Annotated in this window: 64 protein-coding genes and 2 tRNA genes (1 of these 66 cut by a window edge); 24 read left to right on the top strand and 42 right to left on the bottom strand. The window is 70.5% G+C overall.

Annotated features, from left to right (window positions below; genetic code table 11):
- Positions 1-77 precede the first annotated feature (77 nt).
- On the bottom strand, positions 78-1,115 hold the full coding sequence (locus tag P1Y20_RS14410) for a phosphoribosylaminoimidazolesuccinocarboxamide synthase (RefSeq protein WP_304449348.1): 1,038 nt from the start codon (positions 1,113-1,115) through the stop codon (positions 78-80).
- A gap of 85 nt (positions 1,116-1,200) precedes the next feature.
- Between P1Y20_RS14410 and P1Y20_RS14405 the strand changes: the two genes are divergently transcribed.
- Positions 1,201-2,220: a sodium:calcium antiporter gene (locus P1Y20_RS14405; protein ID WP_304449347.1), complete on the top strand. Its 1,020-nt coding sequence runs from the start codon at positions 1,201-1,203 to the stop codon at positions 2,218-2,220.
- 48 nt (positions 2,221-2,268) lie between these two features.
- Entirely contained in the window at positions 2,269-3,630 is a 1,362-nt protein-coding gene (cofH, locus tag P1Y20_RS14400; RefSeq protein ID WP_304449346.1) for a 7,8-didemethyl-8-hydroxy-5-deazariboflavin synthase subunit CofH, read from the top strand.
- A gap of 6 nt (positions 3,631-3,636) precedes the next feature.
- On the opposite strand, the gene P1Y20_RS14395 is transcribed toward cofH, so the two are convergent.
- From P1Y20_RS14395 to P1Y20_RS14380, 4 genes are all read right to left on the bottom strand, one after another.
- Positions 3,637-4,731, bottom strand: coding sequence for a CNNM domain-containing protein (locus P1Y20_RS14395; protein ID WP_368662154.1), 1,095 nt, complete (start codon positions 4,729-4,731; stop codon positions 3,637-3,639).
- 85 nt (positions 4,732-4,816) lie between these two features.
- Entirely contained in the window at positions 4,817-5,899 is a 1,083-nt protein-coding gene (cofG, locus tag P1Y20_RS14390) for a 7,8-didemethyl-8-hydroxy-5-deazariboflavin synthase subunit CofG (RefSeq protein ID WP_304449345.1), read from the bottom strand.
- 34 nt (positions 5,900-5,933) lie between these two features.
- The gene (gene cofC / locus P1Y20_RS14385; RefSeq protein WP_304449344.1) at positions 5,934-6,629 is read right to left on the bottom strand and encodes a 2-phospho-L-lactate guanylyltransferase; all 696 of its coding nucleotides are present in this window, start codon (positions 6,627-6,629) and stop codon (positions 5,934-5,936) included.
- A 21-nt stretch (positions 6,630-6,650) separates the two neighbouring features.
- On the bottom strand, positions 6,651-7,823 hold the full coding sequence (locus P1Y20_RS14380; protein WP_304449343.1) for a tubulin/FtsZ family protein: 1,173 nt from the start codon (positions 7,821-7,823) through the stop codon (positions 6,651-6,653).
- Positions 7,824-8,009: 186 nt separating this feature from the next.
- Between P1Y20_RS14380 and P1Y20_RS14375 the strand changes: the two genes are divergently transcribed.
- Both P1Y20_RS14375 and P1Y20_RS14370 read left to right on the top strand, forming a co-directional pair.
- Positions 8,010-8,468, top strand: a complete 459-nt coding sequence (locus P1Y20_RS14375; RefSeq protein ID WP_368662180.1) for a DUF2243 domain-containing protein — start codon at positions 8,010-8,012, stop codon at positions 8,466-8,468.
- Positions 8,465-8,680, top strand: coding sequence for a hypothetical protein (locus P1Y20_RS14370; RefSeq protein ID WP_304449341.1), 216 nt, complete (start codon positions 8,465-8,467; stop codon positions 8,678-8,680). The genes P1Y20_RS14375 and P1Y20_RS14370 overlap by 4 nt, the downstream gene beginning before the upstream one ends.
- Before the next feature lie 5 nt (positions 8,681-8,685).
- On the opposite strand, the gene P1Y20_RS14365 is transcribed toward P1Y20_RS14370, so the two are convergent.
- A complete protein-coding gene (locus P1Y20_RS14365) occupies positions 8,686-9,585 on the bottom strand; it encodes a complex I NDUFA9 subunit family protein (RefSeq protein WP_304449340.1) in 900 nt (299 codons plus the stop codon).
- A gap of 103 nt (positions 9,586-9,688) precedes the next feature.
- Between P1Y20_RS14365 and tmk the strand changes: the two genes are divergently transcribed.
- Positions 9,689-10,282, top strand: coding sequence for a dTMP kinase (gene tmk, locus P1Y20_RS14360; protein ID WP_304449339.1), 594 nt, complete (start codon positions 9,689-9,691; stop codon positions 10,280-10,282).
- A gap of 13 nt (positions 10,283-10,295) precedes the next feature.
- Here the strand turns inward: tmk and P1Y20_RS14355 are convergent, their stop codons facing one another.
- The 3 genes from P1Y20_RS14355 to P1Y20_RS14345 all read right to left on the bottom strand — a co-directional run bounded on the left by P1Y20_RS14355 (position 10,296) and on the right by P1Y20_RS14345 (position 11,835).
- The gene (locus P1Y20_RS14355) at positions 10,296-10,637 is read right to left on the bottom strand and encodes a DUF7991 family protein (RefSeq protein WP_304449338.1); all 342 of its coding nucleotides are present in this window, start codon (positions 10,635-10,637) and stop codon (positions 10,296-10,298) included.
- A gap of 80 nt (positions 10,638-10,717) precedes the next feature.
- Positions 10,718-11,473, bottom strand: coding sequence for a TrmB family transcriptional regulator (locus tag P1Y20_RS14350; protein WP_304449337.1), 756 nt, complete (start codon positions 11,471-11,473; stop codon positions 10,718-10,720).
- A gap of 44 nt (positions 11,474-11,517) precedes the next feature.
- Positions 11,518-11,835 carry a DUF7967 family protein gene (locus P1Y20_RS14345; protein ID WP_304449336.1) on the bottom strand — a complete coding sequence of 106 codons (318 nt, stop codon included), beginning with the start codon at positions 11,833-11,835 and terminating at the stop codon, positions 11,518-11,520.
- Between the two features lie 94 nt (positions 11,836-11,929).
- Here P1Y20_RS14345 and P1Y20_RS14340 point away from each other — a divergent pair, with 94 nt between their 5' ends.
- Positions 11,930-12,601, top strand: coding sequence for a potassium channel family protein (locus tag P1Y20_RS14340; RefSeq protein ID WP_304449335.1), 672 nt, complete (start codon positions 11,930-11,932; stop codon positions 12,599-12,601).
- Here P1Y20_RS14340 and P1Y20_RS14335 read toward each other — a convergent pair whose 3' ends face one another.
- Positions 12,602-13,123 carry a DUF5813 family protein gene (locus tag P1Y20_RS14335; protein WP_304449334.1) on the bottom strand — a complete coding sequence of 174 codons (522 nt, stop codon included), beginning with the start codon at positions 13,121-13,123 and terminating at the stop codon, positions 12,602-12,604.
- Between the two features lie 216 nt (positions 13,124-13,339).
- On the opposite strand from P1Y20_RS14335, the gene fmdA reads away from it, so the two are divergent.
- Positions 13,340-14,602: a formamidase gene (gene fmdA / locus P1Y20_RS14330; protein ID WP_304449333.1), complete on the top strand. Its 1,263-nt coding sequence runs from the start codon at positions 13,340-13,342 to the stop codon at positions 14,600-14,602.
- Between the two features lie 37 nt (positions 14,603-14,639).
- Here the strand turns inward: fmdA and P1Y20_RS14325 are convergent, their stop codons facing one another.
- On the bottom strand, positions 14,640-14,921 hold the full coding sequence (locus P1Y20_RS14325) for a DUF8036 family membrane protein (protein WP_304449332.1): 282 nt from the start codon (positions 14,919-14,921) through the stop codon (positions 14,640-14,642).
- Positions 14,922-14,973: 52 nt separating this feature from the next.
- A complete protein-coding gene (locus P1Y20_RS14320; RefSeq protein ID WP_304449331.1) occupies positions 14,974-15,252 on the bottom strand; it encodes an ArsR/SmtB family transcription factor in 279 nt (92 codons plus the stop codon).
- Between the two features lie 189 nt (positions 15,253-15,441).
- Here P1Y20_RS14320 and P1Y20_RS14315 point away from each other — a divergent pair, with 189 nt between their 5' ends.
- Entirely contained in the window at positions 15,442-16,308 is an 867-nt protein-coding gene (locus tag P1Y20_RS14315) for a DUF4397 domain-containing protein (RefSeq protein ID WP_304449330.1), read from the top strand.
- 311 nt (positions 16,309-16,619) lie between these two features.
- On the opposite strand, the gene P1Y20_RS14310 is transcribed toward P1Y20_RS14315, so the two are convergent.
- The 6 genes from P1Y20_RS14310 to P1Y20_RS14285 form a co-directional block, all read right to left on the bottom strand.
- A tRNA-Leu gene (locus P1Y20_RS14310) sits at positions 16,620-16,704 on the bottom strand.
- Positions 16,705-16,749: 45 nt separating this feature from the next.
- Complete coding sequence (locus P1Y20_RS14305) at positions 16,750-17,088, bottom strand: ferredoxin (protein ID WP_304449329.1); 339 nt, start codon at positions 17,086-17,088, stop codon at positions 16,750-16,752.
- A 44-nt stretch (positions 17,089-17,132) separates the two neighbouring features.
- Complete coding sequence (locus P1Y20_RS14300) at positions 17,133-17,348, bottom strand: DUF7511 domain-containing protein (RefSeq protein WP_304449328.1); 216 nt, start codon at positions 17,346-17,348, stop codon at positions 17,133-17,135.
- A 90-nt stretch (positions 17,349-17,438) separates the two neighbouring features.
- Positions 17,439-17,969, bottom strand: a complete 531-nt coding sequence (locus P1Y20_RS14295; RefSeq protein WP_304449327.1) for a peptidylprolyl isomerase — start codon at positions 17,967-17,969, stop codon at positions 17,439-17,441.
- A gap of 48 nt (positions 17,970-18,017) precedes the next feature.
- The gene (locus P1Y20_RS14290; RefSeq protein ID WP_304449326.1) at positions 18,018-18,389 is read right to left on the bottom strand and encodes a hypothetical protein; all 372 of its coding nucleotides are present in this window, start codon (positions 18,387-18,389) and stop codon (positions 18,018-18,020) included.
- A gap of 93 nt (positions 18,390-18,482) precedes the next feature.
- Positions 18,483-19,547 (bottom strand): anthranilate phosphoribosyltransferase, encoded by a 1,065-nt coding sequence (locus tag P1Y20_RS14285; RefSeq protein WP_304449325.1) that lies wholly within the window; start codon positions 19,545-19,547, stop codon positions 18,483-18,485.
- 88 nt (positions 19,548-19,635) lie between these two features.
- Here P1Y20_RS14285 and P1Y20_RS14280 point away from each other — a divergent pair, with 88 nt between their 5' ends.
- Positions 19,636-20,238 carry a GNAT family N-acetyltransferase gene (locus P1Y20_RS14280; protein ID WP_304449324.1) on the top strand — a complete coding sequence of 201 codons (603 nt, stop codon included), beginning with the start codon at positions 19,636-19,638 and terminating at the stop codon, positions 20,236-20,238.
- Here the strand turns inward: P1Y20_RS14280 and P1Y20_RS14275 are convergent.
- A complete protein-coding gene (locus P1Y20_RS14275; protein WP_304449323.1) occupies positions 20,218-20,715 on the bottom strand; it encodes a PH domain-containing protein in 498 nt (165 codons plus the stop codon). The two genes, P1Y20_RS14280 and P1Y20_RS14275, sit on opposite strands and share 21 nt — an antisense overlap.
- A gap of 36 nt (positions 20,716-20,751) precedes the next feature.
- A complete protein-coding gene (locus P1Y20_RS14270) occupies positions 20,752-21,651 on the bottom strand; it encodes an SDR family NAD(P)-dependent oxidoreductase (RefSeq protein ID WP_304449322.1) in 900 nt (299 codons plus the stop codon).
- 81 nt (positions 21,652-21,732) lie between these two features.
- Here P1Y20_RS14270 and ahbB point away from each other — a divergent pair, with 81 nt between their 5' ends.
- Positions 21,733-22,770: a siroheme decarboxylase subunit beta gene (gene ahbB / locus P1Y20_RS14265; RefSeq protein WP_304449321.1), complete on the top strand. Its 1,038-nt coding sequence runs from the start codon at positions 21,733-21,735 to the stop codon at positions 22,768-22,770.
- 4 nt (positions 22,771-22,774) lie between these two features.
- Here ahbB and P1Y20_RS14260 read toward each other — a convergent pair whose 3' ends face one another.
- From P1Y20_RS14260 to P1Y20_RS14250, 3 genes are read right to left on the bottom strand one after another with little or no spacing between them, the layout of a single operon-like run.
- A complete protein-coding gene (locus P1Y20_RS14260; RefSeq protein ID WP_304449320.1) occupies positions 22,775-23,704 on the bottom strand; it encodes a CPBP family intramembrane glutamic endopeptidase in 930 nt (309 codons plus the stop codon).
- A gap of 16 nt (positions 23,705-23,720) precedes the next feature.
- Positions 23,721-23,981, bottom strand: a complete 261-nt coding sequence (locus P1Y20_RS14255; protein WP_304449319.1) for a DUF8006 family protein — start codon at positions 23,979-23,981, stop codon at positions 23,721-23,723.
- Positions 23,982-24,022: 41 nt separating this feature from the next.
- Positions 24,023-24,265 carry a DUF7996 family protein gene (locus P1Y20_RS14250; protein WP_304449318.1) on the bottom strand — a complete coding sequence of 81 codons (243 nt, stop codon included), beginning with the start codon at positions 24,263-24,265 and terminating at the stop codon, positions 24,023-24,025.
- An 81-nt stretch (positions 24,266-24,346) separates the two neighbouring features.
- Between P1Y20_RS14250 and P1Y20_RS14245 the strand changes: the two genes are divergently transcribed.
- The 4 genes from P1Y20_RS14245 to P1Y20_RS14230 all read left to right on the top strand — a co-directional run bounded on the left by P1Y20_RS14245 (position 24,347) and on the right by P1Y20_RS14230 (position 29,519).
- Positions 24,347-25,225 carry an EamA family transporter gene (locus P1Y20_RS14245; RefSeq protein ID WP_304449317.1) on the top strand — a complete coding sequence of 293 codons (879 nt, stop codon included), beginning with the start codon at positions 24,347-24,349 and terminating at the stop codon, positions 25,223-25,225.
- Between the two features lie 173 nt (positions 25,226-25,398).
- Positions 25,399-26,217, top strand: a complete 819-nt coding sequence (locus P1Y20_RS14240) for an alpha/beta fold hydrolase (protein WP_304449316.1) — start codon at positions 25,399-25,401, stop codon at positions 26,215-26,217.
- Entirely contained in the window at positions 26,217-26,819 is a 603-nt protein-coding gene (locus P1Y20_RS14235) for a cyclase family protein (protein WP_304449315.1), read from the top strand. The genes P1Y20_RS14240 and P1Y20_RS14235 overlap by 1 nt, the downstream gene beginning before the upstream one ends.
- Positions 26,820-26,879: 60 nt before the next feature.
- Positions 26,880-29,519, top strand: coding sequence for an ATP-dependent DNA helicase (locus P1Y20_RS14230; RefSeq protein ID WP_304449314.1), 2,640 nt, complete (start codon positions 26,880-26,882; stop codon positions 29,517-29,519).
- Here the strand turns inward: P1Y20_RS14230 and P1Y20_RS14225 are convergent.
- Entirely contained in the window at positions 29,504-29,968 is a 465-nt protein-coding gene (locus P1Y20_RS14225; RefSeq protein WP_304449313.1) for a hypothetical protein, read from the bottom strand. The genes P1Y20_RS14230 and P1Y20_RS14225 overlap by 16 nt on opposite strands.
- 42 nt (positions 29,969-30,010) lie before the next feature.
- The gene (locus P1Y20_RS14220) at positions 30,011-30,430 is read right to left on the bottom strand and encodes an acyl-CoA thioesterase (protein ID WP_304449312.1); all 420 of its coding nucleotides are present in this window, start codon (positions 30,428-30,430) and stop codon (positions 30,011-30,013) included.
- Between the two features lie 135 nt (positions 30,431-30,565).
- Here P1Y20_RS14220 and P1Y20_RS14215 point away from each other — a divergent pair, with 135 nt between their 5' ends.
- Positions 30,566-31,351, top strand: coding sequence for an ABC transporter ATP-binding protein (locus tag P1Y20_RS14215; protein ID WP_304449311.1), 786 nt, complete (start codon positions 30,566-30,568; stop codon positions 31,349-31,351).
- Positions 31,348-32,949, top strand: a complete 1,602-nt coding sequence (locus P1Y20_RS14210; protein WP_304449310.1) for a hypothetical protein — start codon at positions 31,348-31,350, stop codon at positions 32,947-32,949. The genes P1Y20_RS14215 and P1Y20_RS14210 overlap by 4 nt, the downstream gene beginning before the upstream one ends.
- Positions 32,950-32,958: 9 nt before the next feature.
- On the opposite strand, the gene P1Y20_RS14205 is transcribed toward P1Y20_RS14210, so the two are convergent.
- From P1Y20_RS14205 to msrB, 3 genes are read right to left on the bottom strand one after another with little or no spacing between them, the layout of a single operon-like run.
- Positions 32,959-33,534 (bottom strand): 5' nucleotidase, NT5C type, encoded by a 576-nt coding sequence (locus tag P1Y20_RS14205; protein ID WP_304449309.1) that lies wholly within the window; start codon positions 33,532-33,534, stop codon positions 32,959-32,961.
- A gap of 57 nt (positions 33,535-33,591) precedes the next feature.
- Positions 33,592-34,002: a GIY-YIG nuclease family protein gene (locus P1Y20_RS14200; RefSeq protein WP_304449308.1), complete on the bottom strand. Its 411-nt coding sequence runs from the start codon at positions 34,000-34,002 to the stop codon at positions 33,592-33,594.
- On the bottom strand, positions 33,999-34,412 hold the full coding sequence (gene msrB, locus P1Y20_RS14195; RefSeq protein ID WP_304449307.1) for a peptide-methionine (R)-S-oxide reductase MsrB: 414 nt from the start codon (positions 34,410-34,412) through the stop codon (positions 33,999-34,001). Before msrB ends, P1Y20_RS14200 begins: the two co-directional genes overlap by 4 nt.
- Before the next feature lie 145 nt (positions 34,413-34,557).
- On the opposite strand from msrB, the gene P1Y20_RS14190 reads away from it, so the two are divergent.
- On the top strand, positions 34,558-35,298 hold the full coding sequence (locus tag P1Y20_RS14190; RefSeq protein ID WP_304449306.1) for an ATP-grasp domain-containing protein: 741 nt from the start codon (positions 34,558-34,560) through the stop codon (positions 35,296-35,298).
- Positions 35,299-35,306: 8 nt separating this feature from the next.
- Here P1Y20_RS14190 and P1Y20_RS14185 read toward each other — a convergent pair whose 3' ends face one another.
- The 4 genes from P1Y20_RS14185 to P1Y20_RS14170 all read right to left on the bottom strand — a co-directional run bounded on the left by P1Y20_RS14185 (position 35,307) and on the right by P1Y20_RS14170 (position 38,687).
- Positions 35,307-36,728: an RtcB family protein gene (locus P1Y20_RS14185; protein ID WP_304449305.1), complete on the bottom strand. Its 1,422-nt coding sequence runs from the start codon at positions 36,726-36,728 to the stop codon at positions 35,307-35,309.
- 45 nt (positions 36,729-36,773) lie between these two features.
- Positions 36,774-37,187: an archease gene (locus P1Y20_RS14180; protein ID WP_304449304.1), complete on the bottom strand. Its 414-nt coding sequence runs from the start codon at positions 37,185-37,187 to the stop codon at positions 36,774-36,776.
- 68 nt (positions 37,188-37,255) lie between these two features.
- The gene (locus tag P1Y20_RS14175; RefSeq protein WP_304449303.1) at positions 37,256-38,299 is read right to left on the bottom strand and encodes a PfkB family carbohydrate kinase; all 1,044 of its coding nucleotides are present in this window, start codon (positions 38,297-38,299) and stop codon (positions 37,256-37,258) included.
- Between the two features lie 73 nt (positions 38,300-38,372).
- Positions 38,373-38,687: a HalOD1 output domain-containing protein gene (locus P1Y20_RS14170; RefSeq protein ID WP_304449302.1), complete on the bottom strand. Its 315-nt coding sequence runs from the start codon at positions 38,685-38,687 to the stop codon at positions 38,373-38,375.
- A gap of 162 nt (positions 38,688-38,849) precedes the next feature.
- Between P1Y20_RS14170 and P1Y20_RS14165 the strand changes: the two genes are divergently transcribed.
- Positions 38,850-38,993: a hypothetical protein gene (locus tag P1Y20_RS14165; RefSeq protein ID WP_304449301.1), complete on the top strand. Its 144-nt coding sequence runs from the start codon at positions 38,850-38,852 to the stop codon at positions 38,991-38,993.
- A 354-nt stretch (positions 38,994-39,347) separates the two neighbouring features.
- Here P1Y20_RS14165 and P1Y20_RS14160 read toward each other — a convergent pair.
- A tRNA-Ile gene (locus P1Y20_RS14160) sits at positions 39,348-39,422 on the bottom strand.
- Positions 39,423-39,501: 79 nt separating this feature from the next.
- Positions 39,502-40,008: an FxsA family protein gene (locus tag P1Y20_RS14155; RefSeq protein WP_304449300.1), complete on the bottom strand. Its 507-nt coding sequence runs from the start codon at positions 40,006-40,008 to the stop codon at positions 39,502-39,504.
- Between the two features lie 110 nt (positions 40,009-40,118).
- Between P1Y20_RS14155 and P1Y20_RS14150 the strand changes: the two genes are divergently transcribed.
- Together P1Y20_RS14150 and P1Y20_RS14145 are read left to right on the top strand one after the other, a co-directional pair.
- Positions 40,119-41,729: a DUF255 domain-containing protein gene (locus P1Y20_RS14150; RefSeq protein ID WP_304449299.1), complete on the top strand. Its 1,611-nt coding sequence runs from the start codon at positions 40,119-40,121 to the stop codon at positions 41,727-41,729.
- A 42-nt stretch (positions 41,730-41,771) separates the two neighbouring features.
- Positions 41,772-42,575, top strand: coding sequence for a TrmB family transcriptional regulator (locus tag P1Y20_RS14145; RefSeq protein WP_304449298.1), 804 nt, complete (start codon positions 41,772-41,774; stop codon positions 42,573-42,575).
- Between the two features lie 333 nt (positions 42,576-42,908).
- Here the strand turns inward: P1Y20_RS14145 and mptA are convergent, their stop codons facing one another.
- From mptA to P1Y20_RS14115, 6 genes are all read right to left on the bottom strand, one after another.
- Complete coding sequence (gene mptA, locus P1Y20_RS14140) at positions 42,909-43,850, bottom strand: GTP cyclohydrolase MptA (RefSeq protein WP_304449297.1); 942 nt, start codon at positions 43,848-43,850, stop codon at positions 42,909-42,911.
- 102 nt (positions 43,851-43,952) lie between these two features.
- Positions 43,953-44,765, bottom strand: a complete 813-nt coding sequence (locus tag P1Y20_RS14135; RefSeq protein WP_304449296.1) for an NAD(+)/NADH kinase — start codon at positions 44,763-44,765, stop codon at positions 43,953-43,955.
- 69 nt (positions 44,766-44,834) lie between these two features.
- Positions 44,835-45,824, bottom strand: a complete 990-nt coding sequence (locus tag P1Y20_RS14130; protein ID WP_304449295.1) for an aldo/keto reductase — start codon at positions 45,822-45,824, stop codon at positions 44,835-44,837.
- Between the two features lie 25 nt (positions 45,825-45,849).
- Entirely contained in the window at positions 45,850-46,122 is a 273-nt protein-coding gene (locus P1Y20_RS14125) for a DUF8028 family protein (RefSeq protein WP_304449294.1), read from the bottom strand.
- A 256-nt stretch (positions 46,123-46,378) separates the two neighbouring features.
- Positions 46,379-46,627 carry a hypothetical protein gene (locus P1Y20_RS14120; RefSeq protein WP_304449293.1) on the bottom strand — a complete coding sequence of 83 codons (249 nt, stop codon included), beginning with the start codon at positions 46,625-46,627 and terminating at the stop codon, positions 46,379-46,381.
- A gap of 25 nt (positions 46,628-46,652) precedes the next feature.
- Complete coding sequence (locus P1Y20_RS14115) at positions 46,653-47,087, bottom strand: DUF8009 family protein (RefSeq protein ID WP_304449292.1); 435 nt, start codon at positions 47,085-47,087, stop codon at positions 46,653-46,655.
- A 51-nt stretch (positions 47,088-47,138) separates the two neighbouring features.
- Here P1Y20_RS14115 and P1Y20_RS14110 point away from each other — a divergent pair, with 51 nt between their 5' ends.
- The 4 genes from P1Y20_RS14110 to P1Y20_RS14095 all read left to right on the top strand — a co-directional run bounded on the left by P1Y20_RS14110 (position 47,139) and on the right by P1Y20_RS14095 (position 51,183).
- The gene (locus P1Y20_RS14110; RefSeq protein WP_304449291.1) at positions 47,139-47,360 is read left to right on the top strand and encodes a DUF7543 family protein; all 222 of its coding nucleotides are present in this window, start codon (positions 47,139-47,141) and stop codon (positions 47,358-47,360) included.
- Between the two features lie 50 nt (positions 47,361-47,410).
- Positions 47,411-48,199: an enoyl-CoA hydratase/isomerase family protein gene (locus tag P1Y20_RS14105; RefSeq protein ID WP_304449290.1), complete on the top strand. Its 789-nt coding sequence runs from the start codon at positions 47,411-47,413 to the stop codon at positions 48,197-48,199.
- 100 nt (positions 48,200-48,299) lie between these two features.
- Entirely contained in the window at positions 48,300-49,007 is a 708-nt protein-coding gene (locus tag P1Y20_RS14100; RefSeq protein WP_304449289.1) for a DUF7504 family protein, read from the top strand.
- Positions 49,008-49,011: 4 nt separating this feature from the next.
- A complete protein-coding gene (locus tag P1Y20_RS14095; RefSeq protein ID WP_304449288.1) occupies positions 49,012-51,183 on the top strand; it encodes a CHAT domain-containing protein in 2,172 nt (723 codons plus the stop codon).
- A gap of 36 nt (positions 51,184-51,219) precedes the next feature.
- Here P1Y20_RS14095 and P1Y20_RS14090 read toward each other — a convergent pair whose 3' ends face one another.
- Together P1Y20_RS14090 and P1Y20_RS14085 are read right to left on the bottom strand one after the other, a co-directional pair.
- On the bottom strand, positions 51,220-51,354 hold the full coding sequence (locus P1Y20_RS14090; RefSeq protein ID WP_304449287.1) for a DUF7503 family protein: 135 nt from the start codon (positions 51,352-51,354) through the stop codon (positions 51,220-51,222).
- 176 nt (positions 51,355-51,530) lie between these two features.
- Positions 51,531-51,906, bottom strand: the 3' end of a protein-coding gene (locus P1Y20_RS14085; protein WP_304449286.1) for an SDR family NAD(P)-dependent oxidoreductase. 437 nt of this gene lie beyond the right edge of the window; 376 of the gene's 813 nt are visible here — the last part of the coding sequence; its start codon lies off the right edge, out of view — the gene reads right to left on this strand; its stop codon occupies positions 51,531-51,533.

Here is a 51,906-nt window from a genome sequence, read left to right as displayed (position 1 = left end):
GCCACGGACCGTTGCGTGGACCGTCGCGCCCGCTGGAGGCGGCGCTCGTCGAGGCCGAGGCGGGGCCGAACGACCGACTACAGGTCGCGCACCGCGTCGACGGCCGCGTCGAGCGGCGGCGCGTCGAACAGCGCCCGCTCGAGATAGGCGTTCGCGCCGGCGCGGTAGAGGTCGCTCGTCGCTCGCACCACGCGCTCGGGGAGCGGTTCGGGGTCGCGGTCGCAGAGCGCGCGCCAGTCGGCGACGTCCTCGCGCGCCGCGCGGGCCTTCGCGTCCGTCACCGCCGCCACCCACTCGGGCTGGGTGCGCTTGTGGTACTGGCGGACGACCTCCTTCGAGACCTGTTGACCGTCGTAGGAGAAGCGGTTCTCGTCGAAGGTGCCGACCACGTCCGCGACGCGCACCTCGCCGTCGACGTAGAGGCACTCTATCTTGCCGTCCTCGTGGGTGAGGCCGGCCGCCGCGGCGCGCTCGGTGACCAGTCGGTTCACCTCGCGCGCCACCGATTCGAGGTCCTCGACATCCGCCTTCCCGGCGATTCGGTCGGCCTCCTCACGGGCGAGGTAGCGGTCCTCCTCCTCGTACTTCGTCGAGAACTCGACGACCGGGTCGGGGAGGTCGACGGGCGCGTCGGGCCAGTCGTCGTGGTCGAGGCCGTAGTCGGCCGGGGCGCCGCGCGACCGGAGGCTGGAGCCGACGGGGACGGTGTTGCGGAAGACGATTTCGAGCGGGACGAGGTAGTTCTCGCCGGCCGCCGCGTGGAAGGCGTCGTAGTCGTACGTCCGGCCCTCGTGGGGGAGGTCGGGCACCTGCGTGAGGTCGATAGCCATCTCGCGGGGCGGTTCGGCGGCGGCCGAGAGCGGGACGGGGAGGCCCTCCTCCTCGACGGACCCCTCGACGACGACCCCGCGGTAGTGGGTGGGGACGCCCGCCTCCTCCAGCAGTTCGAAGTTCGCCGCGCCCATCGCGCAGAGGGCCGCCCCCTTGCCCGGAATCTCGTCGGGCATCTTCCCCCAGTCGAAGACGGAGTAGTCGTCGGTGAAGCGGAAGGCGCCCCGCCCCAGTCGCTCGGGGGTCGCCGGCGCCACGACGCGGAACTCCTTGACGCTCGTCATACCGGGGGGTTCCGGGCGGCGGGCATAGGGGTTTCCCTTCGGTCCATCTCACAACGGCTTTGGGGCGACGGACGAACCGCTCGACATGGCCTGGTCCCCGGCCGTCGCCGCCGTCGTCGTCGTCCTCACCACCGCCGCCATCTGGAAGGGGAGCGACTGGCTCGAGTCGTCGAGCGAGCGCCTCTCGCGGTACTACGGCCTCCCTCCGGTCGTCCAGGGGTCGGTGGTGGTGGCTATCGGCTCCAGTTTCCCGGAACTGGCGAGCGTCGTCGTCGCCGCCCTCGAGGGGTCCGTCGCCCTCGGCGTCGGCGCCATCGTCGGCTCGGCCATCTTCAACGTCCTCGTCATCCCGGCGGCGGCCGGCCTCGCGACCGCCACGCCGGTCGAGTCCAACCGCACGCTCGTCTACAAGGAGGCGCAGTTCTACATGCTCGCGGTGTCGACGCTCCTCATCACGTTCGCGTTCGCCGTCATCTACGTCCCGGGGACGGCCCCGCTGACGGGCAGCGTCACCCGACCGCTCGCGCTCATCCCCCTCGGCCTCTACGCCCTCTACCTGTTCATCCAGTACCAGGACACCGCGGAGTACGTCGCCGACCCTGCAGAGGCCCGCGGCGTCGACCCACTCCGACAGTGGGCGTTCCTCGCGGCGGGGCTGCTCGTCATCCTCGTCGCCGTCGAGAACCTCGTCCACGCGGTGCGCGTCCTCGGGAGCACGTTCGGGGTCAGCGAGTTCGTCCTCGGCGTGGTCATCGTCGCGGGTGCGACCAGCCTCCCGGACACGCTCGTCAGCGTCCGCGCCGCCCGCGCCGGGCGCGGCGTCACCTCGCTGGCGAACGTCCTCGGGTCGAACACGTTCGACCTGCTGGTCGCCATCCCGGTCGGGGTGCTCATCGCCGGACCGGCGCTCATCGACTTCGCGGTCGCCGCACCCATGTTCGGCGTGCTCACCGCCGCGACGGTGCTCCTGTTCACCGTCATGCGGACCGACCTCTCGCTCGACGACCGCGAGGCGGCCGCCCTGCTCGGCTGCTACGTCGTCTTCGTCGCCTGGGTCGTCGCGGAGACCGTCGGCGTCGGCCCGGGGCTCCTCCCGGTGTCGTGAGTGTCCCCACCCGGCACGGTTTTATCGCAGGCGAGGGGAGTCGTTGGTATGGACCGTGCCGTCGACGACTTCGGGTTCGAACACGTCCCCGAGACGGACCAGTCGTTCGAGAACGCGCTCGCGAAGGCCCGTGCCGGCGACCGACTCACCGTCGACGACGGCGTCGAACTCCTCACGACGGGGACCGACCACGAGGGCATCGACCCGCGACGGAAAGAGCAGGTGCTCGAGGCCGCCGACCGCCGCCGCGCCGAGGTGGTCGGCGAGGAGGTGACGTTCGTCGCCAACCTCAACAACAACGTCACGACGGCCTGCAACACCGGCTGCCTGTTCTGTAACTTCAAGGACACCGCCGCGAACTTCGAGCGCGACAGCGGCGTCGACCACCCGGGGTTCACGAAGACCCCGGCCGAGTCGCGCGCCGTCGTCCGCGACGCGCTCTCGCGGGGCGTCTACGAGGTGACCTCCGTCTCGGGGCTTCACCCGGCGCTGGCGCTCGACGCCGAACACCACGAGATACTCGCGGGCTACGACGCGCCCGCCAACCAGGTGAACTACAAGCCGCCCGAGCGCTACGACACCGACCCCGGGACGTACCTCGAACAGATGCGCGCGATGTCCCGCGACGGCGCGCACCTCCACTCGATGACGCCCGAGGAGGCGTACCACGCGATTCGCGGCACCGACTGGAGCTACGAGGACGCCTACCGCCGTCTCGCGGACGCGGGCCTCGCGAGCGTGCCGGGGACCGCCGCCGAGATACTCGTCGACGAGGTGCGCGACGTCATCTGTCCGGGGAAGATACGCACCGACGACTGGGTCGAGGCGATGGAAGCGGCGGCGACCGTCGGCCTCCCGATGACCGCGACCGTCATGTACGGCCACGTCGAGAACGAGATGCACCGCGCGATGCACCTGAAGGTGGTCCGCGACCTCCAGGACCGCACCGGGAACATCACGGAGTTCGTCCCGCTGTCGTTCGTCCACCGGACGACCCCCCTCTACGAGCGCGGCATCGTCTCCGGCGGCGCCACCTTCGAGGAGGACGAACTGATGGTCGCCGTCTCTCGGCTGTTCCTCGACAACGTCGAGCACGTACAGTCCTCGTGGGTGAAGTACGGCGACGAGCGAGGACTGAAACTGCTCTCCTGCGGCGCCGACGACTTCATGGGGACCATCCTCTCGGAGGAGATAACGAAACGCGCCGGCGGCAGCGAGGGGGAGTTCCGCTCCGTGCGCGACTACGTCGAGATGATAACGGCCGTCGGGCGCGTCCCCGTCGAGCGCTCGACGGACTACCGGACGCGCCGGGTCGTCGACCCCGAGGAGAGGCCGTTGGGGCCGACGCTCGGCCCGCAGGCGGACGGGACGCCGCTGATGGCGTCGCAGACGGCGCCCGCGGACGACTGACCGAACTCAGTCCGTCTGCCGCTCCTCGACGGGGTCGGTCGGGTCCGCCAGTTCGCCGGTGACGGCCTCCATCGCGTCGGTCGCGGTCAGCAGGCCCACCACCTCGTCGTCCTCGACGACGAGCGCGAGTTCCTGGTTCTCGTCCTGGAAGCGGTCGATGGCCTCGGCGATACTCGTCTCCGGCGTGAACGTCAGCGGCGGGACCGCGAGGTCCGCGAAGGTCCGGTCGCCGTCGCGCAGGTCGTCGAAGTGCCTGGTGACGACGGGAATGTAGACGATGCCCTCGAAGTCCTCCAGGGAGTCGCCGACCAGCGGGAAGCGGGTGTGGGGGTTCTCCTCGAGGACCTGCAGGTTCTCCCGCACGTCCTTCGTCGTCGACAGCGTCACGATGTCATCGCGTGGGACCATCTCGTCGCCGACGGTGAGGCGGTCGATGTCGAGGGCCGCCTGGATCTCCTCCCGGCGCTCCTCTGGCATGTCGCCCTGTTCGAGGATGTCGTCGAGCTGGCGCCGGAGGTCGGCGCGCGACTCGATGACGTCGGCCTCGGCTTCCGTCCACGCCCCCGTCATCTCGATGCCGAACAGGCGGAGCGTCGCCTTCGCGACCCAGTCGCCGAACGTGATGAGCGGACCGATGGAGCGGGCGAACCAGTAGAGCGGCCGCGCGCCGTACCGACAGACCTGGCGTGAGCGCTCGACGCCGAGGTAGGTCGGCGTCTGTTCGCCGTGCGTCAGGTGGACGAGGTTGATGAGGCCGAACGCGACGAGGGAGGCAGCCCCGACCGAGGCGAGCGCCGTGTTCTCGAAGACCGGCTCGATGAGCGCCGCCAGCCCCGGTTCGGCGACGATACCCAGCGCGATGCTGGTCCCGGAGATCCACACCTGACAGGTCGTCAGGTAGACCTCGAGGTCGTCGGTCATGTCCCACGCGCGCTGGAGCGCGGGGTCGCCGTCGACGAACTCCTCCTCGGTGTACTGGCGTGCCCGTGTCAACCCGAACTCGGTGGCCACGAAGAACGCGTTGGCGAGGATGAGGAGGATCCCCGCTATCAACCGTGCAGTGACCTCGAGCGGGGCCATCTCGCCCTGGAGTGGAATCATCCCGAACGTCTACCCGGAGCGAGTGCAAAAAAGCAGCGAACCAGCCGTCTCGGCGGTATCTACCCCCGCGTCGGGGCGGGGAGCGTCAGTCGCCCAGGACGGCGCGGTAGCGGGCACCTGCTTCGTCCTCGCCCTCGAGGGCGTCGAGGATGGCCGGCGAGAGCCACCCCGGGACGAACCGCTCGTGGACGGGCAGGCGTTCGCGCAGCGGGACGCCCGCCTCCTCGGCGATGGCCTCCAGTTCGCGCAGCGCGGGCCAGGCGTAGTCGGGGTTGATGTAGTCGTCGGTGACGGGTGAGACGCCCCCGAGGTCGTCGATACCGCAGTCGAGCAGGTCGCGGACCGGCGCGAGGTTCGGCGGCACCTGCACGCTCACCTCCTCTGGGAGCGCGACGCGGGCCATCGCGGTCACCCGACGGAGTGCGTCGAGGGCGGGCGTGTCGCCCCGCCAGCGCTCGTTGGCGACGACGGGCTGGACGATGACCTCCTGGACGTGGCCGTAGCGCTCGTGGAGGTCGCGGATGGCGAGCAGCGACTCGGCGCGGTCGGTCCAGTCCTCGCCGATACCGACGAGGAGACCGGTCGTGAAGGGGACGCCGAGTTCGCCGGCCGTCCGGATGGTGGCGAGGCGCTGGCCGGGGGACTTCGCGCGGGGACCGCCGTGGGCGCGGACCTCGGCGGTGGTCTCGAGCATCACGCCCATGCTCGCGTTCACGTCCGCGACCAGTTCCATCTGCTCGCGCGTCTGGTCGCCGGGGTTCGAGTGGGGGAGCAACCCCTCCTCCAGCGCGATGTCGCACGCCTCGCGGAGGTACGAGTGGACGGAGTCGTGGCCCCACTCGGCCAGTCGCTCGTGGACGGCCGTGTAGCGGTCGTCGGGGTCGTCGCCGAAGGTGAACAGCGCCTCGGTACAGCCCGCCTTCGCCCCCATCCGACACGTCTCGCGTACCTCCTCGGGCGACATGAGCGACGCCTCACCGGGCACGTCGTAGTACGTGCAGTACGTACAGGTGTAGCGACAGGCGGTCGTCAGCGGGAGGAAGACGTTGCGCGCGAACGAGAGTTCGGGGGCGGGGTCGACGTCCGCCGGCGTGACCGAGCGCAACCGCTCGACGGCGGCCGCGTCCACCGCGACGTCGACGTCGTACTCGTCCGCGCCGGGAATCACGGGCGAACCTCACCCCCGCGGAGCAAAAAGGCTGTCACTCGGGGTCGTGGTCGCGCTCGGCGCTCGCGTCGGCACCCCCGACGCCCGATTCCTCTACCGCCCATTCGCGGCCGTCGTCCTCGCGACGGACGCCGACTCGTCCCTCCCCGACGGCGAGTCGAACCCCGCGGTCGCGGAGCCACGACCGCGACCGCCCCTCGCCGTGGAGCAGGACCTCAGCGAGGTCGCCGGGTTCGTCGACGTCGGTGCCGAGGCGGTAGGAGTCGAGCGTCGTCGTCGCCGCGCCGATACGCTCGCAGACGCGGCGGTGGTCGCGGTACGAGACGCCGTGGTAGTCGACCCGGAAGTCGGGGTGACGGACGACGAGCGCGTTGGTGCCGCCGCCCACCCCCGGTGCGATGACCACGTCGCCGTCGGCGTCGAACAGGCGCGAGAGCGCGGGCGTCGTCGCGAGCGCGAGGTCGGCCATCACGACGGCGACCGGCCCGTCGCCGAGGAGGGCGTTCACCGCGTCGCTGAGCGGGCGGTCGTCGACGCGCACGTTCGTCCCGGGTACGGAGGGGTCGACGTCCTCGGTGGCGAGCACCGTCGGGGCGTGACCCGTCGCCGTGACGGCGTCGAGGACGTCCGCGAGCATCGTCTCGGAGAACGACACCCGTTCCTCGCGGTCGAGGAGGGGGGCGAGGCGGGTCTTCGGGTCCGCGACGCGGTACGGGACGACGACGCGCATACGCCGGGGAACGCGGTCGAGTCAGAAGAGCGGTTCGAGTTCCTCCGCGTCCTCCTCGACGAGGCTGTGGAGGTTGGCGTCGCTCCGCGCGCGGATGTCCTCGATGTTCTCCTGGGCCTCGATGGCGACGCGCTGGAGGTCCTTGATGCGCTCGACGCGCGTCACCCCCGAGAGCAGGACGACCGCCGACACCTCGGCGGCGTCGCGGCGGGGGTAGTCGCCGCCACGGACCTCCATGCTCCCGGTCTCCTCCTCGAGCCAGGTGCGCCCGCGCTCGATGCCCTTGCGGTTGAGGTAGCGCGGCGGGCCGCTCAGGACCAGCAGCGCGCGCTCGGTCCCCTCGAGTTCGCAGGGGAGGGTGAGCCGTCCGAGGGCGGCCCGGCGGACGAGACTGGTGATGCGATTGGTCGTACTCGCGGGGTCGAGGTCCTCCGCCTCGGCGCCGCGCAGTCGCGAGAGCAACCCCGCGTCGGGCCGCTCGACCTCCTCGGTGGCGTAGCCGACCGTCGAGACGCCGCCGCCGGCGAGCGTGTTGATTATCTCGCTGGAGTCGACGACCGACTCCGCGACCTCGCCGCCGGCCTCGACCTCGCCCGCGCCGAACAGCAGGCCGAACCGACGAACGATCTCCTCGTTGATGCCGTCGTAGCCCGACTGGACCGACTCCCCGGAGCGGCGCCACGCGTCGTTGTCGAAGACGAGCAGGTGGTCGGTCTCGCGGACGTAGGTCTCGAACGACCGGGCGGCGTTGAGCGTGTAGATGCCGCCCTCCTCGGCGCTCGGGAGGACGCCGAGCGCGTAGACGGGTTCCGTGTAGATGCGCTTGAGGTGACGCGCGAGGACGGGGCCGCCGCCGGAGCCGCTCCCGCCGCCGAGGCCGGCGACGACGAGGAAGGCGTCGACCTCGTGGACCGGGACGTCGTCCAGCGCGCCCATCACCTCGTCGATGTCCTCCTCGGCCACCTCGGCGCCGAGTTCGTTGTCCGCGCCGACGCCGTGGCCCTTCACCCGCGACTGGCCGATGAGCACGCGCCGGTCCTCGGGGACGTACTCGAGGCCCATCAGGTCCGCCCGGGCGGTGTTGACCGCCAGCGCCGCCCGGACGAGGTTCGACCCCGTCCGCCGGTCGTACTCCAGGAACGCGTCGAGGACCTTCCCCCCCGCCTGCCCGAAGCCGATCATTGCGAGTCTCATTGGTCACTAGATGAGATACGTAAGCTATAAACTTTGTCACGAATCTGTGAATAAAATCGTGCGGGTGGCGTGCGCCGGCAGACGAGTGAACCGCCCCCCGGTCGAACCCCGTCCATGAGCGTTCTCGACGATTCGACGGACCGCGAAGCGGGGGCGGGCCGCGAGACGGTCCCCGACCGGGCGACGATGCGCCGGGCACTCCTCGGGGCGGTCGTCTTCGGGTTCGGGTTCAGCGCCGTCATCGACGTGCTCGTCCTCCACCACGTCCTGCAGTTGCACTCCCTCGTCTCGAACCTCTACCCGACGACGACCGTCTCGGGCCTGCGGACGAACGTGTTCGCCGACGGCGTGTTCGCCACGGTGATGCTGGCCGTCGCGGGCGGCGGCGCCGGCCTCCTGTGGCGCGCCGAGCGTCGCGCCACGACCCCGCTGCCCGTCCGACCGCTCGCGGGGGCGGCGGTCCTCGGCCTCGGGGCGTTCGACCTCTTCGACGTCGTCGTCAACCACACGATACTCGGCCTCCACGACGCGACGGAGGGACCGGGCTACTACGACCCCCACTGGGCGGTCATCAGCCTCCTCATCGTCGGGGCGGGCTACTACGTCTACCGGACGAGTCGACCCCGGACGGTGAGCGAGTCGTGACCGGGGCGGACCCGCCGTCGGGACCCCCCGCTGTCCGCTCGCTGGTCGCGGCCCCGACCCTGCTCGTCCTCCACGGCGGGGGCGGGCCGGTCGGCCTCCCGCACTGGGCGTGGCTCCTCGTCGGGGGCGTCGGCGTGGTCGCGCTCGCCTGCGCGGCGACGTCGCTCTTCGAGGGCGTCGTCCGGGCGTACGAACTGGCGGCCGAGGAGTAATGCGGTCAGGCCGTCGCGCGCTCCTCCAGGCCGAGGTACTCGCGGAGGGTCGTCAGGTCGCCCTCGTCCACGCCGAAGGCGGTCACGTCGTTGTCCGCGACGGTGTTGTCGATGCGCAGCGAGCGCGCCTGGTCGCGACCCATCGGCCCGCCGACGGCCCCGAGCATCGAGAGGCCGACGTCGGCGAACGCCATCGGGATGGGGATGGCGGTGAAGGAGTGGCCGTCGGCCCTGTGCGCGAGTTCGGCCACCTGCTTGAGGGTGAGCACCTCGGGGCCGCCGACGTCGTAGGTGTCACCGACGCGGTCGTCGTCCTCGACGGCCTCGGCGAGCATCGGGACGAGGTCGCCGACGTGGATGGGCTGGAACTTCGTCTTGCCGCCGCCGGGGAGCGGCGCGGCCGGGCGCGGGGCGAGTTTCTTCGTGAACGGGACGAACTCCCCGCCGTCGCCGAAGACGACCGACGGCCGGAAGACGACGACGTCGAGGCCGGCGTCCCGGACCGTCTCCTCGGCCTGGCCCTTCGCCTGGAGGTAGGCCGTCTCGCCCCTCGGGTCGGCGCCGAGCGCGCTCATGTGGACGAGTCGCTCGACGTCGTGGGCCTGCATCGCCTTCACGACGTTCTCCGCGCCGCCGAGGTGGACGTCGAAGTGCTTCGCGTTCCCGCCGTCGGGCTTGAACAGCGGCGAGAGCGCGACGAGGTAGACCACGGCGTCCTGACCGACGAACGCCTCCTCGATGGAGTCGTAGTCGGTGACGTCGCCCTCGTAGGTGTCGACGCCCGCGGGGAGGCCCTCGTCGTCGGGCGAGCGCGACAGGACCGTCACCTCGTGGTCCCGCTCCGTGAGTTCCCGACTGAGTTCCGTCCCGATGAATCCGGTGCCGCCGACGACGAGCACGTTCATACCCCTACACAGGAGCCGACCGAACCTAAAACTACCTCGCGAGCGGGATGTCTCGCCGGGGAGAGTTCAGACGACTCAAGGCCCCCCGCCCGGAACCCCGACTATGCTCATCACGCTGGAGGGCATCGACGGCTCCGGCAAGACCACCGCCTGGGAGGCGTTACAGGACGTCTACCCCGACGCGGTGTTCACCCGCGAGCCGACCACCTCCTGGTACGGCGAGGCGGTCCGGCGCTCGCTCGACGACGACGACGCCGACCCGCTGGCCGACCTGTTCCTGTTCACGGCCGACCACGCCGACCACCTCTCGCGGGTCGTCCGACCCGCCCTCGAGGAGGGGCGACTCGTCGTCTCGGACCGCTACTCCGACTCGCGCTACGCCTACCAGGGGGCGGCGCTCTCGGGGGTCGTGAAGCGGCCCGTCGAGTACATCCGCGGCGTCCACCAGCCCTTCACCCGGCCGCCGGACGCGACGGTCTACCTCGACGTCGACCCGCAGGTCGGCGCCGAGCGCGCCGGCGCGACCGACAAGTTCGAACACGCGGACTACCTCGCCGCCGTCCGGGAGAACTACGAACGGCTCATCGACTACGAACCGGAGCGGTTCGTCCGCGTCGACGCCGAACGCTCCCCGGAGGACGTGGTGGAGCGCGTCGAGGAGTGCGTCGCGCGACTCGTCGACGAGAACGGGGCGTGAGGGGAGGAGGAAACTACCGACGAGGACTGTTCTCGCGGGCGTACTCGGTCGGGAGTTCGACGTCGTCGGGCGCCGGCATCCAGAAGTAGTCGAAGGCGACGCCGAGCGCCAGCGGGAGGGCGATGGCGATACCGACGACGGCGCCCGCGGTACCGAGGTTGAACCCCAGGCCGACGATGCCGCTCAGGACGAGCGTCGAGACGAGCAGGACGACCGGCGTGATGAGCAGCGTGTAGACGATGGGGCCCCACTGGGTGTCGAGGCGGACGCGGAAGAAGCGCGTCAGGAGGGCCGCGGCCGTGCCGTTGACCCCGAGGATGGCGAGCAGGCCGACCACGTCGATGACCGAGACCATAGCGACGGTTGGGGCGCGGCCCTCTTTGGGGTGTCGCCTTCCGGCGGGGCGGGAGCGGCGCCGACCCGGCACCGGCGCCCCTACGCGACGTAGTCCCCGAGGCGTCCCTCCACGAGGCGGACGAAGACGGCCGCGAACGCCGTGTCGGCGCTCCAGATGGCCGTCTCCCCGGCGGGGCTCGACGCGTCGGCTCCACCGACGCTCAGCAGCACCGACCGCCCGTCGACCAGCAGGAGGCGGCCCCCCTCGCCCTCCCAGTCGCCGAGGTCCGGGAGGTGACGGGTCGCCACCCGGTCGTCGAAACGGTCGAGGACCGCCTGGGAGGCGCTGAGGACGGTGACGCCGACGCCGCGCTCGGCCGCCTCCGCGAGCGCCGCGACGGTTCGTTCGTCGGCCAGCGGGGCGTCACCGGTCGTGAACAGCGCCGAGGCGGACGCCTCCGCGAGGAGCCGTTCGAGACGACCGGTGACGGCCTCGCTCCCCTCGACCGTCCAGACGCCCTCCTGTTCCTCGGCCGGGTCGGCCGCCTCGTGGACGTCGTCGAGGTACTCGAAGGCGGTGTCCAGGTCGCGCTCGAAGCGCCGCCGGAGTCGGTCGCGCGCCTCGGACAGGTCGACGGGGCGGTACTGGATGGGCGAGGACTGCCGGCTGTCGACGAGGCCGTGTCGTTCGAGGCGGTCGGCCGCGCCGTACACCTGCGAGCGGGGGACGTCCACGACGTGTGCGACGTCGCTCGCCGACCCGACGCCGAGCGAGACGAGCGCGATGAACACCTTCGCCTCGTACGTCGAGAGGCCGAGGCGTTCGAGGGCGTCGACGGCCGCCTGTTGGTCCATGCGCGCCGTACCGCGCCGGCCCGTTTAGGCTCCCCGGTCCGGCGTCAGACGGCGTCCGTCGGGTCGTGGGTGGCCGACAGTCGGTCGACCTCCGCGGCGTAGCGCTCGCGGGTCTCGGCGTCGTCGACGGTCGCGGTGTCGTCGAGCGAGACGGAGAGCGCGGCGCGCGTCTCGCGGTGGTCGCCGGTGAAACTCGTCAGCGCGCGCTCCTTCCTGAACTCCCGGGTGCCGTCGGGCGTGGCGTACGTCAGGATGATGAGGTTCTGTTCGTCGTCGGAGTACGTCCGCTCGACGAGCCACACGCGGACCGTCTCGCTCTCGTCTCTCCCGTCCTCGTCCGTCGCGCTTCCATCGGTCTCCATACGAGCGCTACGAGCCGCGACGGGCAATGGTTTTCGCTGGCCGGCGTTCGGGTGAGGGGTAAGGTTATTGTGACGGGTTCGCGTAGGCACGTCCATGCGGTTTGTTATCGTCGGTGCAGGACGAGTCGGTCGGCGGACCGCCCGCGTGCTCGAGGAAGAGGGCCACGACGTGACGGTCATCGAGCGGGACCCGCAGGTCATCGAGGGGGTTCGCTCCGAGGCGTTCGACGTCGTCGAGGGCGACGGTGCGAACGAGGAGGACCTCCTGTCGATGGGGCTGGAGGAGGTCGACGGCCTCGGGGCGCTCTCAGGCGACGTGACCGCCAACCTCGTCGCGTGCATGATAGCGAAGAGCCACGGCTGTCGGACGGTGTTGCGCGTCGACAACGACTACCGCGAGTACGTCCTCGGCAAGTACGCCTCCGACGTCGACGAGGTGGTCTACCCCGAGCGCCTCGGCGCCATCGCGGCGAAGAACGCCCTCATGGGGGGGAGCATCCGGGCCATCGCCGACGTGGCACAGAACGTCCAGCTCGTCGAGTTGACGGTCACGGAGCGCGCACCGATGCACGGCTACTCCCTCTCGGAACTCGAACTGCCGTCGAACGCCCGCCTCCTCGGCTTCGGCAAGCACGGGGAGGCCGTCTCGCTCCCGGGCGACGACCACTCGCTCGAACGCGGCGACCGCGTCATCGTCATCGCCGACTTCGACTCGATGGCGGACGTGCGCGAACTCATCGTCGGGCCGACGGCGGCGCCGGCCTGACTACAGCGGCATCGGCCCGCCGCGGCCGTCCCCCTCGCCCTGCTGCGCCTGCGAGAGCAGCCCCGCGACCGGGTCGCGGTAGGTGTAGCCCGGGACGACGCCCTCGAGGTAGGTCCCCTCCGTGTACTCTGCGAGCGCCTTCGCCACCGCCGGGGCGCGCTCCGCGTTCCCGAACGCGAAGACGAAGGTGGCGACCACCTCCTCGCCCTCGACGTCGACGTGCAGGTCGTCGAGGTCGACGTCGGCGCGAACGGAGCCGGGGGCGTCCTCCAGGCGGAGTTCGTACGTGTCGCGCCACCCCTCCTGGAGGTTCGGGCCGACCGGTTCCTCGACGGCGGCGTCGAGCGTCGGGGCCCGGACGGTGAGCGTGTAACGAAGCGCCCAGTCGTCGGTCCCCGTCGCCGTGACCAGCGCGTCGAACGAGACGGTGTCGAGTCGGTACGCGTCGCCGCGGTCGGTCGCCGCGTACGCGTCGTGGGCCTCGAAGGCTCGTCGGGCCCGTTCCGGTAGCTCCTCGGTCATCGGTGGTCGTAGACGCGTCGGCGGCAAAAGCCCACCGCGTCGCGCGCGGCGGCCGGGAGGGAGGCCGCCGTCGGCCACCCGACACCGCTCCGACCCCGCACGTCCCCTCCGACTGTCATCACCCCGGGAGACACCGAACCGGGCGACTCTCGCCCCCCCGTGACGTTCGAGCAACACTTACGTCGAGTGATGGTGAGTGGTACCACTGGTGATACCATGCCAGAGACGATGATAGAGATAGACCTCGACAGCCCCCCGGACGAGCAACCGACGCCGGTCCACAACCGCTGGCACCCGGACGTACCGGCGGCGGTGAGCGTCGACCCCGGAACCCGGATGCGCGTCGAGTGTCTCGACTGGACGGGCGGGCAGATATCCGACGACGACAACGCGAACGACGTCCGCGACGTGGAACTCCAGCAGGTCCACTACCTCGCCGGTCCCATCGAGGTCGAGGGGGCCGAACCGGGCGACCTGCTGGTCGTCGACCTGCTGGACATCGGCGTCCTCAACGAGCGGTGGGAGTACGGCTTCACGGGAATCTTCTCCCAGCAGAACGGCGGGGGGTTCCTCACCGACCACTTCCCGGACGCCGGAAAGGCCATCTGGGACCTCCACGGGACGGAGACCACCTCCCGGCACATCCCGGACGTGCGCTTCGAGGGGAAGGTCCACCCGGGGCTCATCGGCACCGCCCCGTCCCAGGACCTCCTCGACGAGTGGAACGCCCGCGAGCAGTCGCTGATGGACACCGACCACGGCGACGTGCCCAACCACCCGACCGGCGAGGAACAACCGCCCGTCGCCAACCCGCCGACGACCGACGGCGCGGTGATGGGGACGATGGACGACGACGAGGCCGAGGCGGCCGCCGAGGAGGGCGCACGCACCGTCCCGCCGAGGGAGAACGGCGGCAACTGCGACATCAAGGACCTCTCCATCGGCTCCCGGGTGTACTTCCCGGTGTTCGTCGACGGCGGAAAGCTCTCGATGGGCGACATCCACTTCTCGCAGGGCGACGGGGAAATCACGTTCTGCGGCGCCATCGAGATGGCGGGCTACCTCGACATCGAGGTGAACGTCATCAAGGACGGGATGGACAAACTGGGCGTCGACCACCCCATCTTCGAACCGGGCCACCGCGGGCCGCACTACTCGGAGTACGTCGTCTTCGAGGGCTACTCCGTCACCGAGGACGGCGAGCAACACTACATCGACCCGCACGTCGCCTACCGGCGGGCGTGTCTCGACGCCATCGAGTACCTGAAGCAGTTCGGCTACAGCGGCGAACAGGCGTACATGATACTCGGCACCGTCCCCGTCGAGGGTCGGCTGAGCGGGGTCGTGGACGTCCCGAACGCCTGCGCGACGCTGGCGCTCCCGAAGGAGGTGTTCGACTTCGACGTCAGCCCCCACGCCATCGACTCCTCGCAGGGGTCGCGGGGGAACGTCCCGATAACGGACGACCCGATGTCCTGAGGAGGGGACCCGTCCCCGCTTCGGGCCGTTCGAGGGGTCACTGCCACGTGACGTAGACGAGCACGGAGATACCGACGACCTCCAGCAACTGGAGTATCATCATGATGCGGACGGCGGCCGTGGGCATGACCGGCCCGGCGACGTAGTAGTAGAGCGCGACGGCGTTCTCGGCGAGGAGGAACCCGGCGAACACCATCGACCCGAGCGTCAGCCGGGAGCGGACGAGGCGGTAGTTGCGGGCCCAGATACTGATGAGTACGAGTAACAACACGACGTTGATTCCCGCCGCGACGCGCGCCGCGTCCAGCATCAGTCCCATCGGAGTTCCTCTCTGTCGGAGTTAGCGCGTCGGGTGAGTAATATCTCGCGGTTCACGTCTCCACCTGTTCGATGATGTCCTCGACGGTCGTCCAGTGCTGTCTCGCCCGCGTACTCGGCAGGTACACCGTGCCGTAGTCCTCGTCGCCGCTGGTGACGATGCCGTTCCGTTCGAGGACCGCGAGGTGGTGTCTGACGGTGTTGTACGCCAGGTCGAGGTCCTCGGCCAGCCGGTTGGCGTTGCGGGGGCGCTCGTCGAGCGCCCGGAGGATGCGGGCCCGGTTGGGTGCCCCACGCGTCCCGGCGAGCACCTGCCAGAGCACCACCTCCATACGTGTCCGTAGTGCACCGGGCGTCGGCAATAATCCACCGAAACGCACGAACGACGGCGACGCGACGCGCGACGAGCACCGACGGACCCGGAGGCGCCCATCGAGAGTAGTTTCGACGAACCTTCGAGAGATTCTAGTCCGAATCACGAAAGTCGTTATTCGTCTGACAGTCGTCTCTCAGGGTGACCGATGACGGACGAACCTGTGACGACGCGACGACGTGTACTGCTCGGAGTTGGAGCGACGGCGGCGACGGCCGCCCTCGCTGGCTGTGCCGGCAACGGCGGTGGGGGAGAGAACGACTCGAACGACACCGACAACGAATCCGACGGCATGGACAACGAGTCCATGGGGAACGAGTCGGACGGCATGGACAACGAGACCGACGGCGAGGGTAACGAGACCGACGAGGAGGGCAACGAGACCGACGCGGGCGAGATGGCGAACGTCCGGGTCGCCCACCTCTCGCCGGACGCGCCGAACGTCGACGTGTACGTCGCGGGCGACCCCGTCCTCGAGGACGTCGCCTTCGGCACGGTGAGCGACTACCTCGAACTCGCGCCCGACACCTACGACCTCGAGATAACCGCCGCCGGCGACCCCGAGACGGTGGTCTTCGAGGGCGAACAGGAGGTCGCGGCCGCCGACTACACCCTCGCGGCCGTCGGCGAACTCGCGGACGACGGCGAGTCGTTCGCCCTCGAAGTCCTCGAGGACGACAACAGCTCCCCGGGCAGCGACACGGCCCGCGTGCGCGCGGTCCACGCCTCCCCCGACGCCGGCGCGGTCGACATCACGACGGCCTCCGACGGCGAGGCGCTCTTCGACGGCGTCGAGTTCGGCGACGCGGCGTACGTCGAGGTGCCCGGCGGCTCCTACGAACTCGAGATTCGCCCCGACACCGAGGAGAACGACGGCGAGGTCGTCGCCACCTTCCCCGTGGACGTCGAGGGCGGCGGCGTCTACAGCGCGTTCGCCGCGGGCTACCTCACGCCCGACGACGAACCGGCCGACACCGAGTTCGACCTCATCGTGACGGAGGACGCCGCCCCGTAGTCGACGCCCGCACGACCCACGACCGGAACCGGGCGCTTCGCGCCCACGCGCTTTTGCGACGAAACCGTGCCACGAGCGAGTGCGCCCGCTCGATTCGGTGCCGGCACAGTCCGGGAGAAGGGATTCGAACCCTCCTCGCTCCTTCCAGTCGCTCACTGATTCAAACCACAGTACCCGATTCTCCGCGCTCGTGTTCACTCGCGCGGACGAATGCGAGAGGGAGGATTTGAACCCCACTCGCTCACGCTGTTCGCTCGTTCGTTCGAATCCCTCGACGACTGCGGTCGCTCTCGGCCGTTCGCGACACGCAGTGCGGGAGGGAGGATTTGAACCCCCGAATCTCTACAGAAGCGGATCTTAAGTCCGCCGCCTTTGGCCAGACTCAGCCACTCCCGCGCGTTCCGCGGTCGGTCGGCCGAGGGCAAGGACGTTGCGGTTCGCCTACCAGTCGACGCTCAGCGTCCCGTCGCCGTGCGGGTCGGGCGCTATCTCCTCGTTCGTCCGGCGGTCGACGACGTGGATGACGCCGCGGTCCTTCTTCGCCGGGCACACCTCGGCCGCGTGGACGTTGTGTTCCAGTTCCGACTCGTCGAAGAAGTACGTCAGGGGCTTCGCGATGCCGCTCAGGAGGTCCATCTCCCAGTTCGCCGAGACCTCGGCGCACCGGCCCGCGGCGATGCACTTGTTCGCCTCGAAGATTATCTTGTAGGGCTTCTCCTCGACCGGTGGGGCGTCGCGCTCCCCGATGGCGCTCGGGTCGACGGGGCCGTCCTCTGCCATTGCCGTTGGTTGGGAAGGCGGCGGTTTGGCGTTGTCGGTGTCCGTCAGCGTGCGTCCGCGAGCGAGACGAACGCCCCCTCGCTGGCGGTCAGCCACGTCGTCGGGAGTTCCGCGGCCGAGACGTCGTCGGGGTAGAGGGTGCACTCCTCGGGGGCGTTCGGGGGGCGGACGATGCGGTGGAGCAGCACGCCGCGGTCGCGGCACGACTGCACCTCCTCTGCGATGCTCGGGACGGCGTCGTCGATGCGGTGGTCGGTCATGGCGTGGGGTGTGCAGTGCGTTCCCGTACCGATGGCTCACGGCTCACACGGTATGAGTCTTGTCACTCACGGTGACAGGACGGGAGGGGTCTACCGGTAGACCTGGACACCCTCGATGAGGGCGTCCTCCTGGGGGCGGTCCTGCGCGTCGGTCGGGAGCGAGCCGATGTCGCGGACGACGTCCATCCCGTCGATGACCTGCCCGAAGACGGAGTGGCGGCCGTCGAGGTGGGGGGTGGCGTCGAGCGTGATGAAGAACTGCGAGCCGTTGGTGTTCGGCCCGGCGTTGGCCATCGAGAGCGTCCCGGCGGCGTCGTGGGTCAGGTCGTCGTGGAACTCGTCGTCGAACTGGTAGCCGGGGCCGCCGCGGCCGGTGCCCGTCGGGTCACCGCCCTGAATCATGAACCCCTCGATGACGCGGTGGAAGACGACGTCCTCGTAGAGGGGTTCGGACCGCGTCTCGCCCGTCTCCGGGTCCTCCCACTCCTGGGAGCCGGTGGCGAGGCCGAGGAAGTTCTCGACGGTACGCGGGGCGCGCTCGGCGAACAGTTCGAGTCGGATGTCGCCGTGGTTCGTCTGCAGCACCGCCTCGGGGTTGTCCTCGTTTTCCTTCTCGTGCATACCCGAGGGTGCGTCCCCGGAGGGAAAACCCTACTGGAGGGCGCGCGCCTACACGCCCGGGACGCCGAGGGCGTCGAACGCGACCACGCCGAGGGCGCCGAGCACCAGGAGGACGACGAGCGACGCCAGCCAGGCGACCAGGGCGATGCCGACGGCGTTCACCCAGCCGCCGGGGTACTGGTAGTTGACGACGGCGAGGTACGCGACCAGCGCGAGGAGGAAGCCGACGATGGGAATCCACCCGAAGATCGCCCACGCGATAGCACCGACCAGCGCCGTGACGACCGCCTTGGAGAAGTCCTCGACGCCGGTCAGTACCTTCGCGCCGACGTATATCCCGAGCCCGCCGATGAGCAGGCTCACGACGAAGTTGATGAGGCTCCCGACGATACCTGCGGCCTGAATGGGTGCTGGCTCCATGCGGTCACGCACACGTCGGGGGGCCTTTAGTAAGTGTAGCTTGCAACCGACGAAATCCCGGCTTCAACCCGCAGGAATCGAGTTACTGCGGCCTCAGAACGCCCGCAGGCGCTCCAGCGTCTCGGCCGCGCTCCCGTCGTCGATGGCCGCGCGCGCCATCTCGAGACCCTCCTCCAGCGTGTCGGCGTCGTCGCGGGCGAAGATGCGCACGGCGGCGTTGACGGCGACGGCGTCGGCGAAGCGGTCCTCGCGCGCGCCGGTCAGCACCGCCTCGGTGATGGCCGCCGAGTCGTCGGCCACGTCGTCGACCGCGAGGTCCTCGCTCGTGAAGTCCATGCCGTACTCGGCCGTCTCGATGTCGAAGTCGCTCAACTCGCCGCCGTCCCAGACGGCGACCTTCGTCGACCCGGGACGGATGTCGTCGTAGCCCTCCATCCCCTGGAACATGACGACCCGCGAGAGGTCGTAGCGCTCGCTCGCGTCGAAGGTGTCGATGATGCGCTTGGCGTAGGGGAGGTGGTAGAAGCTCCCGAGGTGGACGTCGGCGCGGGCGGGGTTGGCGAGCGTCTCGATGGTGTTGACGAACGTCCGGACCCCCATCCGGTCGCGCCGGTCTTCGAGTCCCGTGACCCCCGGGTTGCAGTTCGGCTGGTAGTAGAAGCCGAAGCCCACCTCGTCGGTCATGCGAGCGGACTCGACGGGCGTGAGGTCCGTCTCGACGCCGAGGGCGTCGAGGACGTGCTTGTAGGCGTCCTGTTTCTGCGTCGGGACGCGGTCGCCGGAGTGGACGACGACGGGCGTCCCGGCGGCGGCGGCGACGAGGCCCGCGCCGACGCCGAGCAGCGCGCTGCGACCCTTCCCGTCGTAGTTCGCCCCGCAGTCGACCGGGTCGCAGTCGGGTTCGGCGAAGACGACCGACTCCTCGGCCATCACGTCGATGTACGCCGCGAGTTCCTCCGGCGTGTTTCGCTTCCAGCGGTTCGCCAGCCAGAACGCCCCGAGCGTGGTCGGGTCGGGTTCGAGCGCGAGGATACGCCGGAACGCCTCGCGGGCCTGCTCGCGGGTCATGTCGTCGGCGGACTTGTGTCCCGTCCCGACGACCTCCGTCATCAGCCGTTTCAGCGGCCACTCGCCGAATGACTGCGTCGCTTCTGCCATACCAGACCGTCGGGACGCGCGGAGCAAAAGCGTCCCGCTCGTGCCGGCACAACACCCATGTCGGCCCCCCGTGTCTCTCACGTCAGCAATGGTGAACTTCATTCCACTCGTCCCCGAGAGCCCGGCGTTCGAGCGCGTCATCGACTGCTACCGCGACGTGTGGGCGTCGGCCGGCGAGGGCGAAGCGCGCACGAGCGTCGCCGAGCGGTTCTCGGCGCACGCGACGTACCCCGGCTACCGCGGGGTCGTCGCGCTCGCCACGGACCCCGACGAACTCGCGGCGGCGGGCGTCGAGGGGGAGGACGAGGCGGTCCTCGGCTACTGTTACGGCTACGCCTCCCGACCCGACCAGTACTACCACGGACTGCTCAGGGAGAGCCTCCCGGTCGAGGAGGGCGACCGGTGGCTCGCCGACTGCTTCGAGTTCGTCGAACTGGGCGTCCACGTGGGGGCCCGGGAGCGCGGGCTCGGCAGCACGCTCCACGACGCGCTGCTCGACGGCGTCGAGAACGCGACGAGCCTCCTCACGACGGGCGTCGAGAACGACCCCGCGCGGCGGTTCTACGAGCGCCGCGGCTGGGACGTCGTCCACGAGCCGTTCGAGTCCGACGACGGCCGGCCGTACGTCGTCATGGGGCGCTCGCTCGGGCAGGACGCCGGCGCGGCGGGCTCAGACCGCGGCCGCGTGTGAGTCGAGCTGTTCCGTGAGCAGGCGGCTCACCCGCTGGGGGTCGGTGACCGACTCGAAGACGATCTCCGTCGCGCCCGACCCCGCCGTGTCGATGTGGACGTCGCCGTAGGAGAGCAGGCGCTGGGGGAACGACTGCGTGAACGTGGTGTTCTGGATGCGCCCCATCCGGAGGCTCGTCACCTGCCGGGAGACGAGGCCCGTCTTCTTGTACACCTCGTTCGACGTGATGACGTACTGCGTGCTGCGGTGCGAGAGGTACGTCCAGCCGATGAGCGCGAGGCCGGCGACGACGAGGACGACCCCCACCAGCCGCCACGGGTCGGGGAGGAACACCGTCGAAATCGGCCCCAGTACGAAGAGGACGGCGCCGACGACCAGCGACATCGCGACGGGGTAGAAGCTCGGGTGGCCGCTCCAGACGACCGACTCGTCGGCCCCGAGCGTAACCCAGTCGGGGACCTCACGTGCGGATGACATTGTTCGCGAGGGGATAGGACGTCGACCTATTTCCCTCTACCCCCGCTCCCGGAGCGGGAGCGCCCGGGGGACGCCGACGAGGTCCGCGCTCGCGTTCCACAGTCGCTCGCGACGGGCCGCGTCGTGCGCCCGGTCGTCGGGTGTCTCGCGCGAGCGACCCGCGACGTACGCTCCCGTCAGGTCGGCCGGGGCGTCGGCCGCCAGCGCGACCAGTCCCGCCGCCCCCTCGGCGACGCTCGTCCCGACGAACGGGAGGCGGGCGGCGAGGCGGACCGCGAGCGAGAGGGGGAGACTCGTATCGCGGTAGAGGCCGCTCCCGGGGACGAACCCGGGGTGATAGGCGTTCGCCGTGACGCCGGTACCCGCCAGCCGGTCGGCGAGTTCGACCGTGAACAGCACGTTCGCCAGTTTCGAGCGGGCGTAGGCGTCGAGGGCGTCGTACTCGTCGTCGAGCGCGAGGTCCGAGAGCGCCAGCTCGCCGCGCCGGTGGACCGACGAGGCGGTGACGACCACCCGGGCGGGCGCCGACGCGACCAGCAGGTCGACCAGTTCGTACGTCAGGAGGAACGGTGCGAGGTGGTTGACGAGGAACACCGCTTCCACCGCCCGCCCGCCCAGGTCGACCGTCCGCCGGGACGACAGCGACAGCGCCGCGTTGTGGACGAGGACGTCGAGGCGGTCGTAGCGCTCGCGCACCACGTCGGCCAGCGACCGGACCGCGTCGAGGTCGGCGACGTCCGCACGGACGAAGCGTCCGTCCCCGCCCGCCTCCCGGACCTCGCGGAGGGCCGCCCGACCCCGCTCTCGGTCGCGGCCGGTGAGCACCACCGTCGCTCCCCGTTCGCCGAGGCGACGGGCGGCGACCCGACCGATGCCGCTGGTCGCACCCGTCAGGACGACTATCTTCCCGGCCATCGTCCCCGTGGTCTCGTCCATGCCCGGTCGTCGGGTGGGGGCCGCAAAACCGTGTCGCGCGGAACCGACAGCGTGTAAGTTCCCGAGGCCGTACGGGAGACGATGAGCACCCTGGAGGACGACTGGCGCACAGACCTCGACGCGGTCGACGCTCGACTCGTCGACGACTTCCAGAGCGGCTTTCCCGTCGAACCGCACCCGTTTCGCGCCGTCGGCGCGGCCCTCGGCGTGAGCGAGCGGGAGGCGCTCGCGCGCGTCGAGCGCCTCCGCGACCGGGGTATCTTCCGGCGCTTCGGCGCCGTGTTGAACCCGCCGGTCATCGGCAGTTCGACGCTCGCCGCCGTCCAGGCACCCGAGGAACGGTTCGACGAGGTCGCCGGGGTGATCAACGGCTACCGGCAGGTGAACCACAACTACCGCCGCGACCACGAGTGGAACATGTGGTTCGTCGTCACCGCCGGGTCGCGGACGACGCGCGACCGCATCCTCGCGGACATCGAGACACGGACCGGGTGTCGGGTCCTGAACCTCCCGATGCTCACGGACTACTACATCGACCTCGAGTTCCCGGTGGTCAACGAGGACCGCTTCGCCCGCGAGTCCCTCGACGCGACCGAGGTGACGGCGACGCGCATCTCCGAGGAGGCCACCGCCGACCTCTCGCCCCTCGACCGACGCCTCCTCCTCGAGATTCAGGGGGGCTTTCCCCTCTCACTCACTCCCTACGCGGACGTCGCCGACGCCATCGACGCCGACACCGGGGAGGTGGTGGCGGCCGTCGACCGCCTGCTCGAGTCGGGCTGTATCAAGCGCGTCGGCTGCGTCGTCAACCACGTCGTCACGGGCTTCGACGCCAACTGCATGGTCGTCTGGGACGTCCCCGACGACGCCCTCGACGCCCGCGGCGAGCGCGTGGGGCGCCTCCCCTACGTCACCCTCTGTTACCACCGCCCGCGCCGGCCCGGCCAGGACTGGGCGTACAACCTCTTCACCATGATTCACGGGCGCGACCCGGCGGCCGTCGACGAGAAGATAGACGAACTCGCGGCCGACTTCCTCCCCTTCGACCACGAACGGCTCTACTCGACGGCGACGCTGAAGCAGACGGGCGCGCAGTACGAGGAACTCGTCGGGGAGTGACCGCTCACTCCCGCGTGAGGAGTTCGGGGACGGTCACCGCCGCGGCCAGCGGGACGCGCCCGTCGCGCGCGCCGACGTAGCCGACGATGGCGACGCACCCGACGGCGACGGCGGCGATGCCGAGCAGGCCCGCCTCGGGGCCGAACGACCCGCCGGTGAACAGGTCGGGGCCGACCTCCCGCGCCTCGACGAACGAGGCGTCGAGGCGGTTGCCGCTGACGGGGAGGCCGTAGACGACGCCGAGGAAGAAGTTCCACGAGATGTGCGCGCCGATGGGGATGGCGAGTTCGCCGGTGAGGACGTAGCCGAGCGCCAGCCAGACGCCCGCGAGCGAGATGCCGAGGACGCTCACCGCCGTCGCGTTGGGGTTGGCGGCGTGGAGCGCGCCGAAGAGCACGGACGTGAGGAGGACCGCGACGGCGACGGCGCCGCGGTGACCCAGGTAGCCGCGGAGTCCCTCCGCGACGTTCGTCAGCTGGTACCCCCGCGAGAGCACCTCCTCGTAGACGCCGACGGCGACGAACATGGCGAGCGCGCCGACGACGCCGCCGAGGAGCGCCGGCGTCACGCGCGCGACGTCCGTGACGACCACGAGGCCGGTCGCGACCTGCCCGGCGAACAGGAGCGTCTGGAGGCCGGCGCCGAGCGCGAGGCCGAAGCCGCAGTCGAGCCACCACTGCCGGTCGATGTGGAGGCCGAGGTCGGCGAGGGGGCGGCGGTCGAGCACGCGCGCCGCGATGGCGACGCTCAGGGCGACGGCGACGGCCATGACGAGCGTGTTGAGCGCGAGCGGCGAGGCGCGAGTCGAGAGCGGCGAGAGGACGAGGAGCGTGGCGGTCGCGAGGACGAGGAGCAAGAGCGTCTGGAGCAGGAGGCGCCAGGGTGCTCTGAGGCGACCTTCCTGCGGGTTTCGGAGGAGAGAGATGGAGGGCACGGGCGGTGGGGTCGTGTTACTGTCCGGAGACGATGACCATCGGGCCGACGACGACCAGCGCGAGGCCGAACGCGCGGTAGATGAACTCGCTGTCCATCATGCTGAGCGGCGTCAGGACGAACAGCAGGCCGAACAGCACGACGTGCAGGCCGACGACCGTCTTGCTCTTCAGCGGGAGCGTCGCCAGCAGGCCGACGACGAACAGCAAGAGGAACGCTTGCCCGATGTTGTACTGGAGCAGGAAGCTGTCGATGACCTGCAGCGGGAGCGTGAGCATTCTTGACTACCACTCGTGGCGAATCGAATTTCAACCTTCCGTTACCGCTCGGCACCGATGTCGAGCGGTCGGATGAACAGGACGAAGAGGACGACCACCGTCGTGGCGTAGCCGATGGCCCAGACGCCGGCGCCGAGACCGGGCGCCCCGAGGGCCGTGAGGGCGTAGTCGGTGATGCCGGGAGCGAGGACGCCGAAGAGCGCGATGGCCGCCCCGAGTTTGAAGCGGTCGGTGAGGAACGCCTCGTCGTCCCCGTCGACCTGGTCGGATGCGTGGTCACTCATCGGCGGCGCTACGGGCGCCACGGCCCTCAACCCCTCGGTCCGAACCGACCGCCCTTTCACGGTGCGAGAGAACGAGGGACCGTGAACGTCGGACTCCTCTACGCCGTCTGTGCCGCCCTCCTCTTCGGCGGCTACCTCGTCCTCTACAAGCGCTTCTTCGGGGCCTACCCGACGACGGCGTACATGACGGGCGCGTACGCGACGGCGCTCTGCTGGTACCTCCCGCTCGCGGCGCTCTCGTGGCCCGACGACGCGCCCGTCGCCGAGGTGGTGAGCGCGCCCGACGCCGTCGGCGCCGCGGGAGCGACGGCGCTGCTCACCGGCGTCGCCATCGTCGTCTCGCTGCTGGCGGTCAACCGGGGGGACGTCACCTACGTGACGCCGCTCAACAAGCTCGTCCCGCTGTTCGTCCTCCCCATCGAGGTGCTCGCGCTCGGGCAGTACCTCGGCCCGTGGCAGGTGGGGGGCGTCGTCGTCGCCACCGCGGGCATCTACGTCGCGAACTACCGACCGGGCGCGCTCCTCGCCCCGTTCCGACGGGCGCTGAGCTACACGCCCGCCCAGCTGGCGCTGGCGGGCGCTGCGCTGTTCGGCGTCGCCGACGTGGCCAAGCGCGTCCTCCTCCAGGAACTCGCGCTCCCCGTCCCGTTCGTCGTCTGGCTCACCCTGCTCGGGGTGCTGGTCGTCGCCGCCCCCCTCGGCCGGTCGCGCCTCGACGCCCTCCCGCGGCGGGCGTACCCGGGCGTCGCCGGGATGGGCCTGCTCATCGCGTGTGTCAACCACGTCAACGCGCTCGCGTTCCAGGCGATTCCGGCGAGCGTCGCCTCGCCCATCGTCAACTCGCAGGCCGTCGTCGCCGTCGTCGTCGGCGGCGTCGTCCTCGACGAGGGGGCGTTCGGCAAGCGCCTCGTGGCGAGCGTCCTCGCCGTCGTCGGCGTCGTCCTCGTGGCGCTCGGGTGAGTCGCATCGTCGGGACGTCGCGCCGCCGGGACCCGACCCCTGCTGTATCGGTCGTTCGAGACTGCTCGTTGAGCTATCGAATCGCGAACCGTTCTACGTATCTTCAATCGCCGTTCTGGAAAAATACTTCTACCTGCCTAGGTATATGTTACTCGGCAGAGATAGTTCGTGTTATGTCGGAAGAGGATGCCACCAATTCGACACAGGCGTATCGACGACGCGGGTCGGCGTACGCCGTCGACCGTGGGGCGGGACCCGCCGTACTCCTCGCCCACGGAACGCTGATGGACCGAACGATGTTTGCCCCGCAGGTGAGCGCGCTCTCGGACGCCTACCGGGTCGTCGCGTACAACCTCCGGGCCCGGACCGACCGGTACCGGGAGTCGTACGACCTCGACGACCTGGCGGACGACTGCGCGGCGCTCATGGACCACCTCGGTATCGAGCGCGCCGTCCTCGGCGGGATGTCGATGGGCGGGTTCATGGGCCTGCGGTTCGCGCTCCGGTACCCCGAGCGCCTGTCCGGTCTCGTCCTCATCGACAGCATCGCCGACCCGCACACCCCCGAGGAACAGGAGACGTACGAGGAGATGATAGCCGGCCTCCGCGACGCGCCGGCCGTCCCCTCACGACTCGCCGAGACGGTGTCACACCTCCTGTTCGGCCGGACGACCCACGAGGAGCGCCCGGACCTCGTCGCGGAGTGGGTCGAGCGATGGCAGACCTACCCGCCGGCGTCGGTCGTCGGCGAGGTGGAGTCGTGGCTGTACCGGGAGGGGGTCGCGGACAGGCTCGGTGAGATAGACGTCCCCGTGCTGGTCGTCCACGGCGAGGAGGACGCCGCGCTCGACGTCGAGCGCGCGGAGCCGATGCTCGACGCGCTCCCCGACGCCCGGCTGGCGCGCATCCCGGCCGCGGGCCACAGTTCGAACCTCGAACGGCCGGCGGCGGTGAACGAGGCCGTCCGAACGTTCCTCGACGACGTGGCGTGATGTACGACCTCACGCATCCCGTCGCGCCCGGGATGCCGACGTACCCGGGCGACCCCGTCGTCGAGACGTGGCCCGACGCCACCGTCCACGCCGACGGCTACCAGGTGACGGCCTTCGGGATGAGCACGCACACGGGGACGCACATCGACGCCCCGCGGCACGTCGACCCCGAGGGGAAGACCCTCGACGAGTACGACCTCGAGCGGTTTCGCTTCGAGGCGGTCGTCGTCGACTGCCCGATGGGGACCGACGAGCCGATCACCGAGGACCTCGTCCCCTCCTCGGACGCGGACCTCCTGCTCTTTCACACCGGCTGGAGCGACTACTGGGGACAGGACGTCTACTACGACTACCCCTACCTCTCGACGGAGACCGCCGAACGCTGCGCGGAGTGCGGGTTCGACGTCGGCGTCGACACGCCGAGCGTCGACCCCGTCGGCGCCGACCTCTTCGCGCACAACGAACTGTTCTCGGCCGACCGCCTCATCATCGAGAACCTGACGAACCTCGGGGCGCTCCCCGAGCGCGTCACCGTCTTCGCCCTGCCCGTCCCGCTGACGGACGCGGACGGCGCACCCGCCCGCGTCGTCGCCCTCGAGTGAACGGGGCGGGACGACGCGGTCCGACGGTTTATAACCCATCGAGCGGATAGAGCCGCCAGCGTGAGCGACCCCGCCCCCTCCGAGTCGGCCGCCGACCCCGACCAGCGGACCGTCCCCCGCGCCGGACTCGACGCCGCGTGGCGCGACCTCTTCCCGTTCGACCCCTACCCCCAGCAGGTCGACGGCGTCGAGCGCGCCCGCGAGGTGATGGACGACGGCGGCTACCTCCTGCTCGAGGGGGCCTGCGGGACGGGCAAGACGCTCATCGCGCTCGTCGCCGGCCTGCAGGCGATACGCGACGGGGCCGGCGAGCGCGTCTTCGCCGTCACCCCCGTCAAACAGCAGTTGAAACAGTTCGTCACCGAGGTGCGGACGCTCAACCGCGGGCGCGAGGAGCCGTTCGCGGGCCTCGTCCTCGTCGGGAAGGGCGACCTCCTCCCCTACGCCCGTACCGGGGCGTTCCCGGGGGACGGCGGCGTCCACGACGCCTCCTCGCGGATGCGCGAGATGACCGCGAAGCTCGTCAGCCGGGAGTCGACGCTCAGCCTCGACGTGGCCCCCGACGCGCTCGACGGGCGCATCGAGGTCTGCGGCGACGAGTCGTGCGACCGACTCTCGTACTCCGAGGGGCGCTGTCCCGAGCACCGCGGCGAGCGCGACGAGGAGGCGCCGTGGTACGACCCACTGCGCGCGGAGGCGCTCTGCGAACTCGTCGAGTCGCTCGACGGCCCCCGGCTGAAGACCGCGGGCGAGAGTGCGCCCTACCCGGCCGACCCGCCGCACACGCGCGACGTCCTCGACGTCTACGATGGGGGCGACCTCCCCGCCGGGCAGGCGGGTTACTTCGACCCCTTCTACGCGCGCTTCTTCGCCGACGAGGGGTGGGTCGGCTTCGGCTTCGAGCGGGGGGAGGCGCACGTCCTCGACGCCGACGCCGTCGTCGCGGCGGCCGTCGACCGCGGCGTCTGTCCCCACGAGTCGATGGCCGCGCTGATGCCCGAGGCGGACGTCCTCGTCGGGAACTACAACCACGCGTTCGACCCGAAGACGCGCCGCCTGACGCGCGAGAAGGCGGGCGTCCTCGACGACGGGACGCTCCTGGTCGTCGACGAGGCGCACATGCTCGAAGAGCGGGTGCGCGACCTGCTCTCGGAGACCCTCTCGCTGCACGCGCTGCGCACCGCCCACCGCGACGTGACGCTGGCGCGGGAGTACCTCTCGGGGACCGGCGGGGCGCCCGGGTCGGACCCGGAAACGCACCGTCGCCACGCCCGGAAGGCGCTCTCCGACTTCTCCGGCGTCGACGAACGCGACCTGGAGGTCGCCCAGTCGTTCCTGGAGTGGCTCGCCGACGCCATCGACGGGGAGGTGTCGACCTACCTCCGCGAGGAGTACGGCGACTGGCAGCGGCGGTTCCGCGAGGGGTCCCTTCCCGAAGCGGACCACGAACTCCCCCTGCGCGACCCGGAGGCGGTCGAGACGGACCGCCTCACCGCCGCCGCGCGCGAGGCGTTCGCCGACGACGTCTGGCGGCGGATGCGCGACGTGGGCGCCGCCGTGGCGGCCGTCCACGATGACGACGGCCAGACCGACCGCACTCCCGTCTGCGACGCCGTCGGCACCCTCCTCTGGCGGTGGGGGACGGCCGACCACGCCCGGTACTTCCGGGAGGTGGAACTCGAGTACTCGGAGAAGGCCCTCGAGGACACGACGCTGCCCGACTGGGCGAGCGCGTACAACGCCGACCTCGTGCTGTTCAACTGCATCCCACAGGAACCGCTCGCGCGGGTGTTCGACGAACTCGCCGGGGGCGTCGTGATGTCGGCGACGCTCGAACCGTTCGACGTCTACCGGCAGGTGAGCGGGCTGGCGTTGCTTGCGGAGGACGGGCGGGACGGAGGAGACGAGGACGGAGCGGACGCGGGGGACGACGACCGCGTCCCCCGTCGGGTGGAGACGGCGAGGTACGGCCTCGGCTTCCCCGAGGCGAACCGGGCGAGCTGGGTGCTCGACGTGCCGCCGTTCACCTACCGCAACCGGGGCGACCCCGTCGTGGAGTACGACGGGATGACCCGCACGCGGCGGGCGTACGCGAGCGCGCTCGTCCGCCTCGCGCGCGGCCACGGCAACACCCTGCTCTGCCTGCCCTCCTACCGCGAGGCGGAGTGGGCCGTCGAGTACCTCCGCGAGCACGTCTCGAAGCCCGTCCTCCGGGACCGCTCCTCCGACAGTTCGGAGACCGACGCCATGCTCGCGCGGTTCTTCCAGGGCGACGACACCCACCGGGTGCTCGTCACCAGCGCGCGGGGGACGGTGACCGAGGGCGTCGACTACCGGGGACAGCGCCTCCACTGCGCGGCGGTGGTCGGCGTCCCGTACGCGAACACCGCGACGCCGCGGATGCAGGCGGTGATGAACGCGTACGGACGGACGTTCTCCGAGGAGGGGCGCGAGACGGGCTTCGAGACGGCCGTGCAGGTCCCCGCGGTCAGGAAGAGCCGACAGGCGTTCGGGCGCGTCCTCCGGGGGTACGACGAGGTGGGCGTCCGCGTCCTGCTCGACCGGCGCTACCTCGCCGGGACCCCGCGGTCGGTGAACGACCTGCTGGGGGAACGAGAGCGCGAGGAGTTCAGCGCCGTCAGCCCGGACATGCTCGACCTCGCGCTGGAGCGGTTCTGGGGGCGTCAGCGCCAGGCGTAGACCCGGTCCGCGACGACGACCGAGAGGCCGTGGTAGCGGCCGTCGAGCGCGACGTACGCGAGCGAACGCGAGGGGTCGCGCTCGCGCTGGCGGGCCACCCGCTCACGGAACCGGGCGACGACCCGTTCGAAGGCGTCGTCGGGGTCGCAGGTCGCGTACTGGCCGTCCTCGACGGTCGAATCGAGGAGCGCCCGCTCGTCGTCGGGGAGGGTGTCGGCATCGAGCGGCGAGGCGGCGTCGGGGAGGGTGCGACGCGTCCGCTCGACCCGGAGGAGGGCGGCGTCGCGCCCGCCGCAGTCGACGTACGGGCGCCACTCGGTCGACGGGTCGGCGCGGTCGTCGCCGTCGGTCGACCCGTTCCCCGCGGCGGCCCGCGGGGAGGGACCACCGGCGAGACACCCGGCGAGCGCGAGCGTCCCGAGGCCGGTCACGAACGACCGTCGGTCCATGCGCGACCGTTCAACGAACCCACACATATGCTTTCGGGAGGGTCAAATTTCGGATAGTGTCTCGTCCTCGAAGGCGCGGATGGACGCGCGCCAGTCGTCGGGGAGGGGGCGGGAGGACCCCGTATCGGGGTCGACGCTCACCTGGACTGACTCGGCGGTGAGCGCCACCTCGTCCCCGACGCGGACGCGGTAGGCGAACGTGAAACTCGACGTACCGAGGTCGCTCACCCGGACGTCGACCCCGACGGTGTCACCGAGGTGGACGGGCGCGCGGAAGTCCATCTCGACGTGCGCGAGGACCATCTCGGCGCCGTCCGCCTCAACGACCTCCCGGAGGTACTCGACGCGCGCCTGTTCGAGGTAGGTACTGTAGACGGCGTTGTTGACGTGCTCCAGCGTGTCGAGGTCGCGGTAGCGGACGGGAATCTCGGTCGTGAACGGGAAGCGGTCGTCGTCGTCCATGGCGAGGGGCGGGGCGCGCGCCCGCATGGCGGTTGCGGAACGTCCGCGTCGTGCGTAATATCACGATATAGAGATAGTACGGGAGTACTGACGAAGGAGTAACTATTTCCTCGGGTGCGCCGAGAACCAGTGCGTATGTCCCCGTTCGCGATAGAGGCGACCGACCTCTCGAAGCTCTACGGCGACGACGTCGCCGTCGAGGGGCTCGACCTCGCCATCTCCCCCGGCACCGTCTACGGCTTCCTCGGCCCGAACGGCGCCGGGAAGACGACGACCATTCGGATGCTGACGACGCTCCTCACCCCGACGTCGGGGGAGGCGCGCATCGACGGCCACCCCATCACCGACCGCCGGGCGGTCACCCGGCGGTTGGGCTACCTCCCCGACACGCCGCCGCTGTACGACGAACTCACCGGCCGCGAGCAACTGGAGTACGTCGCCGGCCTGCGCGACATCCCGGCCGATGAGGCGTCGGCGCGCATCGACGACCTCCTCGGCCGGTTCGCGCTCGCGGAGGACGCCGACCGGCGCATCTCGACGTACTCGAAGGGGATGAAACAGAAGGCGGGTATCATCCAGGCCATCCTCCACCGACCGTCGGTCGTCTTCCTCGACGAACCGACCTCGGGGCTGGACCCGCGGGCGGCGCGGACGGTCCGCGACACCATCGCCGACCTCGCGGCGGGCGACACCACCGTCTTCCTCTCGACGCACATCCTCCCGGTCGTCGACGAACTCGCGGACACGGTCGGCGTCCTCTTCGAGGGCGACCTCGTCGCCGAGGGGCCCCCGGAGACGCTCAAACGGCGCGCCGCCGAGGAGGACGGCGGCGCGGGAACCGGGCGCACCCTGGAGGACGTCTTCCTCGAAGTGACCCAGGAGGCCGACCTCGCGCCGGCGACGGCCGACGGGTCGCGATGAGCGCGACCCGCCACGTCCGCCTCGTCGCACGCCACGAGGTGGTCCGACGCTGGCGCGCCGTCCGCGGTAACACCCGACAGGCGCTCGCTATCGGGGCGTCGATACTGTTCGGCGCGCTGTTCTTCGCGGTCGCCGTCTTCGGCGCGTACGCCTTCGGTGGCGCGATGGCGCGCGGCGAGGTGACGCCCCCCCTCGACCTGCTCCGCCTCGCCGCCGCCGCCGTCTTCGCGTTCGCCGTCTTCCTCACCACCATCCGGGCGGTCCAGACGTCCACCGCCCCGCCGGGGCTCGATGGATTGCTCACGACGCTCCCGCACCGCGAGGTCATCGCCGCGCTGGCGCTCGTCGAGGTGGGGTTCGCGTTGCTGTTCCCCGGGAGCGCGGTCGCGCTCGTCGCCCTCGCGTTCGCGGTCGGTGCGGGCGCCCCGGCGACGGCCGCCCTGCTGACCGTCGCCGTGGTCGGCCTCGTCACCGTCGGGGCGCTGACCGGCGTGACCCTCGGGCTGGCCGTTCGGGTGCTGGTCGCCCGGTCGGCACTCCTCTCGCGCCTGCGGACGCCCGTCGCGGTGGGACTGTTCCTCGCGTACTTCGCGGTCATCACCAGCCAGCAGGCGGGGTCGGCGTTCGCGCCCGTCCTCCGGGCGGTGGGGGCGACGCCCCTCGGCTGGTTCGCCGACCTCGGGCTCTACGGGCTGTCCCCCGACGCGAGCGCCGTCCGGGCCGCCGGCGCGCTGGGCGCGACGGCCGTCGCGGTCCCGCTCGTCGGCGCCGCCGCGAGCGCGCTCGCCGGACGGCTCTGGTACGACGACCCCGTCCAGCCGGAGGGCGCGGACGAGGCCCAGGCATCCGGGATGGGCGACGTCACGTTCGTCCCCCGGCCGATGGCGCGCGTCGTGCGAAAGAGCTGGCTGCGCGCGAAGCGAAACCCCATGCGGTTGCAGTACGTCGCCTACCCCCTGTTCTTCCTCTGGGCGCCGCTCGCGGACGTCGTCCGCACGGGGACGGTGCCGCCCGGACTGGCCGCACTGGTCGCCTTCTACGGCGCGTGGGCCACCGGCAGCGCGTTCTCGCTGAACCCGGTCGGCGACGAGGGACCGGTCCTCCCGGTGACGCTCACGACGCCCGTCACCGGCCGGACCTTCGTCGGCGGGGTCTGTCTCGCCGGGGTCCTCGTCGGCGTCCCGCTGACGGCGCTCGCCGCCGTCGGCCTCGCGCTCGCCGCCGGCCTCGAACCGGCCGCGCTCGCCGCCGTCGGCGTCTCGGCGGTGGTCCTCCCCCTCGCGGCGACGGGTATCGCCGCCGGCGTCGGCAGCGTCTTCCCGCGCCTCCAGACGGTCCGCCTCGGGCGCAACCGACAGGCGGTCGTCCCCAGCCTGTTCGCCTTCGCGCTCTACTCGCTGGTCCTCGGCGTCGCGGGCCTGCCCGCCTCGGTGGTGGGCGCGCCGGGCGTCCTCGGCGTGCTCTCGGAGCTCGTCGGCCTCCCGCAGACGACGGCGCTCGTCGGCGGCCTCGCACTCACCGTCGTCCTCGCGGGCGTCGCGGCGGCCGTCGGCGTCCGCGTCGCCGTCACGCGCTTCGAGGGGTACACCTACGACTGACTCGACCGCTCACGCCTCGAACCCGACGGCCCCGAGGAAGTCGCGCCAGGAGTCGGCGACGAGGGCACCCTCGCAGGCCGCCGGGTCGCTGTACGGCTGACGAAAGAGCGCGCCCGCCTTCCCCGCCGCGAGGGCGTTCCTGACGTTCAGGTGGTAGTCGTCGACCAGCAGGTCACCCGGGAGCGCCCCCTTGTCCGGGGGCACCTCCTCGACGAACGCGTCGTAGGGGACGTCGTGGTCGTCGAGCCACCGGCGGGTGACCGGGTGCGTCTCGGCCGGGCGGTGGGTGGCGATGCGGACCTCGTGACCGTGGTCGCGCAGGCGGGCCATCGCCCCCGCCGCGCCGGGAAGTGGGTCCATCGACAGCAGGAACTCCTCGGGGCGGTCGGCCATCGCGTCGTGGATGAGTTCGCCGACGTGCCTGTCGGTGCCCTCGACGGGGTAGCTCCACTCGGTGATGTCGGGTTCGGCCAGCGAGACGCCGTATCGTTCGTCGACGTACTCGACGAGCCGCGGGATGTTCGCGCAGAGCGTCCCGTCGACGTCGACCAGAACCGTGCGCTCGGGGCCGGTGCGGAGGTTCATCGGCCGAGACGCGGGGGGCAGCGCGCAAAGACCCGTCGGTTCGACCGACCGTCCCGGTCAGCCGTGAGCCGCCCGGACCGCCCGTTCGAGGGGCGCGCGCTCGGGGGCGAAGGCGAGGTGCGTGGGGCAGTCGCAGTCGGAGGCGCCGAGGCCGCCGACGGGGGCGAGTGCCTCGACGAGCGCACGGGCGACGGCGCACTCCACGTCGGCCTCGCGGGTCGTCACGACGTCCTCGACGGCGGCGCCGGGGTGACCGAGGAGGTAGTCGACGTGCCAGTGGCGGGCGTCGCGCTCGCCGCGCGCGAGTTCGCGGTGGCGCGCCACGCGGGAGAGACCGCCCGGTCCGAACGCGCTCCCCGTGTAGGCGTACCAGCCGGCGTCGAGGGCGCGCTCGCCCGCCGCGCCGAACTCGACGGTGGCAGGGCCGTCGAGGCGGACCAGGAGCGTGTAGGTGCCGCGGTCGGTCACGCCTCGTCCGCGTCCTCGAAGTCGAGCGCGACGGAGTTGATGCAGAAGCGCTGCCCCGTCGGGTCGGGGCCGTCCTCGAAGACGTGGCCGAGGTGGCCGCCGCAGGCCGCACAGACGACTTCCGTGCGGACCATCCCGTGGCTGGTGTCGCGGCGGAGTTCGACGCTCCCCTCGGCGGCGTCGTAGAACGAGGGCCACCCGGAGCCCTCGCTGTCGAACTTCGTCTCCGAGTCGAACAGTTCGGCGCCACACCCGGCACAGACGTAGGTGCCCTCGTCGTCCTTTCCGACGAACTCGCCGGTGAACTTCGCCTCCGTTCCCTGCTCGCGCAGGACGCGGTACTCCTCGTCGGTGAGGAGGTCGCGCCACTCCTCGTCGGTCTCGGGCAGGTCGTGGGTCTGCTCGCTCATGGTCGTGGTAGGCGTCGCGGGCGTAAATGCTCACGGCCGCTGACGGTCCGTCACGACCGCCGAGAAGTCACGGACGCGGACCGGCGGGCCGCTGAAGTCGCTCGCGGCCGTTCGGTGACCGGTGAGGCGACCGAGGGTCGGCGTCGTGTACCCGTCCGACGTGACGGCGAACCCGCTCAAGCGGCGGCTGTTCGGCGCGATGAGCGACTGGGCCGACGTGGTCCGTCTCGACCCCGCCGAGGCTCACCCCGCCCTCTGGCGGTTCGACCTCGACTGCCTCCACGTCGCGCGGTACGCGCCGCCGGCGCTCGCCGACATGCGCCGGGCCGAACTCGCCGGCGTCCGGACGGTCAACGCGACCGCCGGGGCGCGCCTCGCCTGCGACCGTCTCGCGCGCAGTCGCCTCCTGCGTGCCCACGACGTCCGGGTCCCGCGCTTCGAGTTCGGGACGGACGACGCCGTCTCGCTCGACCCGCCGGTCGTCGTGAAGCGCCGGTTCGAGTACACCGAACGCGACCACGTCCATCGCTACGTCCGGTCGGGACCCGTCGCGTACGACGGCGAGCGCCTCGTCGAGTCGCTCGTCGGAGCGGAGACGTCCTACAAGTGTTACCGGGTCGGCGAGGCCGTCCGGACGGTGACGCCGTCGTCGGGTCGGGAGGTGTCGGCGACCGACCCCCCCTCAGGGGTCGAGTCGCTCGCCCGGGCCGTGGGCGACCTGTTCGGCCTCACGTGCTGCGAGGTCGACCTCCTCGCGGTCGAGGTGGGCCGACCGTACGTCGTCGACGTGAACCCGGCGGTGAGCCTGCGCGGCGTCCCCGACGGCCGGGCCGTGTACGAGTCGCACCTCAGGCGGGAGGCGCGCCGGGCCGTCGAGGGCGAGTGAGACGACGGTCAGCCCTTGATGTTCGCGATGGGGCGCATCCGCGCCACCTTCGTCCCGATGCCGAGGGCGTCGCTGACGCGGACCACCTCGTCGACGTCCTTGTACGCGCCGGGAGCTTCCTCGGCGACCGTCTCGCCCGAGCGCGCCTTCACGTAGACGCCCTCGCCCCGGAGGCGCTGGGTGAGGCTCCCCGCCTCGTAGTCCTTCTTCGCCTGCGTCCGGGACTTCAGGCGGCCCGCACCGTGGGCGGTCGAGCCGAAACTCAACTCGAGCGACCGGTCGCTGCCCGCGAGGACGTACGAGTGTGTCCCCATGCTCCCCGGGAGGAGGACGGGCTGGCCGACGTCGCGGTAGGCCGCGGGCACCTCCGGGTGGCCGGCGGGGAACGCCCGCGTCGCCCCCTTGCGGTGGACGAGCAGGTCCATCTCCTCGCCGTCGACCTCGTGGGTCTCCTCCTTGGCGATGTTGTGACAGACGTCGTAGACGAGGTCGACGCGCGCCTCGTCGAACAGTTCCTCGAACGTCTGCCGGACGGCCTGCGTCATCGCCTGTCGGTTGGCCCACGCGAAGTTGGCCGCGGCGTACATCGCGCGGCGGTAGTCCTCGGCCGCCTCGTCGCCGAGGGGGGCGTAGACGAGCTGGCGGTCCGGGAGCGAGTCCACCAGGTCGGGGTACTCCCGCTCGAAGCGCCGGATGTACTCCTGGCACACCTGGTGACCGAGGCCGCGCGACCCCGAGTGGATCATCACGACGACCTGGTCCTCGCGGAGGCCGTAGGCGTCGGCGGTGGCCTCGTCGTAGAGGTCGGTGACGCGCTGGACCTCGAGGAAGTGGTTACCGGAGCCGAGCGACCCGACCTGCTTGACGCCCCGCTTCTTCGCGTTCTCGGGGACGGCGTCGGGGTCCCCCGGCAGTCGGCCCCCCTCCTCGCAGTGTTCGAGGTCGGCCGCGCGGGCGTGGCCCGCCTCGCGCATCCACTCCATCCCGTCGCGGAGGATGCCGTCGACGTCGTCGCGGTCGGTCCGGACGTACCCGCCCTTCCCGAGGCCGCAGGGGACGAGGTCGTAGAGGCGCTCGACGAGTTCCTCCTCGCGGCCCTGCACCGCCTCGTAGTCGAGGGGGGTACGGAGGACGCGCACCCCGCAGTTGATGTCGAAGCCGATGCCGCCCGGGGAGATGGCGCCGCCGTCCATCTCGACGGCTGCCACCCCACCGATGGGGAAGCCGTAACCGAGGTGGCCGTCGGGGAGGACGACGGAGTACTTCTGGATGCCCGGGAGGGTGGCGACGTTGCGCACCTGCTGGAGGGTCTGGCCCTCCTCGCGCATCTTCTCCAGCAGGGGTTCGGAGGCGTAGACGCGCGCCGGGACGCGCATGTCGCCGGAGCGCGGAATCTCGTAGACGTCCTCGGCGACTTCGGTTGGTTCCATGTGTGTCGGTTGCCGCCGGAGGGGCAAAAAACGACGCGAGACCGGTCAGATGTCGAGGGTGGCTTCGAGGACCCACCCCTCGCCGACGGGTTCGACGCGCATCTCGCTGTAGGTGGGACTCTTCACGTCGAACAGCGGGTCGTCGATGGGACCGGCGCGGACGGTGGCCGACAGTGTGTACCCGCCTTCGTTCGCGCGCTCCTCGACGGTCACGTCCTCGGCCCGGGCGACGGCCACCTCCTCCAGTTCCTGGAGGAGGACGAGTTCGGCGAGGTAGTCGAACAGGAGCGCCTCGCGGTCCTCGGCGTCGAGTTCGAGGGGGAACGCGAGTGCGTCGTCGCCGCCGCCCTCCGAGATGGCGGCGAACGCCCGGGCGGCCTCGGCGAACGCCGCCGCGAGCGTCGGTCCCGTCGCCCGGAAGCGGGCGTCGGCCGGGTGAGAGAGCAACTCGAAGCTCACGACCGCACCTCCACGGTGGTCATGGTCGAACGGAGGGCAGGGCCCCTCAAGACCGTTGCCACCCGGCGTCAGACGTACCCGGCGAGGTAGGGACGGACGTCCTCGCGGGTGACGGTCTCGCCGCGCTCGACGTAGTAGGAGGCGCAGGTGTTGGCGAGGCCGAGCGCGGAGCGCCACCCCCACCCCACGGCGAGCCCGTGCGCGAGGCCCGCGTCGAAGCGGTCGCCGCCGCCGGTCTGGCGCGTCACGTCCTCGGTTTCGAGGTTCGCGACGTGGACCACGTCGTCCGGCGTGGCCGCGGTCGCCGCCGCCTCGTCGTGACAGACCACCCCCGAGATGCCGGTTCGCTCGCGGAGGCCCGCGAGGCGCGCCGCGAAGTCGACGCCGGTGGCGTCCGTGCCGACGCCGCCGGCCGACGCGAGCGCGTCGGCCTCCCGGCGGTTGACGCTGAGGACGACCCGCGACCACCCGTCACCCACCACCGCCAGCGCGTCGAGGAAATCCGCGAGGAACGAGGGGTCGGTCCCCGTGAGGTCGCCCGGGTCGAAGACGAACACGTCGGCGAGGAGGTGGTCTCCGAGCGCCCGGAGCGCGTCGGTCATCCCCGGTATCGACACCCAGTTGCCACAGCAGACCGCGTCCGCCCCGAGCGCCGCCTCCAGGTCCGCGACGTCGTCGAGGGCGGCGAGGTCCCACGCGGAGACGTCCCCGGAGGCCTCCGCGAGGACGACGTCGCCCTCGACGAACTCACAGACCGACACGCGGGCGGGCGTCCCCATCGAGACCGTCTCGAACGGGAGGTCGGCGAAGAGGGGGTCGTCGAGGTAGCCGTAGAGCGTCACGTCGTCCGAGAGCGCGTGGGCCTGCAGTGCCATGTTCGTCGCCTGGCCCCCCGGTTCGCGGCGGCGGGGGACGAGACGGAACGACTTCGAGGCGCCGGCCTCGACGCGCCCGGCGAAGTCGGTCCGGTCCTCGACGACGGTTCCCGCGCCGACGTGGACCGGACCGAACGTGTCGACGCTCCCGTCGGGGAGCGCCGTGACGCGGACGGGACTGTTGGCGTCGAGTGCGTCCGGCAGTGCCTCGTAGACCGCGCGGGAGGGAGAATCCATGCACACGGTATGGGACGCGCCTACAAATGACAGTCGGTAGCACGAACCGCGGGCGGCCCACAGCGTCGTGCGCTCAGCGCGGTTCGCAGACGAGGACCTCGCCGCTCCCGCGGATGACGACCTCGACGTCGCGGTAGGTGAACGCCACGTACTCGATGACGCTCTCGCCGGGGCGCTGTTCGGTGAAGAGGCGTTCGAGCGCGTCCCACTCGGCGACGCTCGCGAGCGGGGGTTCGAGCAGCATCGGGTCCTCGTCGAGGACCTCGCCGAGGGCTATCGTGACAGTCGCGAGGAGTGATTCGGCGTCGGTGTCGGTGAACTGCGCTCGATTGAGCACCGTCCGGTCCGGCCGTCCCTCACCGTCCCACCGATTCCCACCTGGCGACATGACGTGAGCATATTTGCATCCCTGACAGTAAAACCAACGTATAGTAGTGTTTCAAAATATAGGGTTTGGCACAGGAATATTCAGTCGTATGATATAACTGGGATGTGTACTTATAAAATATCTGAGTAACGTTGAAGTCTGTCGGGTCGAGATGGGAGGGGGATGAGCGACGAACGGGGCTGGCGGCTCGACTGCACGACGTGTGACTTCAGGGCGCGGGTTCGGTCGCGTGAACTCGCCGACCGCCTCGCGACGATTCACGAATCCGCCTCCGGTCACGACGTCGAACGGACCGAAGTGCGGTAGCCGAGACGCCGAGCGAGCGGCCGAGCGGAACTCTCTCCGGAACCGAGAGGTTCGAGGACCTGTCGGTCCTCGTCCGTGCCGACGCGCGTCGGGTTGGCGCGTCCGCGGACCGCCGCCAGAGGGACCGACCGTGCTGGAGGGTGACGAACCCCCTCGTTTCGTGTGGAACTATCGCACGTCTAATACAGTCGCCTGACTGATAGAGGGAATCGGGACTCCCGGGTATCGACACGGGACGACCGAGACCGGCGAGGACCGTCGACGGAGTCACCGCTCGGGGGGTGGCGTCGAGATGAAGTGGCTGGGGAGGTCGCGCCCGTTGTGTTCGGTCCGGTCACGGCGACCGGAGCGCGATGGGTCGACGCGGATTTGAACCGCGGACCTCCCGGTTATCAGCCGAGCGCTCATACCTGGCTGAGCTACCGACCCATTGGACGCACTCGGTGGTACTGCAGTAGCACAATTAAGGGTTTCTCTTCGGCGCCGACGTGTGTCGAATTCGCGTCCGTCAGTTGTCGCTTCCGGAGCCGCGGTCGACGCTGTACTCGTCGTCGCCCATGGTGTACTCCTCGTCGCCCTCGTAGCTGGTCTCCTCCTGGGGGAACCCGCCGGTGTACACCCGGCCGGTCGTGAAGCCCTCCGTCTTCGCGTCGACGTAGGGCGTGACGACGAACTTCTTCACCGCCACGCGGACGGGATAGCGCGTCGGCGGGAGGGCGAGCAACAACCCGATTGCGTCGGTGACGATGCCCGGCGTGAGCAGGAACGCACCCGCGGCGATGAGCAGGGCGCCGTCGACCACCTCGTCGTCGGGTATCTCCCCGCGGGAGAGCTTCGCCTGAATCTTCCGGAGCGTGTGACGCCCCTCCGCGCGGACGAGCAACATGCCGACGAGGGCGGTCAGGACGACGAGCGCGATGGTCGCGACGGGACCGAGGAAGCGGACCGACAGCGCGACGAGGACCAGGATATCGAAGAGCGGGATGAGCAGCAACAGCCCGATGACCCGGAGCATACCCACACTATCCCTCGCGGCGGGAAACCTGTTCCGGCTTGCCCCGTTCGGGCGCACACGCCGCGCGTCCGAGTCGTAACAGGCTTTCGCGCGTCGTCCCAACCCGGGGCATGGACGACGAGACGCTGGTCGAGTGGCACGAGTGGGGGCCGGCCCCCTTCGAGGAGGCCCGCGCCGCCGACCGCCCCGTGTTGCTCTCGCTGACCGCGCCCTGGTGTCACTGGTGCGCGCGGATGGACGAGGAGGCCTACTCGAACCCGAGCGTCGCGGCCAACATCCACGACGACTTCGTCCCCGTCCGGGTCGACATCGACCGCCACCCGCGCGTCCGCGAGCGCTACCAGATGGGCGGGTTCCCCTCGACGGTGGTCCTCACGCCGAGCGGCGACATCGTGAGCGGCGCGACGTACATGACCACCGAGAACCTGCGGACGGTCCTCGAACGGGTCCGCGAGGTGTGGGACGAGCGCGGCGAGGACGCCGGCCGCGTCCCCCGCGCGCTCCGGGACCCCGAACCCCCCCGGGGCCACCTCGACGGCGAGGTAGAGGGCCACATGCTCGAACAGGTGCGCTCGGCCTTCGACGAGGAGTACGGCGGCTGGGGCGTCGACGCGAAGTTCCCCCTCCCCCGGACGGTGGAGTTCGCCCTCAAGCGCGACCGCGACCGCGCCCTGCGCACGCTCGAGGCCGTCCACACCCACCTCTACGACACCTACGGCGGCGGCTTCTACCGCTACGCGACCGGCCGCGACTGGAGCGACCCCCACCGCGAGAAACTGCTCGACGAGAACGCCGCTGTCGCCCGGGCGTTCGCCAACGCCTACCTCTACACGGGCGAGACCACCTACCGCGACGCCGCCCTCGGGACGCGCGATTACCTCACGACGACCCTCTGGTCGGGCGATGCCTTCGCGGGGAGCCAGGCCGGCGGCGACTACTACACGCTGGAGGCCAGCGAGCGCGAGGCGGCCGACCCCCCACACGTCGACGGGACGGTCTTCGCCGACCGCAACGGCCTCGCGGTCGACGCCCTCCTGCGCCTGCACGCCTACACCGACGACGAGGCGGCGGGGCGCTACGCCCGGCGCGCGCTCGACCACGTCCGGGAGACGCTCGTCGACGACGGGGCGGTGGCGCACTACGCCCGGAGCGAGGGCGAACGGGGGCTCCTCGCGGACCAGGCGCGCGTCCTCGGGGCGCTCGTCACCGCCGGGCAGGTGCTCGACCCCGACTACTTCGAGGCGGCGCGGAGCGTCGCGGACTGGACCGTCGACCGCCGACTCGACGACGGGACGTTCACCGACGGGCCGCAGACGGGTCCCGCGCTCCTCTCGCGCCCGCTCCGTCCCCTGGAGACGACCGTCGAACTCGCGGACGCGCTGGTCGACCTCTCGCTCGCGACCGGCGAGGAGCGCTACCGGACCGTCGCCGAGGACGCCCTCTCGGCGTTCGCCGGGGCGCGCCACCGCATGGGCGTCGAGGTGGCGGGGTACGCGACGGCCGCCTCCCGCGTCGTGCGCGACCCGCTGGTCGTGCGCGTCGCCGATGCCCCGGGGAGCGACCTCCACCGCGCGGCGTGGCGCGTCGCCGACCACGAGAAGGTAGTCGTCCCCGGCGCCGACGGCGAACCGGGGACGGCGCGGGTCGTCGTCGACGGCGAGGCAGCCGACCCCGTCGAGACGCCCGCCGAACTCGACCGCCGGGTACGGCAATCCTCGTAAACTGCCGGAGCGTTTATATCGCGCGCGCCAGACCTACAGCCAATGGCAAGCCTTCGCGACCTCGGACTGTCGGAGTACGAGGCGCGCGCCTACCGGGCGCTCCTCACGACCGGTCCGACGACGGCCAAGGAGCTGTCGCAGGTCAGCGACGTCCCGATGGGACGGGTGTACGACGTGCTCAACAGCATCGAGCAGTACAACCTGGCGCGCTCACAGAGCGCCTCGCGACCGAAGAAGTACATCGCGGTCGAACCCGAGACGGCACTCAACCGACTGCTCGCGGACAAGAAACGCGAACTGGACGAGAAGGAGGCCCAGTACGAGGAGATCGTCTCCGACCTCGTCGGCGACCTGGACACGGCCGAGCAGGTCGACGAGCGCTTCTGGACGGCCGCCGTCGGGCCCGACGAGACCGCCGACCTCTTCGTCGAGCGCATCGCCGCCGCCGACGAGCGCGTCGAGATGGTCGCCTCGACGTTCTCCCAGCAGTTCGACCTCGACGACTTCGGCGAGCGCGTCGCCTTCGAACTCGAACGGGCGCTCGAACGCGACGTCGACGTCTCGCTGCTGATGCGCCCCGACCTGGTCGACGCGCTCCCCGAGTCGGTGGGCCGGCGCTACCGCGAGTCGCTCTCCCCGCACGACTGCTTCGACTGCCGGACGAGCGACGACGTCAGCGGGAGTTTCACCATCGTCGACGACCACGAGGTGTGCATCGAGGTTCCCCACCCCCTGCGCGACGCCGACACGCTCGCCATGATCGACCTCAAGGACCGCGAGTTCGCCGGGGACGTCCGCGAGGAGTTCGAACCGCGCTGGCGCGAGGCGGAACCCCTCTCCTTCTAACCGACCGTTTGCGCTGCGCTCGGGCGCTTCGCGCCCTCGCTCGGCAAAATCTCACCCAAGAGCACTCCTCCCTCACTTCGGCGCTGACGCGCCTCCGTTCGGTCGTCGGCCCGCTCCCTCGCTCACTGGCGTTCGCTCGGTCACGGCGGAACTCGGAGTGAACACTGGACACGTATCCAGGGCCGTCGCACGTGTTCTTCTACGTGGGCACCGTGCACTCACCGCGAGCGACCACGGGGAGCGAGCCGAGGAACCCGTGAGGGCCGGCGGCTCGAACGGGAGACGAGGTACTTCTGGTCGGGGGTCTGTAGAGGAGCCACCCGCGGCGCCTCGTTATAACCGGTCGCGGTCCCCGTTCAGTTCCGCACGGAGCGTCCCCATCTCGGCGACGCGCTCGGCGTGGGCGTTGTGCTGGTGGATGGACTCGTCGTTCGACTGCTCCATCGTGACGACGGCGTCGTCGGGGAGGTGCGGGAAGTGCTCGACGACCCCCTCGGCCATCGCCCGGACGCAGTCCTCGACGAACTTCGCGTCGGCGTGGGACTCGTAGGTCATGTGGTCCTCGTCGGGGCGCTTCGCGAGGTTGTAGATGCGTGCGCTCATCGAGTCGCGGGCGATCTCGATGACGTCGTGGAGGTCGACGTCGGGCGACCCCTCGCTCTCGACGGTGACGGTGGCGTGACCGCGCTGGGAGTGTCCCGGCTGGGGGACGCGTTCGAGGAACTCCTCGATGGTGTCGTCCTCGACGCCGAGGGTGGCGAGCGTCTCGCGGGCGCGGACGGCGGACATCCCCTGTGAACAGGGACAGACCGTCATCCCGACGACGTGGGCGCCGATGGCCTCGCGGGTGCCCTCGTCGGTGGCCGTCGCGCTGGCGATGATGTCGGCGGTCGACTGGGTCGGGCGGTCGGACTCGGGGGTCCGGTCGCGGACGACGTAGGTCGCCTCCATCCGCACCTCGGCCTCCGTCGTGTAGTCGTGTTTGTCGAGGAGTCGCTCGGCGGCGTCGCCACAGACGTCCTCGACGCGCGAGGTGGTCCCGCTGACCGCGTCCTCGAGCGTCTCGTCGATGACCTCCATGTTGCGGCTCATGTCCGCCCCCTTGCGCCACGACGGCAGGTCGACGAACACCTCGAACTCGGCCATCAGCACGATCGGGCGGCGGCCGTCGCGGTCGACCTTCACGAGTTTCTCGACGCCGGTGACCCCGACGCGGTTCAGACCGACCGTCACTTCCGGACTCGACGCCTGCACGTCCGGCAGCTGATTGCTCATCGACTTCGAACTAGGGAGGCGCCCGGTTATGCGTTCCGAAAGTGGCGACGACGGCGGGTAGGAGGGTTCCACCGGGCACCGCGGCCGGGCATCCCGGTCGGCTCAGTCGAGTTTCCCGAGCGCCGCGAAGAAGTCGAGGTCCGGGCCGGCGATGCGAAGCGGCGTCTCGGAGCGGCGAACCGTCACCTCGGCGGGCGGTTCGATCTCGCGGGTGAGGCGGCCGTCGCCGACGACCACCGCCTCGTCGGCCCCGTCGACGCGCACCCGCACGGTCCGGTCGGTCCGGAGGACGAGCGGGGGCATCCCCCCGCGGGCGCACATCTCGGTGACGACGAGGGCGTCCGTCGAGGGGTGGACGAGCGGGCCGCCCTCGCTCAGGTTGTAGGCGGTGCTGCCGGTGGGCGTCGAGACGAGGACGCCGTCGGCCTGCCCGCCCGAGTAGCGCGCGCCGTCGACCCGGACCTCGGTCTCGACACCGTTGCCGTGACCGCGCTGGGTGCCCATGACGACCACCTCGTTGAGCGAGGGGGGGAGCGTCCACCCCTCGCCGGTCGCCTGCACGCGCGGCATCGTCAGCACGGCCGCGTCGCCGGCCTGGTGGCGCTCGACGACCCGGGCGACCGTCCCGACGGCGTCGTCGGGGGCGGTGGCGTTGAGGAAGCCGACCTCGCCGAGGTTGACGCCCATGAGGGGAGTGTCGCCCGCGCCGCGTGCGGCGAAGAGGAACGTCCCGTCGCCGCCGATGCTCACCACGAGGTCGCAGGCGTCCATCTCGTCGACCGGGAGGCCGTCCACGTCGAGGGCGGCGGCCGTCGCCGCGTCCGGGACCACCTCGACCGAGAGCGCCTCGCGGATGTCGCCCGCGAGGGCGGCGGCGCGAGGGTTGTCCTTCTGTGCGACGATGCCGACTCTCATCGCTCGATGGTGGGTCCCGACCGGTAAAAAGGGCGGCTGTCCGGGAGCGCCAGGCCGTGAGCGAGCGCGTCAGCCCATCGGCGAGTACTCCTTGGCCTCCGCGAGGCGCTCGAACTGCTCGTCGGTGAGCGACACCTCGTCGGCGGCGAGGTTCTCCTCCAGTTGGTCGACCGTGCGCGCGCCGACGATGGGGGCGGTGACCTGCGGGTGGTGCATGAGCCACGCGACGGACACCTGTGCGGGCGTGGCGCCCACCTCTTCGGCGACGTCCCGGACCACGTCGAGGGCGTCGAAGTTCGCCTCCGAGAGGTACCGGTCCGCGAACCGGTCGCTCTCGGCGCCGCGGGTGCCCTCGGGCATCGACCCCTCGCGCTCGTACTTCCCGGTGAGGAAGCCGCCGGCCAGCGGCGACCACGGGCAGAGACCGAGGTCGTAGGCCTCGCACATCTCGACGTAGTTGCCCTCTATCTCGCGGTTGACGAGGTTGTAGCGCGGCTGGGCGAGCGTGAAGGGCTCGTAGCCGCGCCTGTCGGCGATTTCGTTCGCGCGGGCGACCTCCCACGCGTTCGGCTCGAAGGTGGACGCACCGAGGTAGTTCACCCGGCCGTCGTCGACGAAGCCGTCGAGCGTCCGCATGAACTCCTCGGGCGGGGTCTGGTCGTCGAAGCGGTGACAGTAGAGCACGTCGAGGTAGTCCGTCCCGAGGCGGTCGAGGATGCGGTCGACCTGCCGGCGGAGGTGCTTGCGCCCGATGCCGCGGCCGTTGGGGTCGTCCTCGCGGGTCGGCCAGTACACCTTCGAGGCGACGACGAAGTCCTCCCGGTCGCGGCCCTCCAGCCAGTCGCCGATCCACTCCTCGCTCAGGCCGTCGCCGTACATGTCGGCGGTGTCGATGAAGTTGCCGCCCGCCTCGGCGTAGGCCGAGAGGAGTCGGTGGGCCTGGTCGCGGTCGACCTCGAGTTCGCCCGTGTCGGTCTCGCGACCGAAGCGCCACGTGCCGAAGGAGAGGCCGCTCACCGTCGTTCCGGTTCGTCCGAGCGGAACGGTGCTCAGGGACATGACCGAGCCGTCGCCCGCGGGGGGCTTAGTCGCGACGATGTGCGTGTCCGAAGACGAGCGCGAGGGCGTTGAGGCCGATGAGGGACGCGGCGAGTTCCCGGACCGCCGGGGTGTCGAACGCGAAGACGAGCAGGGGGACGTAACAGAGCGGGAGGAACACCGCCAGCCAGAACGCGACCGCGCGCAGGAGCCGGGTGACCGCGGTACGCACGTACGAGACGAACGGGATGAGGACGCCGTCGGCGACGGTCCGGCGGTCGGTGGAGAGGGGGGTGTTGGTGGACATAGACGTCTGCATTTTTGTCGAGGATGTGGGGTATCATATAAACCCGCGAGCTTTCACGAGACGTTCGACGTTTTACACCCGACATGAACGCTCTATCTGGTTTCAGTAGAACCGCTCAAATCGGGTTAGAAGTTTTATAGCCAGTTTTAACGTTGTATCTTTCGAACATCAAAGAAGGTATGTATTCTGATATGAGTCCGATATATCGAGGTGAAGTTCGGAACTCGGTTCTGGAACCGGGCCGTCGGTGTCGTCGAGCCGAGAGGTGTCACAGGCCGGCCAGTCGCTCGCGGAGAGTCGCCCGCGTCTCGTCGTCGAGCGTCTCCAGCACGTCCTCGGTGACGTGGCTCTCGGCGAGGGTGGCGAACGCGCGTTCGGTCTTCGCCTCGATGCGAGCCGCCGCCTTCTCGACGGCCTCGACGGAGGTGTCCCGGTCGGCCGCGATGGTCTCCCGGGAGTCGCCGGCCGCGAGGCGGTCGGCGACGGCTCGCTCGCCGGTGCTCAGGATGGAGCGCATACGGGGGCCAGCGCCGCGAGCGGCATCAACGTGGCGACCGCCGCGACCCGTCCGTCCCGAGTGTTTTGACCTCGACGCGGTGGGGACCCTCGGACGTCGAGAGCGTCACCGCCGTCGCGAGGTGGCCGCGGACGGCCTCACGCCACGCGTCGACGGCCTCGGTGTGCGCCTCGTAGTGGGCCTCCGTAGTGTACTCCCCGTCGTCGGCGCGCAACCGGTCCTCGGTCGACTCCGGGGTCGGGTAGTCGGGGGCGTCGGCCGCGAGCAGGCGCGCCGGGTCGAGGTGGATGGCCGGCGGGTCGGCGCGCTGTTCGACGTGCAGGCGGGCGCGCATCCGGGCGTGGTACGGTGGGGTCACGCGCAGCACCGTCGGTCGGCCGCCGCGACTGTGTTCGTACGCGGCGACCACGTCGTCGACGGTGACCGCGAGCGACCGGATGACGGTCGGGTCGTCTTCCACGCCACCGACACCGGACGGGAGTGACTTAACCCCGCCGCCGTACGCTCGGCTATGGACTGGAACGAGGAGCGAGAGGGGGGGACGACCCGGTTCACGCGGAGCGACGGGACCGTCGTCGTCTCGGTGCGCGAGACGGCGGACACGCGGTGGGCGGTGACGCTCGACCGCCTGGAACAGGCACCCGAGGGACCGGCCTACGAGCGCGAGACGGTGGCCACCCGCGAGGCCGCACTGGAGGTGGCCGCCCGCTGGCGGTCGGCCCACGAGCCGTGAGGGCCGGGACCGGCGCCAACGGCTAAGTCGCTCGGGCCGGTGGCTGGGGTATGCCAGAGGTAGGCACGGGACTGGCGCGGGTCGAGCGGGACGGCCACCGCGCCGACGTGGTGTTGAACCGACCGGCGAAGCGCAACGCGATGAACGGTGCGCTCGTCGACGACCTGACCGAGGCGTTCGCCCGCGTCGCCGACGACGAGTCGGTGCGGGCGGTGGCGCTCCTCGGCGAGGGGCCGGTGTTCTCCGCGGGGATGGACCTCGAGATGATGCGCGACGCCGACCGCGCCGAGCACGCCGCCCTCTGCCGGCGGTTGCACGCGCTGTTCGACGCCATCGAGACCCTTCCCCAACCGGTCGTCGTGGGCATCAAGCGCGCCGCCGTCGCCGGCGCGTTCGAGTTGACGCTCCCCGCGGACCTCCGCGTGCTCGGCCGGGAGGCGGCCTACGGCGTCGTCGAGGTCGAACTCGGTGTCTTCCCCCACGGCGGGACGACGCAGCGCCTCCCCCGACTGGTCGGTCTGGCGAAGGCGAAGGAACTCGTGTACACGGCCTCGTACGTCGACCCCGAGGAGGCGCGTCGGCTGGGACTCGTCACGGCCGTCTGTGACGACGACGAGGTGGACGAGCGCACCCGCGCACTCGCGGACGACCTGACCGAGAAGTCACCGCTCGGCCTGCAGGCGGCCAAGCGCGCGCTCGGCCGCTCGCTCGACGTCCCCCTCGACGCCGGACTCGCCTACGAGCGCGCGCTGGCCGACCCGCTCTACGCCACGCGCGACCGCGAAGAGGGATTCTCGGCGCGCCTCGACGGACGCGAACCGTCGTTCGAGGGACGGTGACCGTCGTTCTCGACGGGATGGACGTGCGCCCGAGATGAAATGTCTCCCCGGGAGAAACCCCGGATGATTTATTTGTACATAAACATATGAGATGACAAGAATGGACACCGGTACCGCTCGCGGAGGGAACCTCGACGGGGACGGCATCGCCGCCGAGTTGGCCGAATTGAAACGCGAGGGGTGCCACCTCCTCGTGACCGGCGTGGTGAGCGACGCGGTGCGCGCGCGCCAGACGCGGAACCTGTTCGGGTCGCCACGCGAGCGACGGCGACGTATCCTCGCGCTGGTCAGCACCGACCTCGCCGGCGCGAAGACCTACCTCCCGGGAGACATCGACGTGGACGACGAGGACGTCGCCCTGCTCGACTTCTCGACGACGGTCCGCTCCACGGTCGGAACCGAGACGTCGGGTCCGTCGTGGACGACGGGGCCGGCGTCACCGGCGGCCCCCGGCGACGGCCTCGTGGCACTCCGCGGGGCGCTCGAACGCGAACTCGTCGACGCGGTGTCGACGACCGAACGAACGCCGGGACGCATCCGCGTCGGGGTCCTTACCCTGGGGGTGCTACTCGACGAGTACGGCCTCGACCGGACTCGCGGGTTCGTGACGTCTCTCGGGCGCGCCGTCCGGACCGCGGGCGGGATGGGCCACTGCCACCTCCCGCTCGCGCCGGACGCCACCGAGACCGAGGCGCTCGTCTCCGCGTTCGACGCCCGGATCGACCTCAGACACCGCGACGGCCGACCGCCGGAACAGCGCTGGCACCTGACGGAGTCGGACAGCACCACCGACTGGATGCTCCTCTGAGACCGTGAACGTACGTTCACTGTCCATCACCGCCACGGACGACCCCGTCGGCGTCGAAATCGCGGACGACATCCAGGGCGTCACGACGGTGCTCCGGACACCGTCGCCGGTGACGCCCCGACCGACGACGACCGACGGGTTCGCCTTCCCCGTCGACACCGCCGTCCGCCTCGACACCACCGAGGTACGCATCCCCCAGTACGTGAACGTCATCGTTCGCGACGACCGGGGACGGACGGTCGCCGAGGGGACGAACCGGAACGAGGCGCGCGTCCCGCCCGGGCGCTACATCGTCGAGGTCGTCTCGCTCGCGGTGAAGACCTACCTGGCCGTCGAGGGGAGCGTCGAGACCACCATCGACGACGTGGGGCGGCGCATCGCGGTCGGCGACACCGACCACGTCCGCCTCGGCGTCCGCTCGCGCCACGAGTATCCGGCCGCGACGGTCACCACGACCGAGGACCCCCACGACGTGATGCGGGCGCTGTCGTGTCTCGGGTCGTCGCTGAAGACCACCTCGCCCGAGCGCGCCTGGCCCACCCTGCGGGGGCATCCGCCGCTCGTCGAACTCGGCGAGCGCTTCCAGGCGCCCGAGGGGTTCGAACGACGCGACGGCGACGTCGTCATCGAGGTGCCCCCCGAACTGCGCTACGTCTACCCGGTCGCCTCGCTGGCGCACTACCTCGACGCGAGCGTCCGACCGGGGGCGACCCCGCGCCTCCTCGTCGGCGAGCGCGAGTACCCGCTGGTCGCCCCCGCGACGCCGGACGACCAGCGGACCTTCGAACGGACCGTCCACCGGACGCTCGCGCAGGTGTTCACGCTCGACTGCATCACCCGAACCGAGGGGCTCTACCCGGTGCAGTGTCACGAGCGGGCGGTCGTCGCCGACCGCCTCGACCTCGACTTCGCCGCGCTGTACGACCAGCCGCTCGCGACGCGGCTGGACGCCTACCTGGACGTCCCCTACGCCGCCGTCGAACCCGCCGTCCCGACGTGGAAGCAGACGGTCGACGTCGCCCCGGCCCCGGAGAACGTTGCCTACCTCCCGTTCGCCGCCGCCGACCTCGCGGAGATCCGCTGTCCGAGTCCCCGGACCGCCGCGGTGAAGCCGCGAAGCCCCGCCATCGACGCGTTCTGTCGCTCCGGCGTCGACGGCCCGCTTCCCGGAGCGGAGGAGACGGACGGGGAGGACGACGGCGCGGAGGCGGTCCGCGCGCACCTCGCCATCGGCGACGACGAGGACGAACAGCCCATCATCCAGCTCGACCCGACCGACAGCATCGAGCAGACCTGGGTCGGCGAGGGGATTCCGGTGGGGGCGTCGAAGCCGACGCTCGAGGCGTGCAAACGCCGCCTCGACGCCCAGCCGAGCGGCGCCATCGAGGTGGCCGTCGTCAGCAACTCCCCGGAGATGCGCGCGGAGACCGACGTGAAGGACCTCTACGGGCTCCGCGAGTTCGTCGCCTTCGACGTGGAGATGTACGAGGACCTCACCCGCGAGGAACTCCGGGCCATCCTCGCCGAGGAGCGCGACTTCGTCCACTACGTGGGCCACGTCGACGAGCGCGGGATGCAGTGTTCGGACGGGTGGCTCGACGCCGCCACGCTCGACACCGTCGGCACGCGCGCGTTCGTCCTCAACGCCTGTCGCTCCTACGCACAGGGGATGCACCTCGTCCACGCGGGGGCCATCGCCGGCGTCGTCACGCTGGTCAACGTCGGCAACGACCCGGCCACCCGCGTCGGCCGGACGCTCGCGCGCCTGCTCAACTCCGGGTTCTCCCTCGCCAGCACGCTCGACATCCTCGGCACGGACACCATCACCGGCCGACAGTACACCGTCGTCGGCGACGGCCAGGTCGTGCTGGCGGAGGGGAAAGGGGGGACGCCGATTTACACGGAACTGAAACGACAGGGGGGAGAAGAGTACGTATTCAGTGTCTACGGATATCCAACTACACGGTCCGGTCTCGGCTCGCTGTATATGGCGAACGTCGAACAGAACAACGAATTCTACCTCAATTCAGGACACGTAGGGGACTTCGTCCTCAGCCGTGACAAAGTCGAAGAAATATTGGGAAAGGAACATTTCCCAGTATATACGAACGGGGCGATATACTGGAGTGACGAAATCCAGCTCAGTGGTTTGGATTCCGATATGATGAGGAGATAGGGATAGTCGACGTTGTAATATTACCGTTCAGTGCACTCACGGACCGGAGATGGTCTGGCCCACTGCCGCCGCAGCGTTCCCCGCCTGCGTGAGCAGCAACAGGAGCGTGAACACGGCGCCGGTCATCTTCGGGTTCTCAGCCAGGTACTGCGTGAGTGCGCTGTCGGACATGACATATTCCACATATGCTGCGCTTGCAATAAATCTATCGTATTATATTTTACAAATATATTTGATGTTAAAACGAACTTCAGCGTTAGCAAGAATGTGCCGGAAAGAAAACATTCGTGCGGTGGAGTCAGTCGTCAAAAGGCGTGAACCGGACGCCGTCCGGTGGTCGGCGACCCTCAGATGACGTTCTGGAGGATGCCGCCGTCGACGACGACCGACTGTCCGGTGACGTTCCGGTTCTCCGCGAAGAAGACCGCGAGTCGACCCATGTCCTCGGGGGTCTGGTCGCGCCCCATCGGGATGACCCGGTCGATGGTGTCCGCGTACGACTCGCCGAGTTCGGGCGTCAACACGTCCTCCCACATCGGCGTCTCGACGATACCCGGGCAGACGGCGTTGACCGTCACCTCCGGCGCGAGTTCCAGGGACAGCGACTTCGTCAGCCCGAGCACGGCGTGCTTCGAGGCGCAGTAGTGTGCGAGGCCGGCGGCACCGATGCTCCCGGCGATGGAGGCGGTGTTGACGATGGTCCCCTCGGCGTCTCGCAGGTGC

The sequence above is a fragment of the Halomarina ordinaria genome (genome assembly GCF_030553305.1).
GTDB classification, from domain to species: domain Archaea; phylum Halobacteriota; class Halobacteria; order Halobacteriales; family Haloarculaceae; genus Halomarina; species Halomarina ordinaria.
This window is presented reverse-complemented; position numbering and strand designations above follow the sequence as displayed.

What these genes read in the sequence shown, in the direction of transcription:
- P1Y20_RS14410 (WP_304449348.1), bottom strand. Translation starts at nt 1,115, where the DNA reads ATGACGAGCGTCAAGGAGTTCCGCGTCGTGGCGCCGGCGACCCCCGAG.
- P1Y20_RS14405 (WP_304449347.1), top strand. Translation starts at nt 1,201, where the DNA reads ATGGCCTGGTCCCCGGCCGTCGCCGCCGTCGTCGTCGTCCTCACCACC.
- cofH (WP_304449346.1), top strand. Translation starts at nt 2,269, where the DNA reads ATGGACCGTGCCGTCGACGACTTCGGGTTCGAACACGTCCCCGAGACG.
- P1Y20_RS14395 (WP_368662154.1), bottom strand. Translation starts at nt 4,731, where the DNA reads ATGATTCCACTCCAGGGCGAGATGGCCCCGCTCGAGGTCACTGCACGG.
- cofC (WP_304449344.1), bottom strand. Translation starts at nt 6,629, where the DNA reads ATGCGCGTCGTCGTCCCGTACCGCGTCGCGGACCCGAAGACCCGCCTC.
- P1Y20_RS14380 (WP_304449343.1), bottom strand. Translation starts at nt 7,823, where the DNA reads ATGAGACTCGCAATGATCGGCTTCGGGCAGGCGGGGGGGAAGGTCCTC.
- P1Y20_RS14375 (WP_368662180.1), top strand. Translation starts at nt 8,010, where the DNA reads ATGCGCCGGGCACTCCTCGGGGCGGTCGTCTTCGGGTTCGGGTTCAGC.
- P1Y20_RS14365 (WP_304449340.1), bottom strand. Translation starts at nt 9,585, where the DNA reads ATGAACGTGCTCGTCGTCGGCGGCACCGGATTCATCGGGACGGAACTC.
- tmk (WP_304449339.1), top strand. Translation starts at nt 9,689, where the DNA reads ATGCTCATCACGCTGGAGGGCATCGACGGCTCCGGCAAGACCACCGCC.
- P1Y20_RS14355 (WP_304449338.1), bottom strand. Translation starts at nt 10,637, where the DNA reads ATGGTCTCGGTCATCGACGTGGTCGGCCTGCTCGCCATCCTCGGGGTC.
- P1Y20_RS14350 (WP_304449337.1), bottom strand. Translation starts at nt 11,473, where the DNA reads ATGGACCAACAGGCGGCCGTCGACGCCCTCGAACGCCTCGGCCTCTCG.
- P1Y20_RS14345 (WP_304449336.1), bottom strand. Translation starts at nt 11,835, where the DNA reads ATGGAGACCGATGGAAGCGCGACGGACGAGGACGGGAGAGACGAGAGC.
- P1Y20_RS14340 (WP_304449335.1), top strand. Translation starts at nt 11,930, where the DNA reads ATGCGGTTTGTTATCGTCGGTGCAGGACGAGTCGGTCGGCGGACCGCC.
- P1Y20_RS14335 (WP_304449334.1), bottom strand. Translation starts at nt 13,123, where the DNA reads ATGACCGAGGAGCTACCGGAACGGGCCCGACGAGCCTTCGAGGCCCAC.
- fmdA (WP_304449333.1), top strand. Translation starts at nt 13,340, where the DNA reads ATGCCAGAGACGATGATAGAGATAGACCTCGACAGCCCCCCGGACGAG.
- P1Y20_RS14325 (WP_304449332.1), bottom strand. Translation starts at nt 14,921, where the DNA reads ATGGGACTGATGCTGGACGCGGCGCGCGTCGCGGCGGGAATCAACGTC.
- P1Y20_RS14320 (WP_304449331.1), bottom strand. Translation starts at nt 15,252, where the DNA reads ATGGAGGTGGTGCTCTGGCAGGTGCTCGCCGGGACGCGTGGGGCACCC.
- P1Y20_RS14315 (WP_304449330.1), top strand. Translation starts at nt 15,442, where the DNA reads ATGACGGACGAACCTGTGACGACGCGACGACGTGTACTGCTCGGAGTT.
- P1Y20_RS14305 (WP_304449329.1), bottom strand. Translation starts at nt 17,088, where the DNA reads ATGGCAGAGGACGGCCCCGTCGACCCGAGCGCCATCGGGGAGCGCGAC.
- P1Y20_RS14300 (WP_304449328.1), bottom strand. Translation starts at nt 17,348, where the DNA reads ATGACCGACCACCGCATCGACGACGCCGTCCCGAGCATCGCAGAGGAG.
- P1Y20_RS14295 (WP_304449327.1), bottom strand. Translation starts at nt 17,969, where the DNA reads ATGCACGAGAAGGAAAACGAGGACAACCCCGAGGCGGTGCTGCAGACG.
- P1Y20_RS14290 (WP_304449326.1), bottom strand. Translation starts at nt 18,389, where the DNA reads ATGGAGCCAGCACCCATTCAGGCCGCAGGTATCGTCGGGAGCCTCATC.
- P1Y20_RS14285 (WP_304449325.1), bottom strand. Translation starts at nt 19,547, where the DNA reads ATGGCAGAAGCGACGCAGTCATTCGGCGAGTGGCCGCTGAAACGGCTG.
- P1Y20_RS14280 (WP_304449324.1), top strand. Translation starts at nt 19,636, where the DNA reads ATGGTGAACTTCATTCCACTCGTCCCCGAGAGCCCGGCGTTCGAGCGC.
- P1Y20_RS14275 (WP_304449323.1), bottom strand. Translation starts at nt 20,715, where the DNA reads ATGTCATCCGCACGTGAGGTCCCCGACTGGGTTACGCTCGGGGCCGAC.
- P1Y20_RS14270 (WP_304449322.1), bottom strand. Translation starts at nt 21,651, where the DNA reads ATGGACGAGACCACGGGGACGATGGCCGGGAAGATAGTCGTCCTGACG.
- ahbB (WP_304449321.1), top strand. Translation starts at nt 21,733, where the DNA reads ATGAGCACCCTGGAGGACGACTGGCGCACAGACCTCGACGCGGTCGAC.
- P1Y20_RS14255 (WP_304449319.1), bottom strand. Translation starts at nt 23,981, where the DNA reads ATGCTCACGCTCCCGCTGCAGGTCATCGACAGCTTCCTGCTCCAGTAC.
- P1Y20_RS14250 (WP_304449318.1), bottom strand. Translation starts at nt 24,265, where the DNA reads ATGAGTGACCACGCATCCGACCAGGTCGACGGGGACGACGAGGCGTTC.
- P1Y20_RS14240 (WP_304449316.1), top strand. Translation starts at nt 25,399, where the DNA reads ATGTCGGAAGAGGATGCCACCAATTCGACACAGGCGTATCGACGACGC.
- P1Y20_RS14235 (WP_304449315.1), top strand. Translation starts at nt 26,217, where the DNA reads ATGTACGACCTCACGCATCCCGTCGCGCCCGGGATGCCGACGTACCCG.
- P1Y20_RS14225 (WP_304449313.1), bottom strand. Translation starts at nt 29,968, where the DNA reads ATGGACCGACGGTCGTTCGTGACCGGCCTCGGGACGCTCGCGCTCGCC.
- P1Y20_RS14220 (WP_304449312.1), bottom strand. Translation starts at nt 30,430, where the DNA reads ATGGACGACGACGACCGCTTCCCGTTCACGACCGAGATTCCCGTCCGC.
- P1Y20_RS14215 (WP_304449311.1), top strand. Translation starts at nt 30,566, where the DNA reads ATGTCCCCGTTCGCGATAGAGGCGACCGACCTCTCGAAGCTCTACGGC.
- P1Y20_RS14210 (WP_304449310.1), top strand. Translation starts at nt 31,348, where the DNA reads ATGAGCGCGACCCGCCACGTCCGCCTCGTCGCACGCCACGAGGTGGTC.
- P1Y20_RS14205 (WP_304449309.1), bottom strand. Translation starts at nt 33,534, where the DNA reads ATGAACCTCCGCACCGGCCCCGAGCGCACGGTTCTGGTCGACGTCGAC.
- msrB (WP_304449307.1), bottom strand. Translation starts at nt 34,412, where the DNA reads ATGAGCGAGCAGACCCACGACCTGCCCGAGACCGACGAGGAGTGGCGC.
- P1Y20_RS14185 (WP_304449305.1), bottom strand. Translation starts at nt 36,728, where the DNA reads ATGGAACCAACCGAAGTCGCCGAGGACGTCTACGAGATTCCGCGCTCC.
- P1Y20_RS14175 (WP_304449303.1), bottom strand. Translation starts at nt 38,299, where the DNA reads ATGGATTCTCCCTCCCGCGCGGTCTACGAGGCACTGCCGGACGCACTC.
- P1Y20_RS14170 (WP_304449302.1), bottom strand. Translation starts at nt 38,687, where the DNA reads ATGTCGCCAGGTGGGAATCGGTGGGACGGTGAGGGACGGCCGGACCGG.
- P1Y20_RS14165 (WP_304449301.1), top strand. Translation starts at nt 38,850, where the DNA reads ATGAGCGACGAACGGGGCTGGCGGCTCGACTGCACGACGTGTGACTTC.
- P1Y20_RS14155 (WP_304449300.1), bottom strand. Translation starts at nt 40,008, where the DNA reads ATGCTCCGGGTCATCGGGCTGTTGCTGCTCATCCCGCTCTTCGATATC.
- P1Y20_RS14150 (WP_304449299.1), top strand. Translation starts at nt 40,119, where the DNA reads ATGGACGACGAGACGCTGGTCGAGTGGCACGAGTGGGGGCCGGCCCCC.
- P1Y20_RS14145 (WP_304449298.1), top strand. Translation starts at nt 41,772, where the DNA reads ATGGCAAGCCTTCGCGACCTCGGACTGTCGGAGTACGAGGCGCGCGCC.
- mptA (WP_304449297.1), bottom strand. Translation starts at nt 43,850, where the DNA reads ATGAGCAATCAGCTGCCGGACGTGCAGGCGTCGAGTCCGGAAGTGACG.
- P1Y20_RS14135 (WP_304449296.1), bottom strand. Translation starts at nt 44,765, where the DNA reads ATGAGAGTCGGCATCGTCGCACAGAAGGACAACCCTCGCGCCGCCGCC.
- P1Y20_RS14130 (WP_304449295.1), bottom strand. Translation starts at nt 45,824, where the DNA reads ATGTCCCTGAGCACCGTTCCGCTCGGACGAACCGGAACGACGGTGAGC.
- P1Y20_RS14125 (WP_304449294.1), bottom strand. Translation starts at nt 46,122, where the DNA reads ATGCAGACGTCTATGTCCACCAACACCCCCCTCTCCACCGACCGCCGG.
- P1Y20_RS14120 (WP_304449293.1), bottom strand. Translation starts at nt 46,627, where the DNA reads ATGCGCTCCATCCTGAGCACCGGCGAGCGAGCCGTCGCCGACCGCCTC.
- P1Y20_RS14110 (WP_304449291.1), top strand. Translation starts at nt 47,139, where the DNA reads ATGGACTGGAACGAGGAGCGAGAGGGGGGGACGACCCGGTTCACGCGG.
- P1Y20_RS14105 (WP_304449290.1), top strand. Translation starts at nt 47,411, where the DNA reads ATGCCAGAGGTAGGCACGGGACTGGCGCGGGTCGAGCGGGACGGCCAC.
- P1Y20_RS14100 (WP_304449289.1), top strand. Translation starts at nt 48,300, where the DNA reads ATGGACACCGGTACCGCTCGCGGAGGGAACCTCGACGGGGACGGCATC.
- P1Y20_RS14090 (WP_304449287.1), bottom strand. Translation starts at nt 51,354, where the DNA reads ATGTCCGACAGCGCACTCACGCAGTACCTGGCTGAGAACCCGAAGATG.